Below are 57671 nucleotides of genomic sequence, written 5' to 3'. Positions count from 1 at the left end.
CGATGCCGCCGAGCCGGATCCGCGTGTTGCCGATCACGACGGCATCGCCGGCGCGGACTTTTGCGGTGCCGGTGATGTCGGCGGCCTCGGCCAGCGACGGGAGAGCGAGCAAGGACAGCGCAATCAGGATCTTTCGCAGCATGCCGTTCCGCGTGTGATGAATATCTCGATAGATCGCGCAATTGTGGTCGGCTTTTGGCCGTCGGGCCAGCGTATGCCTAACAGATAGGCTTTCAACTTCCCGTCATTGATCGACGGTCACTCGGCTCGTGTCCCGGACGCGGTGCGGCGTGCAACGCCGCTCCGCAGAGCCGGGACCCAGAAATTTACAGACACATCTCGCAGAGGCATAGGCCCCGGCTCTGCAGCGCACCGCCGAAGAGGCGCTGCGCTGCGTCCGGGGCACGGATACAGTGTGCCCTCACCCCCGCGTCATCGCCCGCTTCGCCACCGCCAGCCCCATCAGCACGAAGGCCGAGGTCACCTCCGGCCCGCCGACCAAAATCCGCGTCGGCGTCTTCATCTTGTTCCACTCATAGGCGCGGAACGGGCCGCGGCGGCCGCCCTCGCCGAGACCGGCGACGATCACGTTCAGCGCCGGCGCGAAGGCGCGCGGGTCGGCGCCGAGATGGCCGAGCGCGATCAGCGCCAGCGCCGCGTCGAACACGTTCATCTCCGCCGCCATCAGCTCGCCCTTGACGTAGGACAGCACGCGATGGCGGATGAAGTCGAAATCGCCGGCGGGATCGATCGCGGCCTGCGCCGCCAGCGGCAGCGCCAGGAACGCCGCATAGCAGCGGCCGAAATAGGCGCTGTAGAGCTCGGGCAGATAATAGATGTGCGAGCGCGGATTGGCGAAGGCGCCGCTCGCCGCCAACCGCTTCTGGAAGCCGATGATGCGATGCACCGTGGCGAGCCGCGACGGCGTCTCCAGGACTTTCCAGCGCGCGAGGTTGCGAAAGCTCACCTCGAGAATGTCGAGATTGAGCGTCGGATCGAGATCGTTGCCGTAGGGACGCTCGCCCTTGAGATTGTCGATCCAGGTCGCGACGCCGCCCTCATAGTCGATATTGTCGTTGAGCGGCACGGTCACGCGCGGTTCGTTGACGCCGGCGCGCACCTGGTAGCCGGCGTAGAAATCCAGCAGCGGCTGATTGATGATCTCATCAAGGCAGCCGGCCTGCGTCGCGGCCGAGATCGAGCAGGCCGTGGTGTCGCAATCCGGCACGTAAACGCCGAAGCCGAGATCCTGCTTGATCTGCGCGAAGTAGCGGGAAAAGCGCGGATGCGGCGGAGGCGCCAGCGCAGTGACGACGTTGAAGCGCGCACCGTCGATGCCTTCGACCTCCTCGCGGCTGATGTTGACGCAGAAATCCACCATGTCGGCGATGGCGCGCTCGGCCGCAATCTTGTCGGCCACCGAGGCGAGCCCGGTCTCGCCATAGCTCAGCAGCGCCTCGATGAAGAACGCATCGTAATAGGCCGAGCGATGGCGGATCTGCACCGGTTCCCACATCGGCTCCGCGATGCCTCGCCAGGGCGGATTGACCACGGCACGCGCTGGCGTGCGCGCGATGAAGACACGGGCGAGGTTGAACAGCAGCGAGGAATTCTTGTAGCCGCGTGCGTTGAGGCCCGTGAGCGCCATGATCAGCTCGCGGCCGCGGAAATCAGGATCGCCGATCAGGTTGAAGGCGGCGTAGGTCGGCAGAAAGCCGTTTTTGCGGTACGAGCCGAGCAGATGCTGCGCGCAGTCTCGGATCACGCCGTCGATCTGCGCCTCTGGCGGCGCGGAGCCGGTGAACATCGCCGGCGGCGGCTTGGGATGGTCGAGCGCGATGCTGTCGACGAGATCGGCGACCGGCTGGCCGACCGCCGCCCAATCGGGCTCCGCCCCGTCGCGGGCGCGCGCCAGCGCCTCGCGCAGCGCCGAGAGCCTGGCCTCGTCGCGCAGCTCGGGCAGCCCGGCCCGTCGCAGCAGCACCCGCAACGCGGGATTGCCGAGCGCGGTCTTGTAGAATTTGGCCAGATGCGGATCGCCACTGGCCGTAACAGACAATACGGGATCGCACACATCGTAAAGCGAGGGGCCGTCCTTCCGGGCGGTCAGCGCCCGGCAGGCGGCGCCGGCAAAATAATGAAGGCTCATGAAATACCTGGTCGCGGGACTTTGGCGGGGTCTTTGGCAAGGTCTTGGCCGGGGGCCGGCCGGCGCGCTCCCAGCCACGCGCGACCCCCTGCAAGTCGTTGAAAAGGCTACCCGGATTCGCAGGAAATACAAACGTGATGAAGGTCACGGAAAAAGCCGGCACGAAGGCTGCATGATCGAGGCTCGGAAAGGGTCGCCAGGGGCAAAAACGCACAAATCTACCCCGGAAAATTAACGAACATATTCAGCCACTTAGTTCAATTTTTGGGCAATCTATTGCCGGGGAGGCGATATCCGGTTAAGGGTTTGTTTGGTGCGGCGCCGCAAATTGCGCGCAATTCGGGGGCACATCCCCGGCCAATCCCTCAAACCTAAAGACGCTATCGCGCTACTCAAACAGTGTGCGCGCGCTTGGCTGGTCTTTGGCACTGACAGGAATGAAGCGAGATGAATGTTAGGCAGCTCGACATTTCCCGACGCACGATCGCGTTGGCCGCGGCCCTCATCGGCACGGTGTCGCTCGTGATCGGCGCCCATGCTGCTCTCAACATGCGCGCGATCGACGCCGCCAAGGCCGTCTCGACCGACCAGATCACGGGTTCGATCGCCCAGACCTCGCGCCTCGCGCTCGTTATCGGCAATGGACATTATCCCGACGCCAGCGCGCCGCTGACGCAGTCGATCAACGACGCCCGCGCGCTGTCCTCGTCCCTGCGCAAGAACGGTTTTGACGTCGACATGGTGGAAGACGCGACCAAGGACGACATGGTCCGCGCCGTCAATCGCCTGAAGTCCCGGATCAAGCGCGACACCGTCGTCATGCTGTTCTTCGGCGGCTACGGCGTGCAGGCCGGACGCGAGAGCTACATGCTGCCGGTCGATGCCGTGATCTGGAAGGAAAGCGACGTCCGCCGCCAGGGCGTCTCGATCGACGGCGTGATCGACATGATGAAGGAGCAGGGCGCCAAGGCCAAGCTCGTCGTCGTCGATGCCTCGCGCCGCAATCCTTACGAGCGTCGCTTCCGCTCGTACAGCCACGGGCTCGCGCCGATCAGCGCGTCCGACAACGCGCTGATCCTCTCCTCCGCCTCGCCCGGCAAGGTCGTCGACGACGGCAAGGGCGAGCACAGCGTGCTGGTCAGCGAGTTCCTGAACAACCTCAGTGCAAAGGGCAGCGCCGAAAGCGTCTTCAACAAGACCCGCGTCGCCATCTCCCGCGCCAGCGAAGGCGACCAGGTCCCGACCGTGTCGTCGTCCTTGCTCGAGGACGTTCACTTCGGCGAAGCCGGCGGCTAGTTTTTCTTAGATCTTGCGAAGTCTCGTGCCCCGGACGCGGCGCATCATGAAATGATGCGACGCTGAGCCGGGGCCCATTTTTTTTTAGGCTATCGCTCTGTGAGACGAGATGGGTCCCGGCTCTGCGCAGCAGCGTTGCACGCTGCAGCGCGTCCGGGACACGAGCCACTTTGCCTACTTCGCCGCTTCCGCGGCCATCACCGGGCGCACCGGATCGCCTTCGCGCAGCAGCGCACCGGCGCGGGCGACGACGACATCGCCGTCGTTGAGGCCGTCACGGACCTCGATATTGCCGCCCGACATCAATCCGACCTCGACACGCTTGGTCTCGACGCGGTTGCGGCGGATCACCTGCACCACGGTGCCGGCGGATGAATATTGCACGGCGGTCAGCGGCACCGCGACGTTGCAGCTCTGCCCGGTCTTGATCAGCGCGCGTCCGCTCGCCTTCAGCAGCAGCCGCTTCTGCGAGGAGATGCCGATATAGACCATGCCCTGCTGGATGTTCGGCTCGACGGTCGGGCCGATGCGGCGCACCTTGCCGTCGATGTCGCCGGCGCCTGCGATCCGCACGGTCGCCGGCTGATTGACCGCGAGCTTGCGCATGTCGGTGGTCGCCACCAGACCGACGAGATCGTATTCGCTGCGCGCCACGATCGTGAACAAGGCCTCGCCCTTGGCCGAGGCAAAATTTCCGATCTGGGCGGTCGATGTCGCGATCACGCCCGCCACCGGCGCGGTGACCTGCAGCGTGCCGCCCTCGGGGAGCGCCAGCCGCGCCAGCACCTGGCCGGCGGTGGTGGTGTCGCCGGCTTCGGCCAGCACGTCGGTGACCTTGAGGCCCGGACGCTCGGGCCGCACCGACGTTTCCTCCCGCGCGATGATCGTGCCGGTGGCCTCGACGATGTCGGAGAAGCAGGATTTCGCGACCTTCAGCACCGTGACCGCCGGCCCCTTGGGCGCGTCGTCATCGGCGGCTCGGGCCGGATAGGGACCGAGGATGAGCATGCCGGCGACGGCTGCGGGACACAGGCTTCGAACGACGGCACGGGGCAAATGACGCATCGGAAATTCCACGGGGGCTATGCCTCCAATCGATAGCAGATGGCAGCCGTCCGGACTATGGCAGCGTTGCCCCAAAAAGGAAGGCCACGCCGCCGCGGGCCGACGCAGCAAGTCTTTGATTAGTCGCAGGATTGGAGAACAGGTTCGCGTCTGCCGGGCGGCGCACTACTCCCAAAGTGCCGTCGATCACGGTCCTCTCATCTGTCAACGGCACAGGTCGCGGCGCGGCCGTAAACGGCCCGTCAGCCGCGGCGCTCTCCCAGCAGCTTGCCGCTCGCCCGGTCGATCAAATGCAGGCGCGTGCAGGCCGGACAGGACACCGACACATGCGTCCGGTCGGCCGGCTCGTCGCCGAGCCGATGCTGCACGTTCATGCCGGTCTGCGGGCATTTGAAGACGATATGACGGTCCATCACCGATGATATGCCGGCAAGGCGCGCCTTCCGAAATTACGGATGATTACGTAGGTCGGCGGCGGCCGTCTTCTCACGGCAGGGTCAGGAACTCCACCCAGTTCGGCTTCTTGCCGGTGGGGTAGGATTTCAGCCTGGCCAGCGCGCCGCTGCCCTGGTCGATCGCATAGACCGTCATGCTGTCGGAGAGCTCGCCGACCGCCGCGAGGTAGCGCCCCGTCGGATCGATGTGGAAGCCGCGCGGCTGCTTCTCGGTCGGCACGCTGCCGATCGTGGTCAGCTTGCCGCTGGCCGCATCGACCTTGTAGGCGGTGAGCGTGTTGGTGGTGCGCTCGGAGGCGTAGAGGAAACGGCCGTCCGGGGTGATGTGGATGTCGGCGGCCCAGGGTTTTCCGTTGAAGCCCTCGGGCAGCGCGGTGGTGCGCTGGATCTCGTCCCATGCGCCGCTCCTGGCCTCATAGGTGAACGCCGCGACGTCGCCGTTCAGCTCGTGGATCAGATAGACGAACTTGCCATTGGGATGGAATACGAAGTGCCGCGGCCCGGATTTCTCCGGCACCTTGTGGGCGGGCGGATCGTTCGGCGTCAGCGTGCCGGCCGTGGCATCGAACGCGAAGCCCAGCACCTGGTCGGAGCCGAGATTGGTCGCGAACGCGAAGCGGTTATCGGGCGAGGGCAGGAAGGCGTGCGCGTTCAGCCCGGTCGGGATCACCTGCTTCGGCTCGCCGGCGACGCCGTTTGCGGCAAGCGGATTCAGCGCGACCTTGTTGCCGCCATAGGAGGCGCTGAACAGGAATTTTCCGCTGCGGTCGACGGCGATGTTCGCCATGCTGTCGGCGAGCGGTCCGTTGCCGATAGGACTGAGCTGGCCCGTCTTGGGATCGATCGCAAAGCTGACCGCCTGGAATGGCTGCGAGCGGACACCGGCAATCAGCACGCGGTGGTCGGGCGTGATCGCGAGCGGCGTCGAGGAGCCGGGCTTGTCGACGCCCTTGAAGGCGGCCGTCTGCACGGGCGTCATCTCGCCGCTCTCGGTCATCTTGAACACACTGATGTCGTTGCTGTCGGCGTTGCCGACATAGGCGAAGGTCTCGGCCATGCCGGCGTGGACTCCAGAAACGAGGGCGAGGAAGGTGAGGGTGGTGGCGATCGCAGCGCGTGGCGCTTTGGATGCGATGCGTCGGGTCGGTCTCAACATGGGCTCCTCCTGAGGGCCGGCCGCGGCCTTGTCGTTTTGCCCGCGAGGATAGCGGGCGGCGCGCCGCCGCACCAAATTCCAGTTGGGATTGATCGATGCCGAAATTGCATCGGTCGCCGGAGAGGGGCTACCGCATCGCCGCGGTCCGGGAGGGCAGATGCGGACTGGACGGATGCGCGGGTGGTCCGAGCACAGTCCAGACGGCGACCGCAACCAGAGCGGAGGTCAGGATGGTCCAGGCGATGAGTCGTTTCCGCATCTGGTCGAATCCGTTGCTGTCATGAAGTCGCGGGCACCGGAATCGTGCACTGCAAACCGCGGCAATCCTATGAACTCGTTCACAGGCGAAAACGGCTGGCGCAAGGCGAACCAATGCCGCGCCAGCGCATTGAACCGGCATGCCTCGTGAAAACGATCTCGAAGGTAAGCCCGACATGGGCGGCAAGCATGGCGGTCAAGCCGGCCAGCCCAAGTCGCCGCCGCGCCCGCACCAAGGCGAACACGATGAGGACGTCGTGGCAAAGCGCCACACCGGTCAAACCGATCACGCCTCGCCGCCGACCAAATCAAAATAGCGCCTCGCGGCATGGTAGTGCCGCGCCGCGCGTTGGGAACGGCAGCGTCGCTGTGCCGTTACCCCGGTCCCGCGGGCGTGAGAGATCAAAACGGAGGCTGGCTCGTGTTTTGGATTTATTGGAACACCGCCTGGTCGCTGATCATCAGCGGCATCATGGTCGCCACCATCGTCGGCCATCCCGACGCGGAATTCGTCGAGATCACCGCGGCAAAACAGAAGCTCTGAGCCCGCGCCAGAAGTCGTCGGCGATGCGCGTGACGCAATGTCGGCCAATGCCCGTCGGCCGGCGTGCCCGTCCCTCTCGGTCGCGACGTCCGCTTGCGGGAGGTGAGCCGAGCAGGCCATCTAGCGCGCGCGGGCCTGTTCTCTTTCTTCTGTTGTAGGTAGGCGATCTCGCATGCAGAGTTTGCCGCCGCCGTGCATGCCCTTAGTGGCGGACACATGCCAGCCGGGCCTCGTGTAGTGTCGTTGTGCCATCGGATCGGGAATCCAGCCCGGCGAATATGACCCACGGTACACGCCGTGACTACAGAAGCAGTAGACACCAACAGGCGTGTACCGAGTACACGGTCCCGTTCCGGCCGTGGGAGTGGCGGCAAGCGCACCCGAGCTAACCGACACGAAAAACAGCGTCAGAATAGTCTTCATATCAAACCGGTTGAGTAAGAATGGCCTGAAACAGCCTGGAGTCTGCAGAACTCTCGGCTTGGCATCAAGAGGAGAATATACGCGAGGATCGCTCACTGATGCCTTGGTCAAGCGGGCCTTCAAGTAGCGAATGAGTCGGCTACTGGCCCCCTAGCTGACGTCCATCGATGCTTGGTCAAAAGTCCGCAAGTGACCCGAAGCTGACATCAGGACGCAGGGGTTGGCACTTTCGGGAACTCCGAGCTTGGTGCAGACTTCAGGCCATATTTCGAAGAATTAGATAAGGTGCCGCCAATGCCAATTTTCCTTGACCGGCACGATCTCTCGGGGCTGACCGCTGCCGATATCGCCGAGGCGCATCGCAAAGATTTGGAAGTACAAGATCGATACGGCGTTCGTTTTCTAACGTACTGGTTTGATGAATCGCGCGGTACGGGCTTCTGTCTCATTGACGCGCCGGATATCCGAACGGCGATGAGGGTTCATGACGAAGCTCACGGCGACGTAGCGAAAGATGTCATCGAAGTGGACCTCTCGGCGGTCCAGGCGTTTCTGGGGAGGGTGTCCGACCCGGCACCGAGCAGCGCGGCAGAGGATGTCAAATTCGATTCGGCGCTGCGAGCTATCATGTTCACCGACATCGTTGGCTCTACCAGCATGACGGAGCGTCTTGGCGATGCCCGTTCAGTGGAGATGGTTCGGGCTCATGACGCGCTGGTGCGCCGGGCCTTGAAGGACGAGGGCGGGCATGTGGTGAAGCACACCGGCGATGGTATCATGGCATCCTTTGCCGACGCCTCTGCCTCCGTGCAATGCGCCCGGGCCATCCAGCGCGCATTTGAAGCCTTCAATCTGGCGAGCAAGGAGAAGCTTCAGGTGCGAATTGGCATCGATGTCGGTGAACCGATTGCTGACAGCAACGACCTTTTCGGTGCGGCCGTTCAACTGGCCGCTCGTTTGTGTCAGTTGGCCGAACCGGATGCCATTCTCGTGTCAAAGGCTGTACAGGATTGCATCCGGGATCGCGTGCAAGTGTCAAGCTTGGGTGCCCACCATCTCAAAGGCTTTCAGCAGCCGATTGATGCATACGGAATCGAATGGCGTTAACTGTCGCGACTACTGGCGACGTCTGCGTTTAGCCCGTCGCTGACGCTATCACGCGGAACGCCGGCCTTCAGCCTTTGGCTCAAGGCAGAAGAACGCAACGTCGGCCCCGACGTCCGCTTCCTTGGGGCGCGGACATCTCTCCGACGAGGGAGCGCCGCGCTAAGCCGCAACCGCCTGCGACGCCAGCAGCTGCTTCAGCTTCGCCGCCGGCACGGCCGGGCTGAACAGCCAGCCTTGCATCTGGCTGCAGCCGAGTTGGCGCAGCACCTCGCGCTGGGCTTCAGTCTCGACGCCTTCGGCGGTCGTCGCCATGTGGCGCGCCGCGGCCATGTGCACCACGGCCTGCACGATCGGGGAGGAATCTTCGGATTGACCGATGTCGCTGATGAAGCTGCGGTCGATCTTGATCTTGTCGAACGGGAAGCGGTGCAGATAGCTCAGCGAGGAATAGCCGGTGCCGAAATCGTCGAGCGCGATGCGCACGCCGAGCTCGCGTAGCTGCTGCAAGATCGTCAGCGCCTCCTCGTCGTCGCGGATCAGCACGGTCTCGGTGATCTCGAGCTCGAGCCGGCCTGATGCAAGTCCGGACTCCGCGAGCGCGGCCGCGACCTTCAGCGCCAGCGTCCGCGAGCGGAACTGCACCGGTGAGACGTTGACGGCGATGTGAATCTGGCCGGGCCAGGAGGCGGCCTCGCGGCAGGCCTGCTTCAGCACCCATTCGCCGATCTCGCCGATCAGTCCGGTGTCTTCCGCCACGGGAATGAAGTCCGCCGGCGAGACCATGCCGCGCTCGGGATGGCGCCAGCGCAGCAGCGCTTCGCAGCCGGTCACGACATTGGCCGCGAGATCGACCAGCGGCTGGTAGTGCACCTCGAACTCGCCGCGAGCCAGCGCCTGACGCAGATCGAGCTCGAGCTGACGGCGCAGCCGCGCCTTGGCGTCGTATTCCGGCGCGAAGATGCGGAAGGTGCGGCGTCCCTCCGACTTCGCCGCGTACATCGCAAGATCGGCGCGCTTGAGCAGGTCGTCGAGATTGTCGCCGTGGTCGGGCGCGATCGCGATGCCGATGCTGGCATCGGTCGGGATGTCCTGGCCCTTGCAATCCACCGGCGCGCGCAGCGCCTTGAGGATATCTTCCGCCAGCGCCGACAGCTCGGCCGGATCGGAGGTCTCAGCCTTGACGATGGCAAACTCGTCGCCGCCCAGCCGCGCGACGAGGTCGTTGCCGCTGACGCAGGCGCGCAGGCGGTTCGCCACCTGCCGCAGCAATTCGTCGCCAACCTCGTGTCCGAGTGAATCGTTGACGCCCTTGAACTCGTCGACGTCGATATAGAGGATGGCGAACGACTTGCCCTGGCTGAGCTCCGCCACGCGCCGCTCCAGATGCCCGCGCAGCAGTACGCGGTTGGGCAGGTCGGTCAGCGCGTCGTAATGCGCCATATGCGCGATGCGCTCGTCGGCGCGGATGCGCGCGGTGACGTCGTCATGGGTCGCGAGCCAGCCGCCGGCAGCGCCGGGCTGGTTCTTGATCTCGATCAGGCGGCCGTCCGCGGTCTCCACGATGGTGCTCTGGGTGCGCCCGATATGGCTCAGAATGTCGTCGCAATAGGTCTCGACGTCGCCGTGGAACGAGCCGGTGTCATGGCGGTGCCGGATCACGTCTCGGAAAGTGGCGCCGGGCTTCACCACTTCAGGGGACAAGCTGTACATCTCGATGTAGCGCCGGTTGCAGACGATCAGCCGCTCGTCCTGATCGAACATCAGGAGCCCCTGCGTCATCGTGTTCATCGCGGTGTCGAGCCGCTGCTTCTCCAGCGAGAGCCGGTTCGTGACCTGGCGGAAGATCAGGAACAGCGTGAGCACCAGGAGGCCGATCGACAGCACGGCGACGGTGACGAAGAATTTCGTCTGCGTGTGCCAGGTCGCAAGCGTCGCATCCAGCGACTTGGTCGCGACCACGACCAGCGGCTCGCCGGCGAGCAGGCGCGAGGCGACGATGCGGTCCTTGCCGTCGATCGGGCTCGCGATCTGCATCGAGACGAAGGTGCGATCGAACACCGCCATCTGCTCCGGCGTGCCCTTGCGAAAGTTCTGCCCGATCATCGCATCGACACGCGGAACGCGCGCCAGCAATTGACCGTTCTGGTGGTGCATCGCGATCGAGGATTCCTCGCCGAGCCCGGTCGAGGCGAAGAAGGATTCGAGCTGCTCGGGCGCGATCGCGCGCGAGACCAGCCCGAGGAATTCGCCATGCGGGCCGGACACGCGCCGCGCGAACACGATCGCCGGTCCGTTGCCGATCCGGCCGTTCACCACCTCCACGTCCTCCTGCGCGGTTGGATCGTTCTTGAGGCGGTTAAAGTAGCCGCGGTCCGCGACCGAGACGTCTGCGACCGGCCAGCGCCGCGACGAGTTGATCAGCACGCCCCTGGCATCGAACACGTTGGCACCGGCAACGTCGGACCAGCCGCTGGCTTTCGCACGCAGCACCTCGTGCATGGCGAGTGTGCCCATCTCGCTGCGGAAGACGTCGGCGGATTCGATGCCGCGGCTCTCGAGCTCGGTGACGATGCTCTTCTGCAGCACCGCGAAATCCTCGAACTCGCGGTCGAAATGCCGGGCCAGCAGGCGCACGGCGTTTTCAAGACTGTCGCGGCCGCTCTCGATCGCATTCTGCCGGAAACGGTCGACCGTGAGCGCGGTGCCGATTGCGGTCGCGGCCATCAGCACGAAGCCGCCGACGATCAGCCATGTCAGTGGCGCTCCCCGCCAACGGCGGAGCAGCGCGCGCATGCGCGCGGTCCATCGGATCGATGTGCCCATGCAGCCCTCCCGTGGGATGCAAGGTGCAGCAAAACCGACAAGACCCCGTTACCAGCGAAGGTTAGGGAACTATGAATCGGAACGGAATCAGAGGGTTGGTTCCATCGCGCGCGGCGATTGCGGTGCGCTCACCGCTTGATCTCCCAGTTCAGCGCTTCCACGTTGCCCTTGGCGAACATCTTGGGGACATCGAACTTGCCGGTCTTGAGGTCATAGCGGCATTTCCAGTCGGCGAGCCCCTTCACGGCGACGTTCTTCGGATGCTTGTCCATTTCGCCTGACAGCGAGATCAGCAGGTAGCGGTTGTCGGGCCAGTCGACGCCGAGCCAGCGATAGGCAGTCTCGGCGCCCTTCATCAGATTGGCCGAGATATGGTAGTCGAGCTTCATCTTCTTCGTGTCGGGACGGCTGTGGAAATAGGCCCAGGCGAGATCACTGAGTGACTGCTTCGTCGCGCTGACGAAGGCGCCGTTCTCGACATGGTAGAGAAAAAGGTCCTGCTCGCCCGAGCCGGTCTTCTGCATGCGCACCAGCCATTGCGAGTCGCTGGTGAAGCGGAAGCCGGCCGGATAGCCCTGCTCAGGCTTCAGCTCCGTCATCTGCCCGCCGTGCCGTGCCCAGGCCTGCCATTTCATCTCGAAATCCCCGCTGTCCTTTTTGTACTGCTCGATCCCAGTGGCCTTGTCGGGCGAGGTGAAGGCGAACTCGGCATTGTCGGAGAGAACGAAGCCCGGCGGCGGGCCGGAGACTGCGAGCGCGGGGGAGGCGGCGAGCGTCAGGGCAAGCGCCAGCCCGAGGGCCAGACCGAGCGCCAGACTTGGGGCGGAACGGCAAAATGTGGTCACGGGAAAATTCCTCAAAAAATGCCGCGATGCGGTCTCGCGTGATTTGACGCCGGCGGGGTGGCGCCGGTTCATCCCTGAGTGCCGGGACGGCGGTCTCATCCCATCGAACGTCTTGCTGCCGCAGCCAATTCGGCGCACCTTGGCCCCTCGGCTGATTTGCCATCCAAGGTTCTTTTCCGATGATGACCGCATCCAAGGCCTTCATTGCCTTCTGCCTGCTCGCGCTGGTCGGCACCGTGCTGGTGATCGGCCCGACCGAGCTGCGCCGCCTGCTGCCGGACGGGACCAAGACCGCCGTCGCCGCCAAGCCGGAACCCAAGGTCGAAGCAAAGGTCGAGGCCAAGGCCGAACTCAAGGCCGAACTCAAGCCCGAGCCGAAACCGGAACAGCCAAAGCTTGCCGCCGCCACGCCGCCTGCGCCAGCACCCGCGGCGGCCCCTGAGCCGAAGGTGGCCGGGCTGGCCGAGACCCAGAAGCAGGTCACGGCCGCGCTCGCCGACCTTGCACCGGTCAAGCCGCCGCCGGCGGTCGCCGACACCGGCCCCCGTTTCGACGTCGCCCGCGTCGACGATCACGGCGAGGCCGCGGTGATTGCGGGCCAGGCCGCGCCGGGTGCGAAGGTCGAGCTGCTGCGCGACGGCAAGCCGCTCGATACGGTGGTCGCCGACGCCTCGGGCCAGTTCGTCATGACCCCGCCGCAGCTTCCCGCCGGCTCCTATGAATTGACGCTCCGCGCCAGGGCGCCGGATGGCACGGTCACGCAGTCCAGCCGGACCATGCCGGTGACCATCGCCGAGGCGGCGCCGCCGCCCGCGCGTCCGGTGCCGGCCGCCAGGCAAGACGTGAAGCAGGCCGAGAAGCCGGACGACAAATCGGATGTCGTGGCTTCCTTGCAGTCGGCCGCGCCGCATCTGGCCTCAACAGCCGACAGGTCGGCGGCCCGGCCGAGGCTGGTCGGCGCGCCGAAGCCCCGCGTCATGGCGCGGGCGCCGGCGGCGACGACCGTTGCATCGGCCTCGCCGGCGGACGGCCTCAGCGCCGCGCCGGCGGAGACCGGCAGCCGGGTGATCTCCCGCGGCGACAGCCTGTGGGCGCTCAGCCGGCTCGCTTATGGCGACGGCGCCCGCTACGCCGTGATCTTCAAGGCCAACCGCGACAAGATCCACAATCCCAATCTGATCTATCCCGGCCAGACGTTTGTGATGCCGCAAAAAGCGGAGTGAGAGGCGTTTCGAGGCGCGCGCTCAGGCCGTAGCCAAAGCGCGTCTGCGCAGGCGCCGGGATAGGTAAGTCATCTCCCCGCGACGCTTTGCCCTGTGTCCCTCCGGAACATTTGGTTCCCCGGCGCGTCATCTCGATGCGACGCAGTGCGCGCTTGGGCAGCCGGGAGGAGGCCGAATTGGTCAGGTCAGCGGTGTTGTCAGGACGCATCGGACTGGCGCTGGCGGGCGCGACCATCATGATTGCGGCCGTGCTGCTGCCCGGTAAGGCCGAGGCGCAGTTCGGGTTGCGCGGCGGTCCGCTTGGCGTCGCACGCTTCGCCGTCGGCCACATGATCGGCGTGTCGCGCTTGCGCCATTCCCGCATGGCGGTGCGGGGCGGCCGATACCGCTCCGCCGCGTTGAGGTCGCAAGATCCACGTCAAGATCCGCGCGGGGCCGAGCGCGGACAACAGTCCAATCCTTACGTCCTGCGTGCGGCGCTCACGGCGCAAGCGGCGTTGTCGGGCTGGCAGGGCGGCCGCCGACCGCAGGGCTGGTGGCGCCATCCCGATGGCAGCTACGGCTGGGTCGGCCCGGTGTTCTGGCCGTTCGCGCATGACGATCTCACCAATGCCGTGGTCTTCGGCGATGCGACCAGTCTCTCGCTTTACGGCTATGGCGACATCTATGCCGCGATCTTCACGCCCTATGCGGCGACCGAGCTCGCGGCCTACACCGCACCGCAAGGCCGGCGCGGACGAAGAGTCCCGACTGCGGAGACCCTGTGCGAGGCCAGCGACACCGGCGGCCTGCCGGTCGACCGCATCGCCGCCGCCCTGCAGCCGAACGAATTGCAGCGCGTGGCGCTCGACGAGCTCGCAACCGCCTGGACCAATGCGCGCGACACCATCCGCGCCGCCTGCCCGGCGCAGGCGCCCGCCACGGCCTCGGAGCGCCTCGGCCTGATGCAGGCGCGCATCGAGGCCATGATCAAGGCAACCGACGCCATCGCGGCGCCGCTGTCGAAGTTCACAGGTCTCCTCGACGACGGCCAGAAGGCCAAGCTCGAGGCGCTCTCCAAGGACCGCCGCGCCGCGCTCGCGGCCATGCAGCGCAAGGATACGAGCAAGGATACGAGCAAGGATGCGCAGGCCTCAAACGCCTGCGATGCCAACAGCGATCCCCGCTATGACGAAAAGCTGCAGCGTCAGTATGAGCAGCTCGTGCAGCAGCAATGGCCGGCAGGCGATATCGCCACCACGCTCCGCCTCGACGAGACCGCCCGCGCCCGCTTCGAGGTGCTCCAGGACACCACCCTGCGCACGATGCAGACGCTCAGCGCCTGCCCGGCGGAAGCCGCCGCGACTCCGCAGGCGCGCCTCTCCGCCGCAAAGGCGCGGCTGCGGACAATGCTGCAAGCCGTGAACGGCGTCATCGATGCGCTCGACGATTTCGAGGCCGATCTGAGCGACGAGCAGAAGGCCGGCTTCGAAGCGATCGGGCCGAAGCGGGGGGCGTGATCAGTCGCACGCCCAGTCGAACTTCATGTCTCTGAAGTCGAGCTGCGCGTTGCCGCTGCCGAAATTGTAGCCGCCGAAATATTCCTCGAACTCGATGTAGAACGGGCTCATCTCCGGCACCGCTTGGCATGGCCGCATGGTGCCGCCGAGATGGATGCGGGCGTGGTCCTTGCACCAATCGTGCAGGCGGTAATTGTCGGCGGTCGGGATATTGTCGGCAAAGTAGTAATAGGACTGATAGCCGGTCGGCGGGTTGCGCGGGATGTGCGGGTCCTGCGGGGCCTTGCCGGCGTTGGGATCATCAGCACGCGGCATCAACGCGATCGCGAGGTTCTCGGCCAGTTCGGCACGCGGAGGGCCGGCGAACATCTTCGAAGGGCGCGGCCGTCTCGAAGAAGGCGCTGGCGCCGCCGACATCGAGCCAGCGCGGCCGGTCGGCCGTCGCCAGCGCAAGCGGTGCGGGCGGTGTCGCGAACGGGCCGTCATATTCCGCCTTCGTCAGCAGCAGCGCAGCATATTCGTAGTCGAGAATGTCGGTCATCCGGGACAGGCGCGGATGCGAGGCGCGCGCCTGCACGGCCTCGCGGATTTCAGGATCGTCGGGCGCGCCGCCGTCATTGTGGTCGGGCGCGGTGGCAAAGAACGACACTGCAACGATGTCCTCGCCATGGACGCGGTAGTCCTCCGGCAGCAGCAGCGTGAAACCGTGCATCAGGGGATAGCCGGTGACGGGATCGAGCGGCCATTGCTCGCTGCTGATGCCCGGCGGCAGGCCATAGACCCAACCCTGGTCGCGCGCGCGATCGGCGGGACGGTCCAGCATCTGCAGATCATAAGCACGCGAAGGCAAGGCGAGCGTCACAGGTGGTCTCCATTGGAATCGCCTCGCCGTTGAGGCGAGGGTTAGTTGCGGGGAGCAGGGATGTGGTTCGGGGGAGGGATTTTGGCAACGCCGTCGCCTCATTCTCCCCTGCCGTCCCGGCGAACGCCGGGACCCATAACCACAGGGAGAAGTTTGGCGAAGATGAGGTGTTCGGTCCTTCTACGTCCCGCAACCGATAGATCACGCGGTATGGGTCCCGGCGTTCGCCGGGACGACCCCGGGGAGGTGGGTCCTCGACTGTCTCTCATAACCCATTGATCCGGCAACTCACGTCTACTGTGCATGGGGTTGTTTTGAAATTCCAAGAAAGCTCGATATCCAATTTCGTATTCGAATAATCCAAAATTCTCTTTACTAGAAAAACGAAACACCCTATGCTCCCTCCCAACTCATCCCATGGTAAGGGACGGATCGCGATCGTCAGGGTTCGTGGGGTGAGGGGCGGTGGACGCGGGCGGCGTTGGTGCCAGATGCGGTCGCAGGGCGGGTTGTCCCCGTGAGCGATCAGCGGGCGCGTGTACGACGGTGCTGCCTGCGTACGGCAAAATCGTGTGGTCGTGACGCCCGAATATCCGGCGTCAAGTCTTGCAGCGGTGCGCTGGTCCGACCGGACCTGCGCATCCCTCGAAAGCTGCAAGGCGACGGTGGCAAAGGGATCGTCTCACCGGCGAGAGCGCGACATAAGCCGTTTCAACCACTGCGCAGGGAAGGCCGGGCATTCGGCCGCACCTGTTTCTCCCCTGTGAGCGACTATCACGCACTCATGCACAGGGGTCTTGCGGGTGCCAGCCGGTGCCCGGTCTTCCCTGCGCCCTTCCACTTCGAAGGGTGCCGAGATCAAGCAAAACCCGGGCGCAACCCGTCGCGGGATCGCGAAACGCTGTCAGTGAACTATAAGAGCAATGCCTCACCACTTGGGACAGGCGAGGAAGCTACCCCCTTCGCCGCACCACTGAAGCATCCACCACGTTCTCGACTTCCTCGCGCCAGTTCAAAATCTCCATCGCGAGCACCGGGTGATTAAAACCCTTGAGCTGGAGATCGTCGAGGGCGCGCGCTTCTACCCAGGGCTCGACGATGCCGTAGACGCGGCGGCTGACCACGATCTGGTTGGGCTTGGCTTCGCCGCACAGGCGCGAGGCGAGGTTGGTGACGCTGCCGATCGCGGCATATTCCAGCCGCTGCTCGAAGCCGACCTGGCCGAGCGTGGCATAGCCGACCGCGATGCCGATGCCGAAGCCGAGGCTGTGCCCGCGGTTGCGCCAGCGCTCGGTCAGCGGGCCGATCGTGTCGCGCATCTCCGCCGCCATCTTCACGGCGCGCTTGGTGTGGTCCTCGAACTGGATCGGCGCGTTGAACAAGATCATCACGCCGTCGCCGGCATATTTGTCGAGCGTGCCTTCATATTTGAAGATCAGCTTGCCGAGCGCGGCGTGATATTCGCGCAGCACGTTCATCGCCTCTTCCGGCTCGGTCGCCTCCGTGAACGCGGTGAAGCCGCGGAGGTCGCAGAACACCACGGTCACCTCGCGGCGCTGGCTGGTGAGCAGCCCCTCTGGGCTGTCGGAGGAGGCGATCAGCTGCGCCACCTGTGGCGCCAGGAAACGCTCCAGCTTGCGGATGCGCTCGATCTCGCCGAGTTGGGTCTTGACGCGCTCCTCCAGCGACTTGTTCCAGTTCTTCAATTGCTCGGTCTGCTCGCGCAGCTTGTCGGCCTGGGCGCGCACGGTCTCGTTCGCCGTCTCCAGGGCGTGGCTCTTGTGGTCGACCTCGGTGAACAGCCGCGCATTGCGCATCGCCAGCACGGCCTGGTTGGCGAAGGTGCGCATCAGGCCGATGATGCTGGCGGCGAACTCGCCGCCCGGGCGGCGCAACACCACCAGCGAGCCGAGCGTGCCCTGCTGGTCGACCAGCGGCACCACCAGCACCGAATGGAAGCCGGCCGCGATGGCGACCTCCCGCAGCGGCTGCTCGGCGGCCGCGCCGAGTTCGGAAATCGCGATCGGCTCGCCGCTTTCGGCGGCATCGCTCAGGATGTTCTCGCCTTCGTCGATGGTGACATGGGCGCCGTCGGGGGATTTGTCGATGCCGTTGGCCTCGACCAGGTTGAAGCGGTGCGTCTCGGCATCGAAGCCGTAGATCAGCACCGCATCGGCATGGGTGATCTCGATCGCGCGCGCGGCGATCGTCGGCAGCACGGCGTTGAGATCGAGCGAGGAGGCGACGGCGCGACCGACCTCCTCCAGCACCTTCAGCTCGTTGATCGACTGCGCCAGATCGCGCGTGCGCTCCTCGACCTTAGTCTCCAGGTCCGAATAGGTCTCCTGGATCTGGCCGGCCATGCGGTTGAACTGACCGGCGAGATCCTCCAGCTCGTCCGAGGTGCGCACTTCGATGCGGTGATTGAAATCGCCCTCGCCGAGCCTGTAGGCGCCGTCGCGCAGCGCCGTGATCGGAATGATCATGCGGCGGGCGAGCAGCGTGCCGGCGAGGATCGCGACCATCAGGCCCATGCCGATCAAGAGCGCGATGCGCACCAGCTGGTCGCGGATCGGCGTCAGGGCCTGCGTGGTCGGCTGCTCGAACAACACGCTCCAGCCGAGCTTCGGCACCGTGCTCGCGGCGCTCATCACCGCATGGCCGTTGAAGTCGGTGCCCGAGCTGTCCGCCTCATGGCCAGGTGCGATCGCGGCCGCCACCTGCGGCAGCTTCGACAAATCCTTGCCGACATCCGGCCCTTTCGACGACGTCGCCAGCACGCGGCCGCGGGGGTCGACGACATAGGCAAAGGCGGCCTTGCCTACTTGCGCGTCGGACAGGAAGTCGGAGAGAAAGCTGAGATCGATCTCGGCCACGGTGACGCCGGCATTGAAGCCGGAATGCGCCACCGAGATCGACATGAACGGCGTCCGGTCGGCGAACCAGGCCGGCGCATAGCTGACGCCGCGGGCGACGGTGTCGGTGAAGCGCATGTCGCGGGAGAGGTCGGCATTGCTGCCGGTCGTGGTCGACTGGCGCGAGACGCGCAGCACCTCGCGGCCTTCGCCGTTGAGCTGGAACAGCTGGTTGACGACCGAGACCTGGTGCAGCAGCGACGCGTAGTCGGCGCGGCGCTTTTCGAGGGTGTCCTGGCTCGCCCGCGTCACCCAGCTGATCTGGCGATCGAGCTCCGAGATCGACTGCTCGATCCGCCGGGCGGCTGCTTGTGCCTTGTCCTCCAGCCCGTCGGTCAGCTGTGTCTTGGTGGCGCGGTAGGAGATCCAGGTCTCCATCGCGCCGTTGACGGCGAGGACGAACACGACGAGGCCGACGAGGGAGACGACGTATTTGGCGAACAGGCCCTCGCGCAGAAACCGTGTCTTGTCGTTCGCTCCTGCCATCCCGATCCTCTCGCGCCGCCATCGACGCCGGCGCTCACGGGCCGTGCAGGCCCTTCCCGGCCGTTCTATCACAATTTGGGCCAAAGGACCGCCGCGCGGGCCGGGGACCGGCCGGCGTGGTTACTCCCGGTGGACGGGCGGGCCGGCGGAAGGCCGGTGAATTGCCGCAGTCTCATCCGTTCGGAGGAAGCCGGTGGCGGGGAAGCTGATGTAAGGGGATTGCCGTGGAGCCCAGCCCGCCAATCACCGGTTAAAGAGTTGCCGCAGCACGTCGTTCATTGGCTGACTGTCCTGCTGCGCGACCGGCGGGTCCTCAAGGGCCGGAGCCGCGGGCGAGGCCTGCGGCGTCGGCGTGGACGGCGTTGCCGGCAGGCTCCGGCTGCGGCCACTGCCTGGCGCGGCGCCGGTGCTGCTTCCCGCGCCGCTGGACAGCCCCTGCTGAAGCAAATTGCCGATGGCTTCGCCCAGCGGACCGCCGAGCAGATTGTTCTGCCCCGGCTGCTGGGCTTGCGGATTGGCGTTGCCGGCCGCATTGCCGCCGGGCGCAGGCGTGCCGCCGAGACCAAGATTACTTCCAAGGCTGCCCAGAATGTTGCCGAGCCCGGCGCCGTCAGGGCCGAACAGGCCCTTGCCCATCTCGCGCAGCTTGGCATAGGCGGCATCCGGATTGTCCAGCATGCCGGCCATGTCAGGGTAGATCCTAGGCTGCGACCAGCTGCCCTGGATCATCACGGGAATGCCGAAGCCGACCGGCTCATTGGCGCGGCCCTGACCTTCGGTCGTCATCACCAGCTTCGGCTCGACGCGAAAACCCATCATCTTGGTGTCGAGCGCGATGGTGCCCGCGCCGGTGACGCGCACCAGCGGCCCGATCAGATTGAGATCGGTCGTCACTGCCTGGCCCTTGTCGATGCGGAACGAGGCCGAAAGCTGCGACAAATCCGTGCTTTGCTCCTGGCCGGCATTCTGGTTGTCCTGCCAGCCGGACAGCGTGCCCGATGTCAGCGAGCGGATCATCTGTGCGACATTGATACCGCGGATGGCGCCATCCTGGAAATTGACGAAGGCCGTGCCTTGCATGTTGGCCATCAGCGCGCGCTGGCTGGTGCCGGCGCTGCGCAGAGCGAGCTTGGCCTGCAGCTTGCCGTCGATGCGGTCGAATTCGGCAAGGCCCTGGAGCAGCGGCAGCGCGCGCACGCCGACGAGATCGGAATGCATGGCAAAGCTCGGCGCGCCGGTGGTCGCATCGAGGATCACCTCGCCCGAGACCTGGCCGCCATAGGCGCCGAGATTGGCGGTGCCGGCCTTCAGCACGCCGCCGGCGAGCTTCGCATCGAGTGCCAGCGGCGCGATGCGGGCATCGCCGATGACGGCTTCGTTCGCGGAGATCCTCACTTGCGCATCTACATAATTGAGCCCGGAGACGTCGATCGGCGCATTGCTCCAGGGCTGCCCGGCTGCGCCCTCCGGCGATTTCGCCAGCGGTATAGCCAGCCGCTGGAAGTCGAGGTCGAGCTTGACCAGCGGCTTGCTCGCAATGTCGACGGAAGCCCAGCCGTTGAAGGCGCCGTCGCCGAGCCGGCCATTCACGCCGTTGATCATCACGACGTCGCCGTTCATTCGCATCTCGGCATGACCGGTGAGCTGAGACTTCAGCACGTCGGGCATGTCGATGGCGAAATCCACCGGGATCGTCGGCCGGTCGGCCGGCGGCGCAGGCGTAGTCGCCTTGATGTCGAACTTGGTCGGGTGGTCGCCGACGCGCGCGGTGCCGGTGATGTCGACCTTGCGGTCGCGGCCGATGGTCGCCTCCGCGTTGATGGCGCTGATGCGGCCCTCGACGCGATCGCGCACGCGCGCGAATGCGACCTCACCGTCGGTGACCTTGACGCGGTCGATGGATGCCCCGTCGACATCGAGCGCAGGCGGTTTCGACGAGCTCCCCGCATTCGGCAAGCGTTCACGCAGCAGCGGCTGGTAGAGCACCGGATGGGTGATGATCAGCTCGCGGATCTCAGGGCGGCCCGACCAAACGCTGGAGAGCGACATGTCGGCCTGCACGCGGTCGACCGTCAGCCGCGTGATGCCGCTGCGATCCCGGGGATCGGCAAGCGAGAGGTCGTTCAGGGTGACGTTCAGCGTCGGCCACAGGCTGATCTTGGTGGTGCCGTCGATCGAGAGACGATAGCCGGTCGCGCTCTCGACGCGCGAGGCGATCGTCGTCGTCAGGAAGCCCGAGGGGATTCCGACCACCAGCAGGAGTGCGATCACGATGATGGCGGCGGCCAATGCCGCGCCGGCGAATTTTACTGCTCTCATCTCGACTTTCCACTGACGGACAATCGGCGTCGAATCCCGCCGGCTATCCATCCTTCGCGGCCGAGTTTATCCCCGGACGGGAAGCGGCTCCAAGCGCGTAAAAATAGTCAGGGGGTGCTGCAAAGTTATGTGACTTATGACACACTTCCCCGACGCGGTTTTACGCGATCCTGATCGTGATGGTTTCAAGCGATTTGCCAAGCGTCTGACAAGATGACTGACCAGGACTTCACAAGGACATTGAAATGAGCAAGCAGGCCGAATTTGCGGTCATTTTGAAGATGAACGCGATGTTCGCGGATCTCGGTGCAGACGAGCTCCAGCGGCTGTCCAATCTCTGTCACACCCAGCATCTGGGGAACGGCGAGGTGCTGTTCCAGAAGGGCGATGCCGGCAACGCGCTGTTCGGCGTGCGCCGCGGCCAGGTCCGCATCGAGACAGGTGCCTCCGACGGCAGCCGGCTGACGCTCAATTTCATGGGCCCGGGCGACCTGTTCGGCGAAGTCGCGGTGCTGGACGGCCAGAATCGGACCGCGGATGCGACCGCCGGCGAGGCCAGCGAATTGTTCGTGCTGCGGCGCGAAGATTTCCTCAGCTTCCTCGAACGCGAGCCGAAGGTCGCAATCAAGATCATCGCATTGCTGTGCCAGCGCATCCGCTGGCAGAGCGAGCGCATGGAGGAATCCATGCTGCAGCCGCTGCCGGTGCGCCTGGCGCGACGGCTCTGCGCGCTGGCCGCCGATTTCGGTTCCGAGGTGCACATCTCGCAGGAGCAGCTCGGCGTCTTCGTCGGAGCCGCCCGCGAGAGCGTCAACCGCCAGCTCCAGGCCTGGCGCAAGGAAGCGATCCTCGATCTGCAGCGCGGCCGGATCCTGCTGCGGAACATGACCAAGCTGACCGCGATCGCGCGGAACGAGTAGGGCGAAGCCGAACGTAGCCTACGAATGCAGGGCTTGCCGGTGCAGACCGCAGGGCCGAGCGTGATCCGCGTGAAAGCTATTGGGGTAACAGAGCGCCTTGAAGGCGCCCTGCGTTGACGCGCCCCTCCAGCCGCTCGCCTGGAATTTTACTCCGCAGCACGGTGGGCAACGTCTTTTGATGCCGGCGCCGCGCCGTGATGATTGTCCGTCTCGGCGTCCTCGCTGTGCACGATCAGCCGCTTGGCGAAGCGCCAGATCAGGGCGCCGAGATCGTCCATCACCATGAACATCGCGGGCACGAACACCAGCGACAGGATGGTCGAGAAGATCAGGCCGCCGATCACCGCGAGCGCCATCGGCGAGCGGAACTCGCCGCCTGCGCCGACCGCGAGCGCGCTCGGCATCATGCCCGCGGCCATCGCGATCGTGGTCATCACGATCGGCCGGGCGCGCTTCATGCCGGCGTCGATCATGGCTTCCTCGCGCGGCTTGCCGTCGCGGATCGCTTCGATCGCGAACTCCACCAGCATGATCGCGTTCTTGGTGACGATGCCCATCAGCATCAGAATGCCGATCCACACCGGCGTGGTGAGCTGCTTGCCCGTGATGAGCAGAGCCGCGATGGCGCCGCCGATCGAGAGCGGCAGCGAGAACAGGATGGTGATCGGCTGCAGGAAGGTGCCGAACAGCAGCACCAGCACGGCGTAGACCATCATCAGGCCTGCCGTGATCGCGGTGGCGAAGCCGTCGGACAGTTCGTTGAGGCTTTCGGCGTCGCCGGAGGGAGAGACCTTCACGCCCTTCGGCCGGCTCTTCATCACCGGCAGGTCATAGATCTTCTTGGTGGCGTCGCCGAGCGCGGCGGAGCCGACGAGGTCGGCGGCGACGGTCGCCTGCCGCTCGCGATCGTAGCGGTTGATGCTGGTCGGGCCCTGGTCGAGCTTGACGTCGGCGATGACCGAGAGCGGCACGCCGCCCTTCTCGCCGTGCTCGCCGAGCGGCACGCGCAGCTGTTCCAGCGTCTTCAGATTGCCGCGCGCGGCATCCTCGAGCTGCACGCGGATCGGCACCAGACGGTCGCCGACGTCGAACTTGGCGAGCGCGGGTCCGACGTCGCCGATGGTGGCGACGCGGATGGTCTGCGACAGGCTTTCAGTCGAGACGCCGAGCCGCGCGGCAAGATCGGCGCGCGGCTCGACGCGCAGCTCGGGCCGCTCCAGCGTGGTTTCCGAGATCACGTTGGAGATGGTGGGAATCCGCTTCATCTGCGTCGCGAGCTCGCTCGCGAAATTGTTGACGATGTTGGCGTCGACACCGGTTACGACCAGGGAGATGGCGCGCAGGCCGTTCTCGTCGAGGAACCAGAAGCGGATGTCGGGGATGTTCTCCAATTCCTGGCTGATTGAGAATTCCAGCTCGCGCTGGGTGATGTCGCGGGCATCCTTGGGCGTGTAATTGATGATCAGCGCGGCGCGCCGGACTTCCTGGGTGCCCGGTGGAACGCGCCCGCCGTCGACGAAGATGCTCTTCACCTCGGGCCGTTTGCGCAGGCGTGCGACGATGTCCTCGGTGACCTTTTCCGTATAGGCAAGCTGGGTGCCCGGCGGCAGCTCGAGGGCCAGCAGTGAGCGCGAACTGTCCTGCGCCGGCAGAAAACCCTGCGGCAACAGCGTGATGCTCCAGATCGAGGCGGCGAAGACGCCGAAGCCGACCAGCACCGTGATGAAATAGTGTTTCACCGACCAGGCTACGATCCTGTGATAGGACCGCAGCACGCGGCCGGGAGGCGGTTCTTCGTGAGTGCCAGGCTTGAGGAAGTAGGCGGCCAGCACCGGCGTGACGAAGCGCGCCGCCAGCAGCGAGAAGAACACCTGCACCGAGACGGTGATGCCGAACTGCTTGAAGAACTGTCCGGCGATGCCCGACATGAAGCTCGCCGGTGCGAAGATCGCGATGATGGTGAGCGAGATCGCGATCACCGCGAGGCCGATTTCGTCGGCAGCTTCCAGGGCGGCACGGTAGGGCGATTTGCCCATGTTCATGTGCCGGACGATGTTTTCGATCTCGACGATGGCGTCGTCGACCAGAATACCTGTCGACAGCGTGATGGCGAGGAAGCTGACGAGGTTCAGCGAGAAGCCGAGCATGTCCATCGCCCAGAACGCCGGGAAGATCGACAATGGCAGCGAGATCGCGGCGATGATGGTGGCTCGCAGGTCCCGCAGAAACAACAGCACGATGACAACGGCGAGGATGGCGCCCTCGAACAGGGTGGAGATCGCCGCGTGGTAATTGCCGTTGGTGTATTCGACCGAGGTGTCGATCACCTTCAGGTCGACGTCGGGATAGGCGGCCTTGAGCGCGTCGACGCGCTTCTGCACAGCCTCGGCCACCTTCACGTCGCTGGCGCCTTTAGAACGCTTGATGCCGAGCGCGACGATCGGCTCGCCGTTGAAGCGGGCGAAGGTGCGGCGGTCGGCGATGGTGTCAGTGACGGTACCGAGATCGTCGAGCCGGACCTCGCCGCCGCCGAACAGCGGGATCATGGTGCCGGCGAGATCGCTCAGCGTCTTGGCGCCCGCGAGCGTACGGATGGCCTGGTCGTTCTTGCCGATCTCGGCGCGGCCGCCGGCGACGTCGACATTGGTGCCGCGCAGGCTCTGGCTGACGTTGACCGCGGTCAGGCCCATTGCCTGCAAACGGTCCGGGTCGAGCGAAACCAGGATCTCGCGCTCGACACCGCCGATGCGCTCGACCTGGGCGACGCCGCGGACACCTTGCAGCGCGCGCTTGACCACGTCGTCGACGAAGTAAGAGAGTTGCTCGGGCGTCTTGCCCGGCGAGATCGCGGCATAGGTCACGATCGGCAGGCCGATCACGTCGACGCGCTGGATCAGCGGCTCGGTGACGTTCTGCGGCAGGTTCGAGCGCACACGCGTCACCGCGTCCTTGACGTCGTTGAGCGCGCGGTCGGTATTGGTCTCCAGCGCGAACTGGATGGTGGTGACCGACACACCGTCGGTGATCTGTGAGGTAATGTGCCGCACGCCCTCGACGCCGGAGACGGCGTCTTCGACCGTCTTGGTCACCTGCGATTCGAGCTCGGCGGGCGCCGCGCCGAACTGCGAGACCACGACCGAGATCACGGGAATGTCGGCCGAAGGCAGCCGCGTCACCGCGAGCTTGGTGAAAGACACCCAGCCGAGAATCAAGAGGATGATCGAGAAGACGACCGACGGCAGCGGATTCCGGATCGACCAAGCCGAGATATTGAGAGCCATCAGCGTACCCGCGTGCGATCGAGTTCATCGGCGAACATGGTCTTGATCTGGTCGCCGTCATGGAGCGAAGAGCCGGCGTCGGCCACGACGATTTCGCCGACGTCGAGGCCTTCCAGGATTTCCGTCGCGTTGTCGGACGACAGCCCGACCCGCACCTTGCGCGTCTCGATCGTGTTGCCCTTGACGACCTGAATGGTGAGATGGTCGATCGCGGTCTTGGGGATCGAGACGCCGCAGCTTCGCTTGGCGTCGATCGAGGCGCGGGCGAACACGCCGACCTTCAGCGACGGATTGTTGGTGACGCTGATGCGGACGCGGCCGAGCTGCGTGGCGCGGTCGATCTCGGGCGCAACCAGCCGGACCCGGCCGATCAAATCGGGCGCGTCGTCGCGGCTGATCCGCACGGTGGCGCCCGAACTGAGCTTGGGCATGTGCACCGCCGGGACCTGAGCATCGAGCTCGATCTCGTTGTTGACGGCGATGCGGAACATCGGGCCGGCCTGCGGGGAAGCGGGCGCGCCGACGATGGTGCGGACTTCAGTGATGAGGCCGGGCGCAGGTGCCTTCAGCGAGATCGGGCCTTGCGGACCGGGTCTCTGCGGCTGCCCCGGGATCTGCGGCGGCGCGGTCAGGCGCGCCAGCTCCTGGTTGTCGGCAACGACGGTGCCTTCGGTGACGAAGAGATCGGTGACCTTGGATCCCTCCTGGTCGGCGATGACCACGGCCTCGCGGCGCGGCACGAAGAAGCCGGTCACCCGCACGAGGTCGGAGAAGCAGGCATTGGTCGATTTCGTCACGATGACGAGCGCCTCGCTCTGCGTTTCCTTCGGCTCGGCGCGCTTGCGATGCTCGAACAGGTAATAGCCGACGCCGAGCGCGACGACGAACACCACCGTTCCGGCAGGCTTGAGATATTCGGAGAGGTTCATCGCCGGATCATCCTGGCCTGGCTCACGGCCATCCGCGCGAGGCCCATCGAGAACGTTTCCCTGAAACAAAGCGGCGTCCCGCAAGGCCGCGGGACGCGCTTTGGAGGCGAGACTTTACACCACATCACGACTTGTCACTTCAAAGGATTACGTCGTGCTCACTTCGATGCGGTGGTCTTGTTTTCCATGTTGACGACCTGCACGCGGCGGTTGGCCTCCGCCATCGGCTGGCTCGGATTCTTCAGCTTGCTCTTGCCGTAGCCGACGGTGACGAGGTCGGTGGCGGAGATGCTGTACTTGTCGACGAGGTAGCGCTTGATCGCATCCGCGCGGCGTTCCGACAGGTCCTGGTTGTAGGTTTCGCCGCCGGCGGCATCGGTGTGACCGGCCACCACGAAGGTGGAGCCCTTCAGGTCGGGACTGGTCAGCGCGCGACCGAGCGCCTGCACGGATGGCATCGACTTGGCGCTGATATTGGCGGAGTTGTAGTCGAAAGTGATTTCGAGATCGATGTTCGGCTTGTCCTTGGCGACCGATGCGATTTCCTCGCGCTCGGTCGAGGACAGCGAACGCGTCGAGCGGCCGCGCACCGACTGGATCAGCTTGCTCTCGGCGGCGTTCGGCGCGGGATCAGCCTGCGGGGCGATCGAGAGGCCGCGGGTCAGGGGCTTCTTGGCCGGCGGCGCCAGCGCGCGGACGATGTCATCCTCGGTGACGTTCTTGCTGTTGCCGTCGTCGCCGGCGAAGGCGGGCGAGGCCGGCAGCGACAGCGCGGCGCCAAGAGCGATGATGGACAGGATCGCGGTAAGTCCCTTTGCAGCCGATTTCATAACCAGTCCCTCCTGCGCAGCCAGCTCGCGCGGTTCCAAAATTCCTGCCAAATTCCTGCAATGAGCCCCCCGGGGAAGGCCGCCTGCGGCGTCCGTTCGTTAGTCTTCCCTGGGCCACCAGGGGTTCGAGGCGCCGCCTGCCTCAATTCAAAAAAATACTAGCGCACTCCGTAGCTTGCGAACTCCTGAACGATGTTCGGATCCATTGCCTTTGCATTGGCGATATCAAGCGCGCCTTCCTGGGCGGAGCCATTGCGCTGCTTGGCGAGGCCGCGTCCGTAGAGCGAGGAAGTCAGGCGCGGGTTGATCCTCAGGGCCGCATCGAAATCGGCGATGGCATTCTTGACCGCGCCCGATTTGAGGTTGACGAGCCCGCGGCTGTCCAGCGCGTCGACGAAGTTGGGCCGCAGCCGCAACGCCTCGTTGCAATCCTTCAGCGCGCCCTGGAGGTCGCCGACCACGGTGCGGGTCCAGCAGCGGTTGTTCAGCGCCTCGACATCCTTGGTGTTGATCCGGAGCGTGTCGTCGAAATCCTTGATGGCAAGGTTGTAGGCGCCCTTGCTGGCATAGACCTGGCCACGCCGGTACAGCGCGTTCACGTCATCAGGATTGGCGGCGATCTTTGAGGTCAGGCTCTTGATCGTGGGATCGTCGGCCAGCGCAGCAGCGCTCGGCCCGCTGTCCATGCTCGGTGCCGGAGCGGGATCTGCCGGCTTTACCGGCGGTGGCGGCGGGGGCAGGGCGGCCTCGATCTGCGGCTTCGGCGTGGTGGCCGGCGCGGGCGCAGGCGCAGGTGGAGAAGCCGGCGCGGGTGCCGCCGCGGTGTCGGCCGGCTTCGGCGGCGGAGGCGGTGTCGGCGGCGCGGGTGGTGCCGGCGGCGGGTTGTTGGCGACAACCGGCGGCGTCGCGGGAGGCGCGGGCGGCGTCGCCGGTGCCGGACGCGATCCGCCGGCTCCCGGGCTGAACGAGAAATCTTCGGCCAATGAAGAGGATATCCAAGGCACCTGCTCGCCGCGCGAAGCGCGGGTGACGCCCATCTTGGTCCGATTCAGCGTCTCCTCGGCCATCAGGTCGGGGACCCGGATTTCCTTCAGGAGCTCCTGGACGAACAGGCTGTGCCCGCCGCCGGCGTCGGAGACCACCGAGGCCAGCGCCGCCGAATACATTACCAGCGTTCCGTTCGGCGCGATGACCGGGGTCAGGCCGGCCGAGAAGCTGCGGAACCGGCGCTCAAACGGATTGCGCCTGGAGGCGTCGATCAGAGCGATCTTGACGCCGGCGCCGCGGGTGTTGAGCTCGCCGAGGACGGTCTCGAGGCTGAAACCGTCGCGGCGCACGTCGGATTCGGTCCATATCTGCGCATCGATCGGCAGCATGTAGCTCTGGCGCGCCGACTGGATGCCGAAGCCGCTGTAGAATACCAGCGCCACCGATCCCGGCTTGATCTTGCCGTAGAGCTTGTCGAACGCGCGGCGCATGCCGTCGCCGGTCAGATTCTCGCCGATCTCGACCGAAAAGCCGTCGCGCTTGAGCTCGTCGGCGACGTCACGGGCATCGTTGATCGGTTCCTTCAGCGGGGCATCCGCATCCGGATATTTCGCGTTGCCGATGACCAGCGCAAAGCGGTCACCGGCCGCAAGCGATGGTGCAGTCGGGACGAGCGAGACGAGCAAGGGCAGAAGAAAAAGGAAGCGAATTTTCATAATCAGCGCGGTCCAGCCAAAAAGGCGCCGTTCCCAGCTTGCGCCGCGGCGACCTTAACTTACGCTTCCTGCATTATCAAACCGGGGACGGGGGGCGTCAACCGCTTGGAGATTCGGCGTTATCGCGACGATTGACCGCAACGCCAGGGTGCGCCGCAGGGGGAATAAACAGGCTCTCATGTTTGTGCTCGACGTGATCCGGCTCGATCTTACCGGCGGCACGTTAGGGCCTCCATGGCGACGAAAATGTGATTGGTCTCACATTGAAGGCCTGCCGCCCTGATGCGGCGCGGCGTTTGACCTTTGCAGCGGAGAATGGCTTGGTGCGCAGGATCGTGCCGAAGATCCACTCAGAAAAGCAAAGCAAAAGCAAAAACCATGGGAAACGCCTACGAGATCTACGCCCTGCGCTATGCGACGATGTCGCCGCGCACCCCCAGCATGAACTTCCTTCAGCCCGATCCGCATGACAGCGCGGCGCAGGACCTCGACTATTTCGTCTGGCTGATCCGCGGCGGCGGCCGCGACATCCTGGTCGACACCGGCTTCAATGCCGAGGAGGCGAGCGCGCGGGCGCGCAAGCTGACGCTCAATCCGGTCGATGCGCTGGAGCGTTTTGGCGTCGCGGCGTCAAGCATCCGCGACGTCATCGTGACGCATCTGCATTACGACCATGCCGGCAATCTCGATCGCTTCCAGAATGCGCGCTTCCATCTCCAGGAGCGCGAGATGGCCTACGCGACGGGACGCTGCATGTGCAACGGACTGCTGCGACATCCGTTCTCGGTCGAGCACGTCACGCAGATGGTGCGCCACGTCTATGGCGAACGCGTCACTTTCTATTCGGGTGACGGCGAGGTCGCGCCCGGCGTCACCGTGCATCGTGTCGGCGGCCATTCGGACGGCCTACAGGTGGTCAGGGTCGAGACCGCGCGCGGGCCGGTGGTGCTGGCGTCCGATGCCGCGCATTACTACGCCAATCTGCAGCGCAAGAGCCCGTTCCCGATCGTCTACAATGTCGGCGACATGGCGGTGGGCTGGGAGACGATCGAGCGCCTCGCCGGCCATCCTGATCGATTCATTCCCGGCCACGATCCGATCGTGACGGAGATCTATCCGCGCGCCAGCGACAAGGTCGATGCCTGGGCGCTGCACCTGCCGCCGTCGCGGTCGTTTGCGAAGTGAGGGCGAAGCCGTCATTCCGGGATGCGCCGAAGGCGCAGGCCCGGAATCCATAACCACGATCGGGAGTATGGATTCCGGGCTCGCGCCCAAGAGGGCGCGCCCCGGAATGACAGCGTCGGCTAATACGCCTGCTTGGCGTCGGCTTCTTCGCTGGTCTGGATCAGGTCGAGACTCGCTTCGATCTTGCCGAGCCGGGTCGAGAGCGGCGGTTTGAGTCTCGATCGGCAATTCCGGTCTGACCTTTTCTTCGGACGTGTGCGGTCTCCGAGACGGGCGGCAGATATGGCTTCAACGAGTGCCGGCAGGATCCTCGCAAGCAACGATATCGTGGGGAGATTTTCGAGCCGCTAGCTCCGGGGGAGAGAATACCGCTAGGTATCCTCCGTCCCCTGCGAGCTTATATGTGGCGATCTCGCGATAGCCGACGACAGTTAATTCGCAGCGCAAGAGCGCAATTGGCGTGCCATGCTTCGACGTCGGAAGCTCAAGATCGACAATTCCCACCCGCGCACCCTGCTTCAAGGCGGGCGCGAGATTGTAGAGGAAGGCATACGGTTGGGCTATCTCGTGATACATATGCGCAAGGATTGCGGCGTCCAGCGAGGAAGCGGGCAGACGCGGGTCGTGTGGTTCGCCGAGCGCGAATTGCACGTTCGTCAACTTCAGAAGTTTTGTTCGCCTGGCGAGTTCGACGAGGTAATCCCGCGTGACGTCCTGGGCAACGACAGAGCCGGCGGGTCCGACGAGGTGCGAGAGCCTGACCGTGTGGTAGCCACTGCCTGCTCCAATGTCGCCGACTGTCATGCCTGGTTTCAGTTCAAGCATACGTGCGATTTGACCGGCCTCATCGAGGGCGTCGCGGCGCTCATCGGCGGAGCGGCGCGGGCTGACGATTCGTGCGATAGGGCGCTGCGGTGAGGGAAACTCGTTTGCAGCGACTCCGGGGGGAGCCAGATAACCCATATCAACGGCGTATGCGCGAGTTGCAGCAAAGGCCACAAGTAGCATCGCTATATACGCCACTGCCGTCACGGGCCTACCAAGCTTTCTCAACCGGACTCCCAAAAGCCGACGTCTGCGCGTCCATGAGTACGCGTCCTAATACGCCTCTTTCGCGTCGGCCTCTTCGCTGGTTTGGATCAGATCGAGATTCGCTTCGATCTTGCCGAGCAGCACCGAGAGCTGCTTGCGCTCCTGCGCGGAGAGGCAGGCGAGGATTTCGTCTTCCCGCCGCAGCAGCTGCGGGAACAGCTCTTCGTAGAGCGCGCGGCCCTTCTTCGTCAGTTGCAGGCGGAATTCGCGGCGGTCGGCTTCGTTCTCCACCCGCTCGATCAGATCCTCGTTGAGCAGCGCAGTCACCGCGCGGCTGATGGTGGATTTGTGCGTGCGGGTGCATTGCGCGATGTACTGCGCGCTACAGGCATCGTTGCGGAACCCGAGCGTGGCGATCACGCGCCAGGCCGGAATGTCGAGACCATGCCGTTCCTGATATTCGACCGAAAGCGCGGAACTGACTTCCGCTGCGAGCCGGTTGAGACGAAACGGTACGAACTTGAACAGGTCGAGCCGTGCCTTTGGCCGCACGGAGGCCTCTTCGGCTTCGCGGGCCTTCACTGCGATGTCGCTGGATGTCCTCGCCAAGGAGCGCGCTCCGAATTCCAGTTGACGGCCGGCCGGCTCCGGTCCAAAATAGTTGCACGTGAGACTATCTAGCAGATCAGTCCTCTCCTGACCAGAGCCGAGGTTCGAGTATGGCGCAGGCCAAGACTCTTCAGGTCAAGACGCATCAGGCCAAAGCCCAGTTCGGCTATCGCCGCCATGCCGATCAGGACCGCGCCGGCCAAAGCCCGGCCGAGCATCCCGTCGTGGTTGTCGGCGCCGGTCCGGTCGGGCTGTCGCTCGCGATCGACCTCGCCCAGCGCGGCCAGCGCGTCGTCCTTCTGGATGACGCCGACCGCATCGGCGAGGGCTCGCGCGCGATCTGCTTCTCGAAGCGGTCGCTGGAATATTGGGACCGGCTTGGCGTCGGCGATCGCATGGTCGCCAAGGGCGTGGTGTGGAGCGTCGGCCGGATCTTCCACGGGGAGTCCCTGCTCTACCAGTTCAACCTCCTGCCCGAGGACGGCCATAAGCGGCCCGCCTTCATCAATCTCCAGCAATACTACGCCGAAGCCTATCTGGTCGATCGCATCCAGGATCTGCCCGAGATCGACCTGCGCTGGCGCAACAAGGTGACGGCGCTGGAGCAGCGCAATGACGGCGTGGCGCTGACGATCGAGACGCCGGAAGGCGCCTACCGGCTGCACGCGCAATATGTGATCGCCTGCGACGGCGCGCGCTCCTCGCTGCGGCAGATGGTCGGCGCCGAGTTCGCCGGACAGGTGTTCGAGGACCAGTTTCTGATCGCCGACGTCAAGATGACCGCGGAATTCCCGACCGAACGCTGGTTCTGGTTCGATCCGCCGTTCCACGCGGGACGTTCCGCGCTGCTGCACCGGCAGCCCGACGATGTCTGGCGCATCGACCTCCAGCTCAACCGCTACGCCGATCCGGTGGTCGAGAAGAAGCCGGAGAACGTGCGGCCGCGGATCGCGCGCATGCTCGGCCACGACAAGTTCGAGTTCGAGTGGATCTCGCTCTACAAATTCCAGTGCCGGCGGATGGATCGTTTCATCCATGGCCGCGTGATTTTTGCGGGTGATTCCGCTCATCAGGTTTCGCCGTTCGGTGCCCGCGGCGCCAATTCCGGGCTCGAGGACGCCGAAAACCTGTCCTGGAAGCTCGACCGCGTGCTGCGGGGCACCTCGCCCGCAAGCCTGCTCGAAAGCTATCACGCCGAGCGCAGCATGGCGGCCGACGAGAATATCCGCGAGTCGACGCGCTCGACCGATTTCATGGCGCCGAACTCGCATCAGGAAGCGCGGCTGCGCAAGGCGGTGCTGTCGCTGGCCAAGGAGACCGAGTTCGGCAAGCGTATGGTCAATGGCGGGCGACTGTCGGTGCCGTGCAGCTACGCCTCCCCGTTGTCGTCGCCGGATGCAGATGTCTGGGGCGGCGGACCGTCTCCCGGCTGCTCCATGCTCGACGCGCCAATTGCCGAGCAGGCCTATCTGACGGACGCCTTCCGCAAGGGTGGAACGGACTTCACCCTGCTCTCGTTCAACAATGGCGCGGCGATTGATGTGCCCGACGGGGTCAAGGATGTTCGCATCGGCGGCGAGGGCGGGCTTGCCGATCCCTCGGGCCTTGTCGCAAAGCGCTACGACGCCGCCCCGGGCGCTGCCTATCTGCTCAGGCCCGATGGCTATGTCGCCGCGCGCTTCCGCCATCCGACGCGCGCCGCGATCGCGGCGGCGTTGTCGCAGGCCCAAGGGCTGAATTGAGGTTTCGCATGCCGTTGTCTACCAGCTCCAACTTTGCGCGGCCGGACGATGCCTTCCGCGCCATCGTCGAAGCGCATCGCGGGCTCACGGAGGAGCAGAGCGCCGATTTCGACGCGGCGCTGGTGCTGATCCTGGCCAACCATATCGGCGACATCGATGTCCTGCGTGAGGCGGTCGAGCTTGCCAAGCGCCGCATGATCGACGGCCAGCAGCAGCAACAGCAACAACAATAACCCAAAAGACTCAAAGGACGAATTGATGGCGAAGAACTTCGCATCCACCGGCGATCTCTCCGAGAAGAAGATCACCTTCTCCGAGATCGGCACCGATCTCTATGCTTTTACCGCCGAGGGCGATCCGAACACCGCGGTGATCGTCGGCGACGACGGCTGCCTGGTGTTCGACGCGCAGGCCACGCCGGCGATGGCGAACAAGGTGATCGAGCGCGTCCGCACTGTGACCGACAAGCCGATCAAATATGTGGTGCTGTCGCACTATCATGCCGTGCGCGTGCTAGGGGCCTCCGCCTACAAGGCGCAAGGCATCGTCGCCTCGCAGGAGACCTATCGGCTGATCGAGGAGCGCGGCAAGCAGGATTGGGATTCCGAGTACGGCCGCTTCCCGCGGCTGTTCCAGGATGCGCAGAGCATCCCCGGCCTGACCTGGCCGACACTGACTTTCGAAGGCGAGATGTCGATCTATCTCGGCAAGCGCGAAGTGCGGCTGATGCAGCTCGGGGCCGGCCACACCTCCGGCGACATCGTCGCCTGGGTGCCTGATGCCGAAGTGATGTTCTCCGGCGACCTCATCGAATATCACTCGGCCTGCTATTGCGGCGACGCGCATTTGCGCGAATGGCCGCTGACGCTGAACGAGATCCGTAACTTCAATCCCAAGGCGATCGCGCCGGGCCGCGGTGATGCGCTCAACGGCACGGCCACGGTGCGCGAAGCCATCGCGATGACGCGCGATTTCGTCACCTCGCTCTATGGTGCAGCCGAAATCTCGGTGGCCAAGGGGCGTACGCTGAAGGAATCGATGGCGGCGACCCGCGAGGTAATGGACCCGAAATTCCACAGCTTCGCCATCTACGAACACTGCCTGCCGTTCAACGTGTCGCGCGCCTTTGACGAGGCGTCGGGGATCGACGATCCCGTGATCTGGACCGACAAGCGCGACCAGGACATGTGGGCAGCCCTGCAAGGAGGAGGATAGTGATGAACATCAACACCTCGCCCGATCAGATCATCCGAAGCTCGGCGCAGGTGACGCCGGGCTACATGTCCGGCTTCGGCAACAGCTTTGAGACCGAAGCGCTGCCGGGCGCGCTGCCGATCGGGCGCAACTCGCCGCAGCGCTGCGCCTACGGGCTCTATGCCGAGCAATTGTCCGGCTCGCCCTTCACCGCGCCGCGCGGCACCAATGAGCGCTCATGGCTCTATCGCATCCGCCCCTCGGTGAAGCATTCCGGCCGCTTCGAGAAAGTCGAGGCCGGCCTGTGGCGTTCTGCGCCATGCCATGAATACGATCTGCCGATCGCGCAGATGCGCTGGGACCCGACGCCGCTCCCGAAGGAGGATGTGACCTTCGTCCAGGGCGTGCAGACCATGACGACGGCGGGCGATGTGAACACGCAGGCCGGCATGGCCGCGCACGTCTATCTCATCACCAAGTCGATGGTGGACCAGCATTTCTACAATGCCGACGGCGAGCTGATGTTTGTGCTTCAGCAGGGCAATCTTCGCCTCGTCACCGAGTTCGGCCGCATCGATGCCGAGCCCGGCGAGATCGTGGTGATCCCGCGCGGCGTCAAGTTCCGCGTCGAGATTCCGAACGGGCCGGCGCGCGGCTATCTCTGCGAGAATTACGGCGGCGCGTTCACGCTGCCGGAGCGCGGGCCGATCGGCGCCAACTGCCTGGCCAACGCGCGCGATTTCCTCACGCCGGTCGCGCATTACGAGGACAAGGACACGCCGACCGAGCTCTACGTGAAATGGGGCGGCTCGCTGTTCAAGACCATTTTGCCGCATTCGCCGATCGACGTTGTCGCCTGGCACGGCAATTACGCGCCCTACAAATACGATTTGCGTACCTTCTCGCCGGTTGGTGCGATCGGCTTCGATCATCCCGATCCCTCGATCTTCACGGTGCTGACCTCGCCGTCGGAGACGGCGGGCACCGCAAATATCGATTTCGTGATCTTCCCCGAGCGCTGGATGGTTGCCGACAACACCTTCCGGCCGCCCTGGTACCACATGAACATCATGAGCGAGTTCATGGGCCTGATCTACGGCGTCTACGATGCCAAGCCGCAAGGCTTCGTCCCCGGCGGCATCTCCTTGCACAATTGCATGCTGCCGCACGGCCCCGATCGTGATGCCTTCGAGCATGCCAGCAACGGCGAATTGAAGCCGGTGAAGCTGACGGGGACCATGGCCTTCATGTTCGAGACCCGCTACCCGCAGCGCGTCACCGCGCACGCCGCGAACGCGTCCACGCTGCAGGACGACTACGCGGATTGCTGGAAGGGACTTGAGAAGCGGTTCGACCCGAACAAGCCGTAGTCTCTCTTACCCTCCCCTCGAGGGGGAGGGTCGTTACGCATGCAGCGAAGCGGAATGCGTAGCGGGGTGGGGTGACGGTCTCTCTGCGTGGAACGCTGCCCGTGTTGAGAGATCACCCCACCCCGTCCCATATTTCGCTGCGCTCAATATGAGCCGACCCTCCCCCTCCAGGGGAGGGTGACACCGTCACCGCTGTGCAACGGGAAGCCCATGCCCCACCCCAACGACCCCAGCCTCCGCTCCTTCATCAACAACGATCCCGCCTCCGACTTCCCGATCCAGAACCTGCCCTACGGCGTGTTCTCGACCGCGGCGAATCCGACGCCGCGTGTCGGCGTCGCGATCGGTGATTATGTGCTCGATCTCTGGGAGCTCGAGCAGGATTCCCGGCTCGATGTCGGTCCGCTCGGGGTGTTCTCCGGGCCCTCGCTCAATCCTTTCATGGCGCTTGGACCAAAGGTCTGGGCCAAGACGCGGGCGCGGATCAGCGAGCTCCTCCGGGCCGATCATCCGGAGCTGCGCGACAATGAGGAGCTGCGCAAGCAGGCGTTGGTGCCGATGCGCGATGCAAGACTGCATCTGCCGTTCGCGGTCTCCGGCTATACCGATTTCTATTCGTCGAAGGAGCACGCCACCAATGTCGGCGTGATGTTTCGCGGCAAGGACAATGCGTTGCAGCCGAACTGGCTGCATATGCCGATCGCCTATAACGGTCGCGCCTCGACCGTCGTCGTGTCAGGCACCAAGGTGAAGCGACCGCGCGGACAGCTGAAGCCGCCGAATGTGGACGTGCCGAGCTTCGGGCCGTGCAAGCGGCTCGATTTCGAGCTGGAGATGGGCGTCGTCGTCGGGCAGCCCTCGCCGATGGGCGGCATGCTGAGCGAGCAACAAGCCGAGGAGATGATCTTCGGCTTCGTGCTGCTCAACGACTGGAGCGCGCGCGACATCCAGCAATGGGAATATGTGCCGCTCGGCCCGTTCCTCGCAAAAGCCTTCGCGACCTCGATCAGCCCGTGGGTGGTGACGCGCGAGGCGCTGGAGCCGTTCCGCTTGAACGGACCGGAGCAGGAGCCGGTGCCGCTCGATTATCTCAGACAGGGCAAGCCGCAGAATTACGATGTCGAGCTCGACGTCTCCTTGCGCGCCGCCGGCGCCAACGCGCCCGCCAGCATCAGCCGCACCAATTTCAAATACATGTATTGGTCCTCGGTGCAGCAGCTGATGCATCACGCCTCCAGCGGCTGCGCGATGAATGTCGGCGATCTCCTGGGGAGCGGTACCATCTCCGGTCCGGCGAAGAACCAGCGCGGCAGCTTGCTCGAGATCAGCTGGAACGGCACCGAGCCGGTTGAATTGCCCGGCGGCGCCAAGCGCTCCTTCCTGGAGGACGGCGACAGTCTCGTCATGCGCGGTTGGTGCCAGGGCAATGGCTATCGCGTTGGGTTCGGCGAGGTCGAGGGGACGATTTTGGCGGCGGAGTGATTGCCGCACGCTCGGTCTCGTAGGGTGGGCAAAGCGACTTGTCCGCCATAGCTCGAAGAGCGACGGCGGAAGCGCGCCCACCATCGCTCGGCGTATCGAAAGATCGTGGGCACGGCGCAAGAGCGCCTTTGCCCACCCTACGGCATCAACGGTGTGGAAAGACCTAGCGCCTCTCCGGCGGCACGTCCCGTATCCGCGCGCAATGCGTCGCGACGTCCTCGACGCTGTATTTCAGATGCACCCGCTTGTCTGACGGTGCCTGCTTGCTCGTGCAGACGCCCGGCCGCCATTCCTGCGTCGGCCTGATCGGACGCGGCGCAAAACCGCCGCCGCAGTTCGGGCAGACGTTGGAGAGCTTGGTCTCGACGCAATCCGCACAGAACGTGCATTCGTAGGAGCAGATCCGCGCATCAATTGCATCGGGCGGCAGGTCGCGGTCGCAATATTCGCAGTTCGGTCGAAGCTGGAGGGCCATGGCTGAATCTCCGGATTGGCTGGGATCATCGCAGATCGCGCGGGAAGCGCGAATGACGTAGTTCCCTCGATTTCAGCCGGCCTTGATCTCCCTCAGCGGCAATCGCGAGCTCTCCTTCAGCCTGTCGAGCACGATCGAGGAGCGCACATGCGCCACGCTCTGATGCGGCATCAAGACGTCGTTGACGAGGTTGGAAAGACCCTTGAGATCGCGCAGCACCGCCTTCAGCACGTAGTCGGCGTCACCGGTGAGCGAATAGGCCTCCTGGATCTCGTCGATGCGGCCAACCAATGCGCGAAACCGCTTCGAATTATCCGGCGAGTGGGTCGCGAGCGTCACCTGGATGAAGGCGATCACGCCGAAGCCGAGCGCCTCGCTGGAGAGATCGGCATGATAGCCCGCGATCACCTTCTCCTCCTCCAGCCGCATCCGCCGGCGCGAGCATTGCGAGGCCGAAAGTCCCGCGAGGTCGGCAAGCTCCTGGTTGGTGAGGCGGCCATCGTCCTGGAGCGCGCCCAGGATCTTGAGGTCGAAGGCGTCAACCGAAATCATGCGTCATTTGTCCATTTCATGCACGGATCGTGCATATCATAGTCAAAACGCGTCCCGTTTGCACGCTCCTTGCGCGTCCTATGAAGGATAGTTCCTTCCAGCAACCTTTCGGGAGAACACCATGGGACCGTTTCCGCACGATGCACCGCCGGCCACTGTCAGTGCCGACAATCCGATGGGCACCGACGGGTTCGAATTCGTTGAATATGCGCATCCCAATCCGGAAGAGCTGCACGCGCTGTTCAAGCTGATGGGCTATGCGCCCGTCGCGCGCCACAAGACCAAGACAATCACAGTCTACCGCCAGGGCGACATCAACTATCTCGTCAACGAGGAGCCCGGCAGCCACGGTTACGAGTTCGTTGCCACGCACGGGCCCTGCGCCCCCTCGATGGCGTTCCGCGTCGTCGATGCGAAGGCGGCCTATGACCGCGCGATTTCGCTCGGTGCGGAGCCTGCCGATGTGTCATCGGCGCAGAAGACGCTCGACGTGCCCGCGATCAAGGGCATCGGCGGCAGTCTGCTCTATCTCGTCGATCGCTACGGCGCCAAGGGCTCGGCCTATGATGCCGAGTTCGAATGGCTCGGCGCGCGCGATCCGCGGCCTGCCGGCGCCGGCCTGTTCTATCTCGACCATCTCACCCACAACGTCCATCGCGGCCGCATGGATGTCTGGGCCGGCTTCTACGAGAAGCTGTTCAACTTCCGCCAGATCCGCTTCTTCGACATCGAGGGCCGCGCCTCCGGCCTGTTCTCGCGGGCGTTGACCAGCCCGGACGGCAAGATCCGGATTCCGATCAACGAGGATGCCGGCGATTCCGGCCAGATCGAAGAATATCTGAAGACCTATCGCGGCGAGGGCATCCAGCACATCGCCTGCGGCTGCCGCGACATCTACCCCACCATCGAAGACCTGCGCGACGCCGGCCTGCCCTTCATGCCGTCGCCGCCCGAGACCTATTTCGAGCGGATCGACGCGCGCCTGCCCAAGCATGGCGAGGACCTCGCGCGTCTCCGGAAGAACGGCATCCTGATCGACGGCGAAGGCGTGGTGGAGGGCGGCCAGACCAAGGTGCTGCTCCAGATCTTCTCGGCCAACGCGATCGGCCCGATCTTCTTCGAGTTCATCCAGCGCAAGGGCGACGACGGGTTCGGCGAGGGCAACTTCAAGGCCCTGTTCGAATCGATCGAGGAGGATCAGATCCGGCGCGGGGTGTTGAAGGTGGATGCGGCGTAAGCACCTGCGTTAGACGCGGGGGGCACCCTCAATGTCGGTGTCGTCCCCGCCTAGTGCGCAATCGCGCACGGGGGCGGGGACCCATAACCACAGGGAGTAGTTGCGGCGCGAGCAGATAACTCCGAGTCTTCGCCAAACCGCTTCCTGTGGTTATGGGTCCCGGATCTGCACTCGCTACGCTCGCTTGTCCGGGACGACGGGGGAATTTGAGGCGGCAGCGGAGAGTCTATCTTTTCCACGCCTGCATCACCGCCCCGATCTCCGCCGCCTCCGGTTCACGCACCGCCGACGGCGTGCGCGAAAACCGCGGCGCGGGCGCGGGCTGCTTCACGCCGTGGCGCTCGACGAACACGTTGCGGGCGACCATGTGCGGATGCCGGGTTGCTTCCGACATGGTCAGCACCGGCGCGAAGCAGATATCGGTGCCTTCCATGATCTTGCACCAGTCCTCGCGCGTCTTGCTCTTGAATACGGCCTTCAGCTTCTCCTTCAGCGCCGGCCAGGCCTTGGGGTTCATCTGCGCGTCGAAGTCGGCATCGGTGAGACCCGCATGCTCGCGCAGCAGCGCGTAGAACTGCGGCTCGATCGAGCCGATCGAGACGAAATGGCCGCAGGCGCATTCATAGACGCCGTAGAAATGCGCGCCGCCGTCGAGGAAGTTCTGGTTGCGCCCTTCGGTCCAGCGTCCCAGCGTGGTCATGTCGAAGAAGAACGACATCAGCGAGGCCGCCCCGTCGCACATCGCGGCATCGACGACCTGGCCCTTGCCGGATCGCTGCGCTTCCAGCAGGGCCGCGAGCACGCCGACGACGAGATAGAGCGCGCCGCCGCCGAAATCGCCGACCAGATTGAGCGGCGGCACCGGTGCTTCCTTCGTGCCGATGGCGGCGAGCGCGCCGGTGATGGAGATGTAATTGATGTCGTGGCCGGCGGCATTGGCGAGCGGGCCTTCCTGGCCCCAGCCGGTCATGCGGCCATAGACCAGCTTGGGATTGCGTGCGAGCACGACGTCCGGCCCGAGCCCGAGCCGCTCCATCACGCCGGGACGAAAGCCCTCGACCAGCGCATCGGCGCTGGCAAGCAGGTCGAGCACCTCTGCGATCGCCGCCTTGTCCTTCAGGTCGAGCTCGATCACCTTGCGGCCGCGCCCCGCCACCGACTTCATGCTCTTCTTCGCGCCGACCCGGTCGAGCGTGACGACGTCGGCACCCATGTCGGCCAGCATCATGCAGGCGAACGGGCCGGGGCCGATGCCGGCGAATTCGACGATGCGGAAGCCCGAAAGCGGGCCGGAGGCGCGGACGGTCGAGGTGGGCGCTGATTTATCGAGCACGTTGTTGTTTCCTCGGGTCGCGGGCGGATGCCGATGGTTCGGCAATCGCCGCTGACATTCTTCTTTGGAGCGAGTTAATCGGCTGATTAACTTTTCTCGCCTTCATGCCAGCGAGGCAAGCGCTTTTGATGCCGCACCGCCAAAATAAAACGGCGCGCACCGAAGTGCGCGCCGCGGAAAATTTGTGTCGAGGCGCTATCAGCGCGCCGCAGCCACCGCGCGCTGCGCCATTACCTTGATGAGGTTGGCGCGGTACTCGGCAGTGCCGTGGATGTCGGCCAGCAATCCGTTCGCCGAAATCGTCACGCCGTCGATCGCCGCCGGCGACCAGTTCGCCTTCAGTGCGGCTTCAATCGCAGGAACCCGCATCACACCGGATTGCGAGGCACCAGTCGCGGCGACGCGGACCTCGCCCGATTTGCTCTGCGCGACGAACACGCCGGTCAGCGCAAAGCGCGAAGCCGGATGCCGCATCTTCTCGTAGCCTGCTTTCGCCGGAACCGGGAACGACACGGCGGTGATGATCTCGCCGTCTTCGAGCGCCGTGGTGAACAGGCCTTGGAAGAAGTCCTCGGCCGAGATCGACCGCTTGTTGGTCTTCACGGTGGCGCCGAGTGCGAGCAGTGCGGCGGGAAAATCCGCCGCAGGATCGTTGTTGGCGATCGAGCCGCCGATCGTACCGCGGTAACGCACGGCGGGATCGCCGAGCACCGAGGTGAGATAGGAGATCGCGGGAATCGCCTTCTTCACATCGGCATTGGTCATAATGTCGTAATAGATCGTGGCGGCCTTGATAATCAGCGTGTCGCCCGACAATTCGACGCCTTGCAGCTCCTTGATCTTGCCGAGGTCGATGACGTCGGAGGGGCTGGCGAGCCGCTGCTTCATGACTGGAAGCAGCGTCTGGCCGCCGGCAAGGAACTTTGACTCGCTGCCCTTGGCGAACAGGCTGGCGGCCTCGTCGACCGAGGAAGCGCGATGATAGGTGGTCTGGTACATCTTCGTTCCTCCTCTTAAGCCGCGTGGATCGTGCGCCACACCCGGTCAGGGGTTGCGGGCATTTCCAGATTGTTCTTCCCGATCGCATCCGTGATCGCGTTGATCACGGCCGCAGAGGCGCCGATCGCGCCGGCCTCACCGCAACCCTTGATGCCCAAGGGATTGCCCGGGCAGAGCGTCGTGGTGTGGGAGAGATTGAAGGAGGGCACATCGTCGGCGCGCGGCATGGCGTAGTCCATGAACGAGGCCGTGACCGGCTGGCCGTTGGCATCGTAGATCGCGTGCTCGAGCAGCGCCTGCCCGATGCCTTGAACGAGGCCGCCATGGACCTGGCCCTCGACGATCATCGGGTTGATCAGCCGGCCGAAATCGTCGGCCGCGACGAAGTCGACGAAGGACGTCTTGCCGGTGCCGGGATCGACCTCGAGCTCGCAGATATAGGTGCCGGCCGGGAAGGTGAAGTTGGTCGGATCGTAGAAGGCGCTCTCCTTCAGACCCGGCTCCATCCCGTCAGGCAGATTGTGCGCGGTATAGGCTGCAAGGGCGACCATCGGCAGGGCAATCGCCTTATCGGTGCCGGTCACCTTGAACTCGCCGTTCTCGATGACGATGTCGGCCTCGGAAGCTTCCAGCGCATGCGCCGCAATCTTCTTGGCCTTGGATTCCATCTTCTCCATCGCCTTCAGGATCGCGGTGAGGCCGACGGCCGCCGAGCGCGAGCCGTAGGTGCCCATGCCGAACTGCACCTTGTCGGTGTCGCCATGGACGATCGAGACCTGGCTGATGGGAACGCCGAGGCGCTCCGCGACGAGCTGGCAGAACGTGGTCTCGTGACCCTGGCCGTGGCTGTGCGATCCCGTGAGGATCTCGATGGTGCCGACCGGGTTGACGCGCACCTCGGCCGATTCCCACAGGCCGACGCCGGCGCCCAGGCTACCGACCGCCTTCGACGGCGCGATGCCGCAGGCCTCGATGTAGCAGGAGACGCCGATGCCGCGCAGCTTGCCGTCGGCTTTCGCCTTGGCCTTGCGGGCGGGGAAGCCGGCATAGTCGATCGCCTTCATGGCAGCGTCGAGCGAGGCGTTAAAGTCCCCGGTGTCGTAGGCCATGATGACAGGCGTCTGATGCGGGAACTGGGTGATGAAGTTGGTCCGGCGCAACTGGGCCGGATCGACCTTCAACTGCCGCGCCGCCGTTTCCATCAGCCGCTCGATCAGATAGCTCGCCTCGGGGCGCCCGGCGCCGCGATAGGCGTCGACCGGCGTGGTGTTGGTGTAGACCCCGACCACCTCGGCATGGATCGCCGGGATGTTGTACTGGCCCGACAGCAGCGTCGCGTAGAGATAGGTCGGCACCGAGGACGAGAACAGCGACATGTAGGCGCCGAAATTGGCGTAGGTCTTCACCTTGAGGCCGGTGATCTTGTTGTTGGCGTCGAACGCCATCTCGGCATGGGTCACATGGTCACGGCCATGCGCGTCGGTGAGGAAGGCCTCGGTGCGGTCGCCGGTCCATTTCACGGGACGGCCGATCTTCTTGGAGGCCCACAGCGCCACCATCTCTTCGGGATAGATGAAGATCTTGGAGCCGAAGCCGCCGCCGACGTCGGGCGCGATCACGCGCAGCTTGTGCTCGGGGGCGATGTTGTAGAAGGCCGAGAGCACGAGGCGGGCGACATGGGGGTTCTGCGAGGTCGTATAGAGCGTGAAATGCTCTTCCGCCGCGTCGTAATCGGCAATCGCCGCGCGCGGCTCCATCGCATTCGGCGCGAGGCGGTTGTTGGTGACGTCGAGCTTGACCACATTGGCGGCCTTGGCGAAGGCTGCATCGGTGGCGCCCTCGTCGCCGATCACCCAGTCATAGACCTGGTTGCCGGGAGCCTCGGGATGAAGCTGCGGCGCGCCGGCCTTGATCGCGGCTTGCATGTCGGCGACGGCCGGGAGCTCTTCATAATTCACGACGACGGCCTCGGCCGCGTCGCGCGCCAGATTCTTGCTGTCGGCGATTACGACCGCGACGGCCTGACCGACGAAGCGCACCGTCTCCGGCGCCATCGCCGGCCAAGCGCCCATCTTCATCGGGCTGCCGTCCTTGGAGGTGATGGCCCAGCCGCAGATGAGGTTGCCGACCTTGTCGTCGACGATTTGTTGGCCCGTGAGCACCGCGACCACGCCCGGCATCTTCAGCGCGGCGGAGGAATCGATCCCCTTCACCTTGGCGTGTGCGTGCGGGCTGCGGATGAAATGGGCATGGGTCATGCCCAGCAATTTGATGTCGTCCACGTACCGGCCCTTGCCGGTAATGAAACGCTTGTCTTCCTTGCGCACGACTCGCGCGCCGATGCCTTCAACACCCATGTCTGGTCCTCCCGACCGGAAATTTTATGGCTGCGCCTTCCTTCGAGAGCGGCAGCGGTGATTTTGTTCGTTCGAGGCGTGCCGCTTTACTCGGCCGCCTGCGAGACCTTCATGCGCCCGGCTGCATCCAGCACGGCCTTGACGATGTTGTGGTAACCGGTGCAGCGGCAGATATTGCCTTCGAGCTCGGTGCGGACGGTCGCCTCGTCGAGCTGACCACCATGGCGGTGCACGATGTCGATCGCCGACATGATCATGCCCGGCGTGCAATAGCCGCATTGCAGGCCGTGATTGTCGCGGAAGGCGGCCTGCATCGGGTGCAGCTCGTCGCCCTTGGCGATGCCTTCGATGGTGGTGATGCTGGCGCCGTCGGCCTGGCCCGCCAGCATGGTGCAGGATTTCACCGCGCGACCGTCCATGTGCACGACACAGGCGCCGCACTGGCTGGTGTCGCAGCCGACATGGGTCCCCGTGAGATTGAGGTGATCGCGCAGCAGTTGGACCAGCAGCGTGCGGTCCTCGACGTCGACAGCAACGGCCTTGCCGTTCACTGTCAGTTTGACTGTAGACACGGTGTCGTCCTCCCAGAATGTTTGTAGTTATTCCAATTAGAAACAGCGCGATGAAACTTTGCAACTGGGATTTTGGGTCGCCGGGCGTCACGAAACGGTCGTCGAGGCGCCGCGATCAGACAGCAGCGATCCGTGCCGCAGCCAGTGCATGGCGCGACCTGTCCGAAACCTGCGGGGAGATGGTCTCTCGTCTTCCGCGGCGTCCTCCTCTGCCATCGCGCGAAGGCTGCTCGCCCGCGGATTTCGGTCCAGCGCCGCCGATTGTCTCTCCCTTGGGACCTCTGTCGTCGTTCCGCAAATAGGAGCACGGCCGAGCAACTTTGTAATCGCGATCTTGGTAGTAGGATTTTGCGCGATAAGCCATTGATATTATTGAAGCGTTGATCGATTCATGAGGGGCCTGGCCGGCTCGGCGGGGCTGCCGAGAGGCGGACTGCCCAAGTCCGCCTCTACTCCCTGGCGATCAGTGGATGCGAAGAGCCAACCGAACTCTCGAGATGGCTTCGCGAACCGAGTGCCACCGTCGTGCTGAAGGCCTGCCGGTCACAGCGGGCGACAACCACACGGCGACATTGACGGATATCGTAACGCCCAGCGGTCATCCGCCGCGGTTGAACCGCCGTCGTGATTTGCGGTCGTGGCTGACGCCGACTTTCGACGGAACGCGCGGATGGCTACACGATGTTGCCGCAATCCGATCGCCGGTTTCGAGCTGCCAACGAGCGACAAGAAGCGAGTGCCGACAACGAGATGAGTGGTCAAGCCTGACAGTGATTTGCACTACTACCTTCCGCCTATACTAAGCGCGAAAAGGCGATGCTGTAATTTCCGTGATGGTTCGCAGGTGAACTGCGTATCGAAATGCGCAAAGCGCATCGGCGCCCAACGTGGCGCGCAAAGCAACATCACGGAGGGAATAAATGACCTTTGGAACGAGGGGCTTCTTGGCCGGCATTTCGATGATCGCGATGCTGGGCACGGGCACGGTTGGCGTTCGCGCCAACGATTCACTGCTCAAAGCGCAATCCGATTCCAATCAATGGGCGGTCGCGGGCCACGACTACGCCAACACGCGATTCAGCCCGCTCAACCAGATCAACGCCGAGAACGCCGGCAAGCTGTCGCTTGCCTATTCGTTCTCGCTTGCATCGCTGCGCTCGAACGAATCCTCGCCGATCGTCATCGGCAACACGTTGTACGTCTCGACCTCATGGGGGCCGAAATACGTCTATGCGCTCGACGCTGCGACCGGCGCGCGCAAGTGGACCTACGAGCCGGAGATTCCGGACGACGTGCTGCAATACGCCTGCTGCGACGTGAACAATCGCGGCGTCTCCTACGCCGACGGCAAGATCTTCGTCGGCCGGCTCGACGGCAAGCTGACCGCGCTCGACGCTGCGACTGGCAAGGCGCTGTGGACGGCGAAGGTGGTCGATTACAAGCAGGGCTCGGTCATCACTTCACCGCCGCTGGTCGTGCGCGACAAGGTCATCACCGGCTTCGGCGGTGGTGAGTACGGCGTGCGCGGCGCGCTTCAGGCCTTCGACATCAACACCGGCAAGCTCGCTTGGCAGACCTATACCGTTCCCACGCCGGAGGAGCCCGGCGGCGATACCTGGAAGGGCGATTCCGCGCAGCATGGCGGCGGCGCGGCCTGGCTGGTCGGCTCTTACGATCCCAAGACCGATACCGTGTATTGGGGCACCAGCAATCCCGGGCCGTGGAATACTGCCGTGCGTTCGACCGGCAACGGCGATTTCGGCAAGCTGACCAACCTCTACACGGCCTCGACGCTCGCGCTCGACCCCAACACCGGCAAGATCAAGTGGCATATCCAGACCACACCCGCCGACGCCTGGGACTATGACGGCGTGAACGAGGCCGTGCTCGCCGACCTCAACATCGGCGGCAGCAACGTTCCAGCGCTGATGAAGGCCGATCGCAACGGGTTCTTCTTCGTCGCCAACCGCGAGACCGGCAAGGTTCTTTCGGCGGAGAAGTATGTCTTCTCGAACTGGGCGCAGAAATTCGATCTTGCCACCATGCGCGCGGTCGAGGATCCCGACAAGCGTCCGGGCCCCGGTCATCCCGCCAAGGACATCTGCCCCAATTTGATCGGCGGCAAGAACTGGCAGCCGATGTCGTTCAACCCGCAGACCGGCCTCGTCTACATTCCCTCCAACAATGTCTGCATGGATTGGTCGGTCAGTGACGTCGCCTACAAGCGCGGCGTGTTCTATCTCGGCGCCGAATTCCCGACCAAGGAAGGCCCCGGCGGCTTCCTCGGCGAACTCGTGGCCTGGGATCCCGTCAATCAGAAGAAAGTCTGGTCCATCAAGGAAGACCTGCCTTTCAATGGCGGTACGCTGACCACTGGTGGGGGCCTGGTGTTCGCCGGCAACATCCATGGCGACTTCCGCGCCATCGATGCGAAATCCGGCAAAATGCTCTGGAGCAAGAATCTCGGCTCCGGCATCGGTGCGGGTCCTGTGACCTACATGGTCGACGGCAAGCAATACGTCGCCATCGTCGTCGGCCGTACGGCAGCGCTGCCCGCGTTCCTGGGCGAGGTTGGCAAGAAGATGACGGCTGCAGCTCCCGAGGGCGGCTCGCTCTTCGTGTTCTCCGTCCAGTGACCACTGGCGCGTGTATCCCCAAGTGACGGGATACACGCGCTCTTTTCCCAAAGTGTGATCGCGTCGTTGCGGCCGAGGCCAGGCCTTGTCGCAACGTCACGCCAAAGATGCCCAACCACGGGAGGTGAAGATGCGTCCAATTCATTCTGGCCTTGGCAATAGCAGATGTCGCGCCATCGCAGCTTTACTTGCATGCATTGCCGGCTCCGCGCTCATCGTGCCGGCCGCCATAGGCCGAGCGGACGAAGTGCAGCCGTTCCGGCTCTGTGCCGATCCGACCAATCTTCCGTTCTCGAGCAACAGCCCCTCGCAACCCGGCTTCTATGTCGAGATCGGGCAGGCGCTGGCGCGGGCACTCGGCCGGCCGATCGCCTACGATTGGTACAAGTCGTATTTCGGCAAGCGCACCGTCCGCGTCACTCTGCTCGGCAAGCAGTGCGACGCCATGATCGGCCTGCCGCGCTCCGAGGATTTCATGGGGCCAGCCGTCATCTTCTCGAGCACGGTTGCGCGTGAAGGTTACGCCCTCGTGACCGCAAAGGACCGGACGATCTCAGGGGTCGACGATCTCCGGGGCAAGCGGGTCGCCGTGCAGTTCGCCAGCACACCGCAAAACCTCCTGGCGACGCGTGACGATATCCAGAAGGTGACGGTGCTGTCGCCCGAGGAAGGCATGCAGGCGCTCGATCGGGGCAAGGCCGACGTCGCCTTTATCTGGGGGCCCGTGGCCGGCTGGCTGAACAAGACCGTCTACCAGGATCGCTATCGCGTTCAGCTCACCGAAGGCGAAGGTTTGTCGTGGGACGCGGCGATCGGCTTCGCGAAGGCCTCGACAGAGCTGCGCGACCAGATCGATGCGGTCTTGCCGGACCTCGAGCGGACCATCGCCGACCTCAAGGTGAAGTATGGCCTGCCGACCGGTCAGCCTCTCCGCCTCAGCGCCGTGCAGACGCCGGCGGGAACCACGACCGGAGCCGGGACCGGCGTGGCGCAAGTGGCCAACGTCGTCGCGACCGAGACCAAGGGCGACGCGCTGGCGTCAAATGCCGAAGCTGTCGGTCAGGGCAAGGAGATCTTCAACGGCACCTGTGCGCATTGCCATGGTCCCGACGCGATCCAGAGCGAGCGGAAGATCGATCTGAGGCTGCTGCGTCACCGCTACGGCGACGAGATGCGAGAGAAATTCTTGACCACGGTGCATGAGGGGCGTCCAGCCAAGGGCATGCCGTCCTGGAAAGAGGTCTTCACCGACGGCCAGTTCGACAGCATCTACGCCTTTCTACTGACGGTTCAGACCGAATCGAACGATTGAATGGTCTTGACCGGACGGCATCGCGGAGATGTTCTAGGGTCCGTTTCGCATCCATCGGCACCAACGTCCGATGGATGCGCCCGCGCGATGGACCCCGGGGAAGGTGCCATGACCAGCTTCCTGATCATCGATGATCATCCGCTGTTTCGCGAGGCGCTCGGCAATGCCGTGCGGTTGGCGCTGCCGGAGGCCCGCATTCTGGAGGCGATGTCGATCGAGGACGCCTTGCGGGTTCTTTCGGTCGAGCGGGGGATCGACCTTGCGCTGCTCGATCTCTCGCTTCCCGACGCAACCGGTTTCTCCGGTTTTCTCAGGCTGCGCGAGACCTATCCGCGCCTGCCGGTCGCCATCGTCTCGAGCGAGGAGGATCAGCATGTGGTCCGCGAGGCGCTGGCGCTGGGTGCTGCCGGCTATCTGCCAAAATCCACGTCCAAGCGCGAGCTCGCGCAATCGATCGAAGGCGTCCTCGGCGGATCGGTGTCGGTGCCGAAGGATTTCGTGGCGCAGCCGCAGCGGAAGCGCGCCGACAGCAGCAAGGCACTGAGGGTCAAGCTTCGCGAACTGACGCCGCAGCAGCTTCGGGTGCTCGATCTGCTTCGCCGCGGCTATCCGAACCGGCAGATCGCGCAGGAGCTTCAACTCGCCGAATCGACCGTGAAGGCGCACATCACCGAGATCCTGCGCAAGCTCGGACTGTTCAGCCGCAACAAGGCGATCGTCGAGATCGGCAAGGTCGATTTGCCGGATCCGCGGCAGCGGCCCCATGCGAGGATCGATCGCGGGAGGCCGCAATGAGCTGCTGGCCCGACTTGATCTGGATCAAGCAGGATTGCTCCGGCAACGGCATGCTCGCCGCTCTGATCGCTGACTTCGGTGACGAGCTGGGAACGGCCCAAATCTGATGCGGTTTCTGATTGTCGAGGATCATCCGCTGTTTCGCGAGGCGCTCGAGGGGGCGCTGCAAATGGCGACGCCGGATGCCGATATGCTTCAGGCCGCCTCGATCGACGATGCGCTCGAGCTGTTGGCGTCGAGACCCGATGTCGACCTCATTCTTCTCGACCTGTCGATACCCGGGACGACCGGACTGTCCGGTATCATCCGCATCCGCAAGGCGTTTCCGCGCATTCCCGTCGTCATCGTGTCGGGGCACCAGGACGCGCAGATCATCTCGGGCGCATTGTCGCTCGGCGTATCCGGCTACATCCTGAAATCTTCGTCCAAGCAGGAGCTGGCGCATTCGATCAGCGAAGTCGTCCGCGGCGCGGTATGTCTGCCGGCCGCTTTTCGCGCGCTGGCCCGCCCGCAGCGTTCGCCGATCGCGGCCCAGGAGCTCCTGAAGCGCCTTCACGATCTGACGCCGCAGCAATTGCGCGTTCTTGAAATGCTCAAGCGCGGCCTGCAGAACAAGCAGATCGCCTTCGAGCTGAAGATCTCCGAGACCACCGTGAAGGTTCACGTCTCGGATATCCTGCGCAAGCTGAACGTGTTGAGCCGCACCAAGGCGATCGTCGAAATGTCGAAGATCGATTTTGCCACGCTGGCGGGCTCGGGAGCGGCCGCGAAGCGCGACCGCGCCCGGACCGATCCGCAAGCATGATGCAGCCCTCTTTCGCCGTCGATGCGGCGCGGGGTGATGAACTAGCTCAGCAGGAACGACAGCAGTGCGCGCATTTCCGCCGGCCTGATCGGCTTCTTCAGCACTTCCAGCCCATAGCGGCTGGCTTCCGCCGCAGCCTTTTCGGAATAATCCGCGGTGATGATCATCGCCGGCACGTCCGAGTTCAACTGGCGCCGGATTCCCTCGACGGCCGACAATCCGCTTTCGCCGTGATCGAGATGGAGATCGGCGATGATGGCGTCCGGCGTGCCGCCTAGCTCACTCAAACGCTGGGCGGCGTCCGCGGCGGATCTTGTGGTCGCGACATCGCAGCCCCATCCCTCCAGCAAGGCGGCCAGCGCCTCCGCGCCCGAGGCGTCGTTCTCGATGAGCAGGATCTTGGCCCCTCCCAGAGCGCCATAGTGCAGATCGGCGGGCTTCATTTCCTGGAGATCGTCGCTGACATCAGCGCGATCGGCCTGCTCCAGGTCGAGTACGAAGGTCGATCCCCGGCCGAGATGCGAGGACAGCCGCACCTCGTGCCCGAGCGCCGTCGCGAAGCGGCGCACGATCGAAAGACCGAGACCGAAGCCGGCCTGGTCGGTCGCGCTCGCGTCGCCGCGCTGGAACTCCCGGAAGATCGCCTCCTGCTGCGCCTGCGCAATTCCGGGTCCGGTATCGGAGATCTGGATCGCGATGCGATCGCCACGACGTCTGCATCCCATGATGACGCCGCCGCTGCGAGTATAGCGGATCGCGTTCGCAAGCAGGTTTTGCAGGATCCTCCGGAGCATCATTGGGTCGGACAGGACCGCGAGCGGCGAGGTGCGGACGCGCAGGGACAGTCCCTGCCTCCAGGCGATAGGCTCGAACTCGTCGCGGAGCTGGTCGAGCAGCGGCCCAAGCGCAGTCGGCCGCACGTCGGGCCGGAGCGCGCCCGCATCGAGCTTCGCGATCTCCAGAAGCGAGCGCAGCAGGTCTTCCAGCGTGACCAGGGACCGGTCGACCTGGTCGATGAGCAGGCCCGCTTCCTGCGACTCCATCATCTCAGTGAGGGCCGACAGGGTCAGGCGCGCCGCGTTCAGCGGCTGGAGGAGATCGTGGGTGACCGAGATCAGCACGGACGATTTCAGCGAGCTTGCAGCTTCCGCCTGCTGCTTGGCGCGGTACAGGCCTTCATTGGCCCGTTCGACCGAACGCAGAGCATCCCGCAACTGATGCGTCCGGTCGCGAATCTGATGGTCGAGCGCAATTGCGGTTTCGAACAGCGAGAACGCATTGAGCTGCTGATCCATCGACCGCTCGACGCGGGACATCAGCGCCGCATTGATCTTCTTCAGCTTGACGGACTCCCGCCGAAGCTGCTCGATCGTTTCGGCATCCTGCCAGGTCTCTGCCACGTCGGCTCCGTTACGTCGGCCGCCTGCCGATGGCGACGCCGGTGAAGGTCTGGTTCACGTGCATCGAGCCGAACTGTTCGCCGTAGGTATGGAATCCGACGACGCGGTTCTGCCGGTACAGCTCGGACATTTCGCGGGAAAGCTGATGCTGCTCGGCATCCAGCCGGCGTAGCAGGCATTCGAAGCCAATATAGAGAGAGACGTCACCGATCTGGTCACGGGTCTCCGCAAAGGCGTCGCGAGTAGCTCCGACCAGGCTGCACGAAGTTGCCGTCGTCAGAACCATGCCCTCATCGATCGCGCAGAAGAAGCGCAGCGAGCCGTCGGGATCGACGCGCTGGATCGACCGCGCATAATAGGAGCCGCCGACCCGGACCAGCACCGGATGAGATGCGAAAGAGAACGGGTCGAGCTTGGCGTCGATGATTCCGACTGCACGGGAATATTCCGCGGCGGCAGGCTCCGCGTTCAATTCCTTGACGACGCGCTGCTCGATATCGGCCTCGGTGACCACCAACTTCTGTGCGGTCGGCTCGAAATTGTCGCATTTGAACACGCGGAACGGCAGCGAAGTGTTGAGGAGAATGAGGAGAGCCGCGTCGGTGTGGGCCTTGCCGTCGAAGAACACCCAGGTCCTTTCGAAGCGCAGGCCGTCGCCGGCCGACCCGCCGACGATCGGGATATTGTCGAGCGAGGCATAGAGGGCGGACATCACAGCTTCTTCGCGGCGGCACATGCCGTCGATCAGCACCAGGCCGAACGGGTTGCGGCCGCCGACCTCCGAGGTCGTCCGCAACAGCTCGTGGCGGAGCTCGCTGCCGATCCGGCGGCCGTCCTCGACTTGGAAATTGGCGAGATTCAGGATCGGCCGGACCACGGCGTTGAAGTCGGCCTGGCTGAACGTCATCGCGACAACGCTGTTCTCGTCCCAGCCGTCCGGCGCCAGCTCGCCTGCCGTCGTGCAACCGCAGACCGGCGTGTCCGCAAAGTGTGTCGTGATCTCGGCGATGAACCGATGAGGATCGTAGCGGGGGGAGAGGAAGACCAGGACCAGGGCCAGCTCGTCCGACGGAAGCTGGGCGACCAGCTCGGCAACGGCCTCGTCGACGGTCGGAGCTTTCGATTTCGCGACCGCAACGCCGGACGAACCGCCAAACCGAAGATCGGCCTGCCCCACTTCGTTTCTCTCCTCAAGGACCGGCTTGGTCTGTCGCCAAGATCTGTCGCCAAGTGCCGAAAACAGTAGGGCTTTTTCAATCTAGCCGCAACAAGTCGCGCGGTGTCCGGTCCGGACTGGAAGTTGCCGGTCTGGCTCGCGCAGCCCGGGATTGCGGGCCGGAGGAATTTACCGCCCCTTGACGATTCTGCCTTAGTTTTGCGCATGCGGTCGGGGAGGCGGGGCGCCTTCGGATCGCGGCTGTTTGGAATAAATAATGGGGGTGGGAATGTCCGGGCGTATCGCGTCGCCGTCAAAGCGCACAATATTTCCCACCCTGAGGTTCCGCGCCAAGATCATCCTGGGTTTCGCGGTCGTGCTGGCGATCTCCGCCGGCAGCATGGCCTTCTCCTATTTCGGCTTCGAGCGAGTCTCGGCCGGGGTCGGGTCCTACCGCAGCAGCGTGTCGGAGGCGGACCTCGCCCGCAACATCGACCGCGAGCTGCTCGGCTACCGTTCGGCCGTCAGATATTTCGTCGTGACCGGCAAGGAAGATGACGCCAAGGCGGCGCTCGAGGCCGAGGCCAGCCTGAAGAATGCCATCGACCAGGCCGTCAAGAGCGCCAAGACCCCGGCGCGGAAGGACAGTCTCGACAAGCTCGCCAAGGAGTTCGCGAATTTCTCCGCAACCTTCGGCAAGGTTCTGCAGGCCAAGCGTGACAGCACGTTGCTGGTGCAGAACCAGTTGCAGCGCCAAGCCAATCTCCTGAAGTACAAGCTCGACGACGTCGGCAACAACGCGTCCGATTCCGAGGCGCAGGCGATCGAGTTCGGCACCAAGCAGGTCAACGCTCAGTTCCAAACCGCCAGTGCTGCAGCCACCAATTTCGTGCTGACGTCCGATCAGGCAATCGCGACCAGCGCGCTGGCGCGGCTGAAGTTCGTCGAGAACTCGCTCGGCGCGGTCTATTCCATGGACGACAAGATCGTCGCCGGCCTGAAGGAGGCCAAGACCATCCTCGGCGCCTATCGCGAGGCGCTGGAGAAGCTGATCGCCAACGCCAAGTTGGTCGACGGGCTCGTCACCGAGATGAGCGGTTCGGCCGGTGCGATCCTGCAAGGCGCGACCGCCATGAAGGCGGACCTCGTCGCCGAACAGCAGCGGTTGGACACGGAGTCGGAAGCGACCATCGGGCAGACCGAGCAACTGGTTCTGATGCTCGCCATTGGCGGTACGCTGCTTGGTCCGATCCTCGCCTTCCTGCTCGGCACCGGCATCTCGCGTCCGATGATCGCGATGTGCAAGGCGATGCGCGAGCTCGCCTCGGGCAATTTCGACGTGGTGCTGCCGGGTCTCGGCCGCAAGGATGAGATCGGCGAGATGGCCGGTGCGGTCGAGGAGTTCAAGGTTCAAGCCGTGGCAAAAGCCGAGCGCGACGCCGCTGCCAGCGAAGCCCAGAACAGGGAGGCGAGCGCTGCCCGCCGCTCCGAGCTGATCCGCTTCGCCGATGATTTCGAAAGCGCGGTCGGCGCCATCGTCTCCAACGTTTCGGCCTCGGCCGTGCAGTTGGAATCGGCGGCGTCCACGCTGACCCGCACTGCCGAGACCACCCAGAGCCTGTCGAGCCAGGTCGCCGGCGTCTCCGAGCAGGCCTCCTCCAACATGCAGTCGGTCGCCACCGCGACGGAGGAGCTCTCCGCCTCGGTCGAGGAGATCGGCCGCCAGGTCCGCGACTCCAGCCGGATTGCGGAAGCTGCCGTGGTCCAGGCCAGGGAAACTGACGGTCGCATCGGCAAGCTGTCGCATGCCGCCCAGCAGATCGGCGAAGTTGTGAAGCTGATCACGGCGATTGCCGAGCAGACCAACCTTCTCGCGCTCAATGCCACCATCGAGGCGGCACGCGCCGGTGAAGCCGGCCGCGGCTTCGCGGTGGTCGCGAGCGAAGTGAAGTCGCTGGCGAGCCAGACCGCCAAGGCCACCGACGAGATTTCCTCGCATATCACGGGCATGCAGGGCGCCACCGCCGAATCGGTTGCCGCGATCAAGGAGATCGGCGCGACCATCGGCCAGATCTCGTCGATCTCGACCTCGATCGCGAGCGCGGTCGAGCAGCAGGGCGCCGCGACGCAGGAGATCGCGCGCAGCGTCCAGACCGTCGCGCAGGGCACCCAGACCGCAGCCACCGACATCGGTGAGGTCAACCGCGGCGCCGCCGAGACCGGCTCGGCCTCGGAGGAGGTGCTGCACTCGGCCAAGACGCTGTCATCCGAAAGCACCCGCCTGCGCGCCGAGCTCGATCGCTTCATGGGGAATATCAGGGCGGCGTAGGAAAAGCCCTGAGGCCCTCGCTCTCGCTTCATCCTCCGCTGTCGTCCCCGCGAAAGCGGGGACCCATAGCCACAGGGAGTGGTTATGGAGCGAGCAGGTAACTCCGAGTCTTCGCCAAACCACTCCCTGTGGCTATCGCGACGAGCGCAAGCGCTCGCGCGGAGGTCCCCGATCTGCGCTTCGCTTGTCGGGGACGACAGCGGAGTACACATCTTCCCGCGTCACCTAACCGCGAGTTGCGGCGCCACAAATTTACCACAGCTTATCCTTTGCCGATTACCGTGCGGGCGAGTCAGGAAGCGGGCTGCTTCCGGGCTGCGCCTGGTTTTCCGCGAATGGAATGGGGTGGGGGAATGTCGGTCAAGTCCAAGTCCAAGTCGAAGTCGAACCAATCGAAGCTGCCAACCTTGCGTTTTCGCGCAAAAATCATCCTCGGCTTCGTGGCGGTGCTAGCCATCCTCGCCGTCAGCATGGCTTTCGCCTATTTCGGCTTCGAGCGGATCCAGGCCGCGGTGGCTTCCTACCGCGCCAGCGTGTCGGAAGCCGACCTCGCGCGGACGGTCGATCGCGACCTCATCGCCTATCAGGGACTGGCTCGGGCCTATACCCTGACGGGCGTGATGGATGACGAGACCGCAGCCAAGGCCGCCGAAGACAATCTGAAGAACGCGATCGCCAAGTCGATGTCCGCCACGACCGGCGCCGCCCGCCGTGAGCAGGTCGGCAAGCTGGAAGCCGAGTTTCAGCGCTTCACGAAGGTGTTCGGAGAGATCATCGTCCTGACGCGCGAGAACAACAAGATCGCGGCCGATGAGCTCAACAGCGTCGGCAACAAGATTCGCTTCAAGTTCGACGATCTCGCCGATACCGCGGCGCTGGCGGGGCTGGCATCGGTCCAGACCACGGCCAAGGACATCACCTCGCAATATCTGGCGGTCTCCACCTCGGTCAGCGCCTTCGTGGCCAAGCCGGAGCCGAAGACCGCCGATGGCGTGATCGCCCGCATCAAATTCCTCGAGACCCTGCTGGTCTCGATCTATGCCAGCGACCAGAAGATCACCGACCGCGTCACCGAGATCGGCAATCTGCTGAAGCAGTACCGCACCTCCTTCTCAAAGCTGACCGAGAATGTGAAGATCATCGTCAAGTCGAACGGTGAGATGACCAAGACGGCGGCGACCATCCTCAAGCTCTCGGCCGAGCTGCGTTCGGACCTGACTGCTGACCAGCAGCGCATCGAGGCGAGCGCCAACGCGACGATCGGAGAGACCGAGCAGCTGATGCTGATGATGGCGCTCGGCGGCCTTGCGATCGGTGCCGTGCTGGCCTTGTGGCTCGGCAACGGCATCTCGCGTCCGATGATCGCGATGTGCAAGGCGATGCGTGAGCTGGCCTCGGGCAATTTCGACGTGGTGCTGCCGGGTCTCGGCCGCAAGGACGAGATCGGCGAGATGGCCGGTGCGGTCGAGGAATTCAAGGTTCAAGCCGTGGCAAAAGCCGAGCGCGATGCCGCTGCCAGCGAAGCCCAGAACAGGGAGCAGGCCGCAAGCCGCCGCTCCGAGCTGATCCGCTTCGCCGATGATTTCGAGAGCGCGGTCGGCGCCATCGTCTCCAACGTGTCGGCCTCGGCCGTGCAGCTGGAATCGGCCGCGTCCACGCTGACCCGCACTGCCGAGACCACCCAGAGCCTGTCGAGCCAGGTCGCCGGCGTCTCCGAGCAGGCGTCCTCCAACATGCAGTCGGTCGCCACCGCGACGGAGGAGCTCTCCGCCTCGGTCGAGGAGATCGGCCGTCAGGTCCGCGACTCCAGCCGGATTGCGGAAGCTGCCGTGGTCCAGGCCAGGGAAACTGACAGTCGTATCGGCAAGCTGTCGCATGCCGCCCAGCAGATCGGCGAGGTGGTCAAGCTGATCACCGCGATTGCCGAGCAGACCAACCTTCTCGCGCTCAATGCCACCATCGAGGCGGCACGCGCCGGTGAAGCCGGCCGCGGCTTCGCGGTGGTCGCGAG

46 protein-coding genes and 1 pseudogene (1 of these 47 running past the window's edge) are annotated in these 57671 nt (G+C 64.7%); 19 read left to right on the top strand and 28 right to left on the bottom strand.

Annotated features, from left to right (window positions below):
• Window positions 1–142 carry the 5' end (the start) of a thermonuclease family protein gene (locus GA0061098_RS38130; RefSeq protein ID WP_091966508.1) on the bottom strand. 584 nt of this gene lie to the left of the window's left edge, so only the first 142 of its 726 coding nucleotides appear in the window; it begins with the start codon at window positions 140–142; its stop codon lies beyond the left edge, outside the window.
• 279 nt (window positions 143–421) lie between these two features.
• Window positions 422–2149: a hypothetical protein gene (locus GA0061098_RS38125; protein ID WP_091966506.1), complete on the bottom strand. Its 1728-nt coding sequence runs from the start codon at window positions 2147–2149 to the stop codon at window positions 422–424.
• A gap of 447 nt (window positions 2150–2596) precedes the next feature.
• Here GA0061098_RS38125 and GA0061098_RS38120 point away from each other — a divergent pair, with 447 nt between their 5' ends.
• Window positions 2597–3445, top strand: coding sequence for a caspase family protein (locus GA0061098_RS38120; protein ID WP_091966504.1), 849 nt, complete (start codon window positions 2597–2599; stop codon window positions 3443–3445).
• Window positions 3446–3619: 174 nt separating this feature from the next.
• Here GA0061098_RS38120 and GA0061098_RS38115 read toward each other — a convergent pair whose 3' ends face one another.
• The 5 genes from GA0061098_RS38115 to GA0061098_RS45415 all read right to left on the bottom strand — a co-directional run bounded on the left by GA0061098_RS38115 (window position 3620) and on the right by GA0061098_RS45415 (window position 6669).
• Entirely contained in the window at window positions 3620–4510 is an 891-nt protein-coding gene (locus tag GA0061098_RS38115; RefSeq protein ID WP_165637871.1) for an efflux RND transporter periplasmic adaptor subunit, read from the bottom strand.
• Between the two features lie 242 nt (window positions 4511–4752).
• The gene (locus GA0061098_RS45420; RefSeq protein ID WP_165637864.1) at window positions 4753–4926 is read right to left on the bottom strand and encodes a hypothetical protein; all 174 of its coding nucleotides are present in this window, start codon (window positions 4924–4926) and stop codon (window positions 4753–4755) included.
• A 70-nt stretch (window positions 4927–4996) separates the two neighbouring features.
• Window positions 4997–6121 carry a lactonase family protein gene (locus tag GA0061098_RS38110; protein ID WP_165637870.1) on the bottom strand — a complete coding sequence of 375 codons (1125 nt, stop codon included), beginning with the start codon at window positions 6119–6121 and terminating at the stop codon, window positions 4997–4999.
• Between the two features lie 127 nt (window positions 6122–6248).
• Window positions 6249–6380, bottom strand: coding sequence for a hypothetical protein (locus tag GA0061098_RS47110; protein WP_256379454.1), 132 nt, complete (start codon window positions 6378–6380; stop codon window positions 6249–6251).
• A gap of 79 nt (window positions 6381–6459) precedes the next feature.
• Entirely contained in the window at window positions 6460–6669 is a 210-nt protein-coding gene (locus GA0061098_RS45415; RefSeq protein WP_165637863.1) for a hypothetical protein, read from the bottom strand.
• 131 nt (window positions 6670–6800) lie between these two features.
• Between GA0061098_RS45415 and GA0061098_RS47105 the strand changes: the two genes are divergently transcribed.
• Window positions 6801–6923: a hypothetical protein gene (locus tag GA0061098_RS47105; protein ID WP_283808032.1), complete on the top strand. Its 123-nt coding sequence runs from the start codon at window positions 6801–6803 to the stop codon at window positions 6921–6923.
• Between the two features lie 717 nt (window positions 6924–7640).
• A complete protein-coding gene (locus GA0061098_RS38100) occupies window positions 7641–8453 on the top strand; it encodes a nickel-binding protein (protein ID WP_091966498.1) in 813 nt (270 codons plus the stop codon).
• A 159-nt stretch (window positions 8454–8612) separates the two neighbouring features.
• Here the strand turns inward: GA0061098_RS38100 and GA0061098_RS38095 are convergent, their stop codons facing one another.
• Both GA0061098_RS38095 and GA0061098_RS45410 read right to left on the bottom strand, forming a co-directional pair.
• Window positions 8613–11276: a bifunctional diguanylate cyclase/phosphodiesterase gene (locus GA0061098_RS38095; RefSeq protein WP_091966496.1), complete on the bottom strand. Its 2664-nt coding sequence runs from the start codon at window positions 11274–11276 to the stop codon at window positions 8613–8615.
• A 128-nt stretch (window positions 11277–11404) separates the two neighbouring features.
• Window positions 11405–12121, bottom strand: a complete 717-nt coding sequence (locus GA0061098_RS45410; RefSeq protein WP_430649292.1) for a hypothetical protein — start codon at window positions 12119–12121, stop codon at window positions 11405–11407.
• Between the two features lie 179 nt (window positions 12122–12300).
• Between GA0061098_RS45410 and GA0061098_RS38085 the strand changes: the two genes are divergently transcribed.
• Window positions 12301–13344 (top strand): LysM peptidoglycan-binding domain-containing protein, encoded by a 1044-nt coding sequence (locus GA0061098_RS38085; RefSeq protein WP_091966494.1) that lies wholly within the window; start codon window positions 12301–12303, stop codon window positions 13342–13344.
• A 236-nt stretch (window positions 13345–13580) separates the two neighbouring features.
• Window positions 13581–14843, top strand: a complete 1263-nt coding sequence (locus GA0061098_RS38080) for a Spy/CpxP family protein refolding chaperone (RefSeq protein ID WP_245323890.1) — start codon at window positions 13581–13583, stop codon at window positions 14841–14843.
• Here GA0061098_RS38080 and GA0061098_RS46560 read toward each other — a convergent pair whose 3' ends face one another.
• From GA0061098_RS46560 to GA0061098_RS38065, 4 genes are all read right to left on the bottom strand, one after another.
• Entirely contained in the window at window positions 14844–15158 is a 315-nt protein-coding gene (locus GA0061098_RS46560) for a hypothetical protein (RefSeq protein ID WP_245323888.1), read from the bottom strand.
• Window positions 15145–15666: a hypothetical protein gene (locus GA0061098_RS46555; RefSeq protein WP_245323887.1), complete on the bottom strand. Its 522-nt coding sequence runs from the start codon at window positions 15664–15666 to the stop codon at window positions 15145–15147. The genes GA0061098_RS46560 and GA0061098_RS46555 overlap by 14 nt, the downstream gene beginning before the upstream one ends.
• Window positions 15667–16658: 992 nt before the next feature.
• On the bottom strand, window positions 16659–19106 hold the full coding sequence (locus GA0061098_RS38070; protein WP_091966490.1) for an adenylate/guanylate cyclase domain-containing protein: 2448 nt from the start codon (window positions 19104–19106) through the stop codon (window positions 16659–16661).
• Window positions 19107–19349: 243 nt separating this feature from the next.
• Complete coding sequence (locus GA0061098_RS38065; protein ID WP_091966488.1) at window positions 19350–21425, bottom strand: AsmA family protein; 2076 nt, start codon at window positions 21423–21425, stop codon at window positions 19350–19352.
• Between the two features lie 245 nt (window positions 21426–21670).
• Here GA0061098_RS38065 and GA0061098_RS38060 point away from each other — a divergent pair, with 245 nt between their 5' ends.
• Window positions 21671–22345 (top strand): Crp/Fnr family transcriptional regulator, encoded by a 675-nt coding sequence (locus GA0061098_RS38060; protein WP_028143892.1) that lies wholly within the window; start codon window positions 21671–21673, stop codon window positions 22343–22345.
• A 146-nt stretch (window positions 22346–22491) separates the two neighbouring features.
• Here the strand turns inward: GA0061098_RS38060 and GA0061098_RS38055 are convergent, their stop codons facing one another.
• From GA0061098_RS38055 to GA0061098_RS38040, 4 genes are all read right to left on the bottom strand, one after another.
• A complete protein-coding gene (locus GA0061098_RS38055; RefSeq protein WP_091966486.1) occupies window positions 22492–25626 on the bottom strand; it encodes an efflux RND transporter permease subunit in 3135 nt (1044 codons plus the stop codon).
• Window positions 25626–26555 carry an efflux RND transporter periplasmic adaptor subunit gene (locus GA0061098_RS38050; RefSeq protein ID WP_028143894.1) on the bottom strand — a complete coding sequence of 310 codons (930 nt, stop codon included), beginning with the start codon at window positions 26553–26555 and terminating at the stop codon, window positions 25626–25628. Before GA0061098_RS38050 ends, GA0061098_RS38055 begins: the two co-directional genes overlap by 1 nt.
• A 158-nt stretch (window positions 26556–26713) precedes the next feature.
• The gene (locus GA0061098_RS38045; protein WP_091966518.1) at window positions 26714–27385 is read right to left on the bottom strand and encodes an OmpA family protein; all 672 of its coding nucleotides are present in this window, start codon (window positions 27383–27385) and stop codon (window positions 26714–26716) included.
• Between the two features lie 158 nt (window positions 27386–27543).
• Entirely contained in the window at window positions 27544–29088 is a 1545-nt protein-coding gene (locus tag GA0061098_RS38040; protein WP_091966484.1) for a caspase family protein, read from the bottom strand.
• 378 nt (window positions 29089–29466) lie between these two features.
• Here GA0061098_RS38040 and GA0061098_RS38035 point away from each other — a divergent pair, with 378 nt between their 5' ends.
• Window positions 29467–30273 carry an N-acyl homoserine lactonase family protein gene (locus GA0061098_RS38035; RefSeq protein ID WP_165637869.1) on the top strand — a complete coding sequence of 269 codons (807 nt, stop codon included), beginning with the start codon at window positions 29467–29469 and terminating at the stop codon, window positions 30271–30273.
• A gap of 119 nt (window positions 30274–30392) precedes the next feature.
• Here the strand turns inward: GA0061098_RS38035 and GA0061098_RS46550 are convergent.
• The 3 genes and pseudogenes from GA0061098_RS46550 to GA0061098_RS38025 form a co-directional block, all read right to left on the bottom strand.
• Window positions 30393–30476: pseudogene (locus tag GA0061098_RS46550) on the bottom strand (MarR family winged helix-turn-helix transcriptional regulator); the annotation flags it as partial.
• Between the two features lie 85 nt (window positions 30477–30561).
• Window positions 30562–31281 (bottom strand): class I SAM-dependent methyltransferase, encoded by a 720-nt coding sequence (locus GA0061098_RS38030; RefSeq protein ID WP_091966480.1) that lies wholly within the window; start codon window positions 31279–31281, stop codon window positions 30562–30564.
• 90 nt (window positions 31282–31371) lie between these two features.
• Entirely contained in the window at window positions 31372–31914 is a 543-nt protein-coding gene (locus tag GA0061098_RS38025) for a MarR family winged helix-turn-helix transcriptional regulator (RefSeq protein ID WP_091966478.1), read from the bottom strand.
• 110 nt (window positions 31915–32024) lie between these two features.
• Here GA0061098_RS38025 and GA0061098_RS38020 point away from each other — a divergent pair, with 110 nt between their 5' ends.
• The 5 genes from GA0061098_RS38020 (at window position 32025) to fahA (ending at window position 37702) form a co-directional block, all read left to right on the top strand.
• Window positions 32025–33656 (top strand): FAD-dependent oxidoreductase, encoded by a 1632-nt coding sequence (locus GA0061098_RS38020; RefSeq protein ID WP_091966476.1) that lies wholly within the window; start codon window positions 32025–32027, stop codon window positions 33654–33656.
• Window positions 33657–33664: 8 nt separating this feature from the next.
• Window positions 33665–33889, top strand: a complete 225-nt coding sequence (locus tag GA0061098_RS38015; RefSeq protein WP_091966474.1) for a DUF2783 domain-containing protein — start codon at window positions 33665–33667, stop codon at window positions 33887–33889.
• 25 nt (window positions 33890–33914) lie between these two features.
• The gene (locus tag GA0061098_RS38010) at window positions 33915–34871 is read left to right on the top strand and encodes an MBL fold metallo-hydrolase (RefSeq protein WP_091966472.1); all 957 of its coding nucleotides are present in this window, start codon (window positions 33915–33917) and stop codon (window positions 34869–34871) included.
• A 2-nt stretch (window positions 34872–34873) separates the two neighbouring features.
• On the top strand, window positions 34874–36220 hold the full coding sequence (hmgA, locus tag GA0061098_RS38005) for a homogentisate 1,2-dioxygenase (RefSeq protein WP_165637868.1): 1347 nt from the start codon (window positions 34874–34876) through the stop codon (window positions 36218–36220).
• A 210-nt stretch (window positions 36221–36430) separates the two neighbouring features.
• Complete coding sequence (fahA, locus tag GA0061098_RS38000) at window positions 36431–37702, top strand: fumarylacetoacetase (protein WP_091966467.1); 1272 nt, start codon at window positions 36431–36433, stop codon at window positions 37700–37702.
• A gap of 163 nt (window positions 37703–37865) precedes the next feature.
• On the opposite strand, the gene GA0061098_RS37995 is transcribed toward fahA, so the two are convergent.
• Both GA0061098_RS37995 and GA0061098_RS37990 read right to left on the bottom strand, forming a co-directional pair.
• A complete protein-coding gene (locus GA0061098_RS37995; RefSeq protein WP_091966465.1) occupies window positions 37866–38177 on the bottom strand; it encodes a DUF1272 domain-containing protein in 312 nt (103 codons plus the stop codon).
• Between the two features lie 72 nt (window positions 38178–38249).
• A complete protein-coding gene (locus GA0061098_RS37990) occupies window positions 38250–38729 on the bottom strand; it encodes an Lrp/AsnC family transcriptional regulator (protein WP_091966462.1) in 480 nt (159 codons plus the stop codon).
• 121 nt (window positions 38730–38850) lie between these two features.
• Here GA0061098_RS37990 and hppD point away from each other — a divergent pair, with 121 nt between their 5' ends.
• Window positions 38851–39966 carry a 4-hydroxyphenylpyruvate dioxygenase gene (gene hppD / locus GA0061098_RS37985; protein ID WP_091966460.1) on the top strand — a complete coding sequence of 372 codons (1116 nt, stop codon included), beginning with the start codon at window positions 38851–38853 and terminating at the stop codon, window positions 39964–39966.
• Between the two features lie 226 nt (window positions 39967–40192).
• Here the strand turns inward: hppD and GA0061098_RS37980 are convergent, their stop codons facing one another.
• The 4 genes from GA0061098_RS37980 to GA0061098_RS37965 all read right to left on the bottom strand — a co-directional run bounded on the left by GA0061098_RS37980 (window position 40193) and on the right by GA0061098_RS37965 (window position 45227).
• On the bottom strand, window positions 40193–41299 hold the full coding sequence (locus GA0061098_RS37980; protein WP_091966515.1) for a CaiB/BaiF CoA transferase family protein: 1107 nt from the start codon (window positions 41297–41299) through the stop codon (window positions 40193–40195).
• 198 nt (window positions 41300–41497) lie between these two features.
• Window positions 41498–42298, bottom strand: a complete 801-nt coding sequence (locus tag GA0061098_RS37975; protein ID WP_091966457.1) for an FAD binding domain-containing protein — start codon at window positions 42296–42298, stop codon at window positions 41498–41500.
• Between the two features lie 14 nt (window positions 42299–42312).
• Window positions 42313–44655 carry a xanthine dehydrogenase family protein molybdopterin-binding subunit gene (locus GA0061098_RS37970; protein ID WP_091966455.1) on the bottom strand — a complete coding sequence of 781 codons (2343 nt, stop codon included), beginning with the start codon at window positions 44653–44655 and terminating at the stop codon, window positions 42313–42315.
• An 86-nt stretch (window positions 44656–44741) separates the two neighbouring features.
• Window positions 44742–45227 (bottom strand): (2Fe-2S)-binding protein, encoded by a 486-nt coding sequence (locus GA0061098_RS37965; RefSeq protein ID WP_018321562.1) that lies wholly within the window; start codon window positions 45225–45227, stop codon window positions 44742–44744.
• A gap of 920 nt (window positions 45228–46147) precedes the next feature.
• Between GA0061098_RS37965 and GA0061098_RS37960 the strand changes: the two genes are divergently transcribed.
• From GA0061098_RS37960 to GA0061098_RS37945, 4 genes are all read left to right on the top strand, one after another.
• On the top strand, window positions 46148–47863 hold the full coding sequence (locus GA0061098_RS37960) for a PQQ-dependent methanol/ethanol family dehydrogenase (protein ID WP_091966452.1): 1716 nt from the start codon (window positions 46148–46150) through the stop codon (window positions 47861–47863).
• 217 nt (window positions 47864–48080) lie between these two features.
• Window positions 48081–49175 carry a c-type cytochrome gene (locus GA0061098_RS37955; RefSeq protein WP_245323886.1) on the top strand — a complete coding sequence of 365 codons (1095 nt, stop codon included), beginning with the start codon at window positions 48081–48083 and terminating at the stop codon, window positions 49173–49175.
• A gap of 108 nt (window positions 49176–49283) precedes the next feature.
• Window positions 49284–49970: a response regulator gene (locus GA0061098_RS37950; RefSeq protein WP_091966513.1), complete on the top strand. Its 687-nt coding sequence runs from the start codon at window positions 49284–49286 to the stop codon at window positions 49968–49970.
• A 106-nt stretch (window positions 49971–50076) separates the two neighbouring features.
• Window positions 50077–50775 carry a response regulator gene (locus tag GA0061098_RS37945; RefSeq protein ID WP_165637866.1) on the top strand — a complete coding sequence of 233 codons (699 nt, stop codon included), beginning with the start codon at window positions 50077–50079 and terminating at the stop codon, window positions 50773–50775.
• Between the two features lie 41 nt (window positions 50776–50816).
• Here GA0061098_RS37945 and GA0061098_RS37940 read toward each other — a convergent pair whose 3' ends face one another.
• Window positions 50817–52175, bottom strand: coding sequence for a hybrid sensor histidine kinase/response regulator (locus tag GA0061098_RS37940; protein ID WP_091966448.1), 1359 nt, complete (start codon window positions 52173–52175; stop codon window positions 50817–50819).
• A 10-nt stretch (window positions 52176–52185) separates the two neighbouring features.
• Complete coding sequence (locus GA0061098_RS37935) at window positions 52186–53352, bottom strand: FIST N-terminal domain-containing protein (RefSeq protein ID WP_091966446.1); 1167 nt, start codon at window positions 53350–53352, stop codon at window positions 52186–52188.
• A 268-nt stretch (window positions 53353–53620) separates the two neighbouring features.
• Here GA0061098_RS37935 and GA0061098_RS37930 point away from each other — a divergent pair, with 268 nt between their 5' ends.
• Window positions 53621–55660: a methyl-accepting chemotaxis protein gene (locus GA0061098_RS37930; protein WP_091966444.1), complete on the top strand. Its 2040-nt coding sequence runs from the start codon at window positions 53621–53623 to the stop codon at window positions 55658–55660.
• A 353-nt stretch (window positions 55661–56013) separates the two neighbouring features.
• On the top strand, window positions 56014–57671 hold a 1658-nt coding region (locus GA0061098_RS37925; protein WP_245323885.1), incomplete at its 3' end, for a methyl-accepting chemotaxis protein.

It is taken from the genome of Bradyrhizobium shewense (assembly GCF_900094605.1).
GTDB classification, from domain to species: Bacteria; Pseudomonadota; Alphaproteobacteria; order Rhizobiales; family Xanthobacteraceae; genus Bradyrhizobium; species Bradyrhizobium shewense.
Note: the sequence above shows the minus strand (reverse complement) of the source record. Positions and strands in the feature narration are given on the sequence as shown.

Bases quoted from the DNA above. Each gene is read 5' to 3' on its own strand.
- GA0061098_RS37970 (WP_091966455.1), bottom strand. From the start codon at position 44,655: ATGGGTGTTGAAGGCATCGGCGCGCGAGTCGTGCGCAAGGAAGACAAG.
- GA0061098_RS38055 (WP_091966486.1), bottom strand. From the start codon at position 25,626: ATGGCTCTCAATATCTCGGCTTGGTCGATCCGGAATCCGCTGCCGTCG.
- GA0061098_RS38020 (WP_091966476.1), top strand. From the start codon at position 32,025: ATGGCGCAGGCCAAGACTCTTCAGGTCAAGACGCATCAGGCCAAAGCC.
- GA0061098_RS37990 (WP_091966462.1), bottom strand. From the start codon at position 38,729: ATGATTTCGGTTGACGCCTTCGACCTCAAGATCCTGGGCGCGCTCCAG.
- GA0061098_RS38125 (WP_091966506.1), bottom strand. From the start codon at position 2,149: ATGAGCCTTCATTATTTTGCCGGCGCCGCCTGCCGGGCGCTGACCGCC.
- GA0061098_RS37995 (WP_091966465.1), bottom strand. From the start codon at position 38,177: ATGGCCCTCCAGCTTCGACCGAACTGCGAATATTGCGACCGCGACCTG.
- GA0061098_RS37975 (WP_091966457.1), bottom strand. From the start codon at position 42,298: ATGTACCAGACCACCTATCATCGCGCTTCCTCGGTCGACGAGGCCGCC.
- fahA (WP_091966467.1), top strand. From the start codon at position 36,431: ATGCCCCACCCCAACGACCCCAGCCTCCGCTCCTTCATCAACAACGAT.
- GA0061098_RS37960 (WP_091966452.1), top strand. From the start codon at position 46,148: ATGACCTTTGGAACGAGGGGCTTCTTGGCCGGCATTTCGATGATCGCG.
- GA0061098_RS38095 (WP_091966496.1), bottom strand. From the start codon at position 11,276: ATGGGCACATCGATCCGATGGACCGCGCGCATGCGCGCGCTGCTCCGC.
- GA0061098_RS38010 (WP_091966472.1), top strand. From the start codon at position 33,915: ATGGCGAAGAACTTCGCATCCACCGGCGATCTCTCCGAGAAGAAGATC.
- GA0061098_RS38080 (WP_245323890.1), top strand. From the start codon at position 13,581: ATGATTGCGGCCGTGCTGCTGCCCGGTAAGGCCGAGGCGCAGTTCGGG.
- GA0061098_RS38100 (WP_091966498.1), top strand. From the start codon at position 7,641: ATGCCAATTTTCCTTGACCGGCACGATCTCTCGGGGCTGACCGCTGCC.
- GA0061098_RS38115 (WP_165637871.1), bottom strand. From the start codon at position 4,510: ATGCGTCATTTGCCCCGTGCCGTCGTTCGAAGCCTGTGTCCCGCAGCC.
- GA0061098_RS46560 (WP_245323888.1), bottom strand. From the start codon at position 15,158: ATGCCGCGTGCTGATGATCCCAACGCCGGCAAGGCCCCGCAGGACCCG.
- GA0061098_RS37945 (WP_165637866.1), top strand. From the start codon at position 50,077: ATGCGGTTTCTGATTGTCGAGGATCATCCGCTGTTTCGCGAGGCGCTC.
- GA0061098_RS38045 (WP_091966518.1), bottom strand. From the start codon at position 27,385: ATGAAATCGGCTGCAAAGGGACTTACCGCGATCCTGTCCATCATCGCT.
- GA0061098_RS46555 (WP_245323887.1), bottom strand. From the start codon at position 15,666: ATGCTGGACCGTCCCGCCGATCGCGCGCGCGACCAGGGTTGGGTCTAT.
- hppD (WP_091966460.1), top strand. From the start codon at position 38,851: ATGGGACCGTTTCCGCACGATGCACCGCCGGCCACTGTCAGTGCCGAC.
- GA0061098_RS38065 (WP_091966488.1), bottom strand. From the start codon at position 21,425: ATGAGAGCAGTAAAATTCGCCGGCGCGGCATTGGCCGCCGCCATCATC.
- GA0061098_RS38050 (WP_028143894.1), bottom strand. From the start codon at position 26,555: ATGAACCTCTCCGAATATCTCAAGCCTGCCGGAACGGTGGTGTTCGTC.
- GA0061098_RS38085 (WP_091966494.1), top strand. From the start codon at position 12,301: ATGATGACCGCATCCAAGGCCTTCATTGCCTTCTGCCTGCTCGCGCTG.
- GA0061098_RS38110 (WP_165637870.1), bottom strand. From the start codon at position 6,121: ATGTTGAGACCGACCCGACGCATCGCATCCAAAGCGCCACGCGCTGCG.
- GA0061098_RS38060 (WP_028143892.1), top strand. From the start codon at position 21,671: ATGAGCAAGCAGGCCGAATTTGCGGTCATTTTGAAGATGAACGCGATG.
- GA0061098_RS38040 (WP_091966484.1), bottom strand. From the start codon at position 29,088: ATGAAAATTCGCTTCCTTTTTCTTCTGCCCTTGCTCGTCTCGCTCGTC.
- GA0061098_RS38070 (WP_091966490.1), bottom strand. From the start codon at position 19,106: ATGGCAGGAGCGAACGACAAGACACGGTTTCTGCGCGAGGGCCTGTTC.
- GA0061098_RS37950 (WP_091966513.1), top strand. From the start codon at position 49,284: ATGACCAGCTTCCTGATCATCGATGATCATCCGCTGTTTCGCGAGGCG.
- GA0061098_RS38120 (WP_091966504.1), top strand. From the start codon at position 2,597: ATGAATGTTAGGCAGCTCGACATTTCCCGACGCACGATCGCGTTGGCC.
- hmgA (WP_165637868.1), top strand. From the start codon at position 34,874: ATGAACATCAACACCTCGCCCGATCAGATCATCCGAAGCTCGGCGCAG.
- GA0061098_RS37930 (WP_091966444.1), top strand. From the start codon at position 53,621: ATGTCCGGGCGTATCGCGTCGCCGTCAAAGCGCACAATATTTCCCACC.
- GA0061098_RS47110 (WP_256379454.1), bottom strand. From the start codon at position 6,380: ATGCGGAAACGACTCATCGCCTGGACCATCCTGACCTCCGCTCTGGTT.
- GA0061098_RS38030 (WP_091966480.1), bottom strand. From the start codon at position 31,281: ATGCTACTTGTGGCCTTTGCTGCAACTCGCGCATACGCCGTTGATATG.
- GA0061098_RS38035 (WP_165637869.1), top strand. From the start codon at position 29,467: ATGGGAAACGCCTACGAGATCTACGCCCTGCGCTATGCGACGATGTCG.
- GA0061098_RS38015 (WP_091966474.1), top strand. From the start codon at position 33,665: ATGCCGTTGTCTACCAGCTCCAACTTTGCGCGGCCGGACGATGCCTTC.